63 protein-coding genes, 4 tRNA genes and 1 other RNA gene (2 of these 68 only partly in view) are annotated in these 57,671 nt (G+C 34.1%); 35 read left to right on the forward strand and 33 right to left on the reverse strand.

Annotated features, from left to right (window positions below; translation table 11 throughout):
* The 3 genes from ACQ4M0_RS04445 to ACQ4M0_RS04455 all read left to right on the forward strand — a co-directional run.
* A protein-coding gene (locus ACQ4M0_RS04445; protein ID WP_438456299.1) for an MgtE intracellular N domain protein crosses the window boundary here: on the forward strand, positions 1–920 show its 3' portion. Its footprint begins 526 nt before the window's first position; the window shows 920 of its 1,446 coding nt (coding positions 527–1,446); its start codon lies beyond the left edge, outside the window; the stop codon is at positions 918–920.
* A gap of 46 nt (positions 921–966) precedes the next feature.
* A complete protein-coding gene (locus ACQ4M0_RS04450; RefSeq protein WP_438456300.1) occupies positions 967–1,410 on the forward strand; it encodes a hypothetical protein in 444 nt (147 codons plus the stop codon).
* A gap of 94 nt (positions 1,411–1,504) precedes the next feature.
* Complete coding sequence (locus tag ACQ4M0_RS04455; protein ID WP_007302387.1) at positions 1,505–1,969, forward strand: hypothetical protein; 465 nt, start codon at positions 1,505–1,507, stop codon at positions 1,967–1,969.
* A gap of 75 nt (positions 1,970–2,044) precedes the next feature.
* On the opposite strand, the gene ccmE is transcribed toward ACQ4M0_RS04455, so the two are convergent.
* Genes ccmE through ACQ4M0_RS04495 form a run of 8 tightly spaced genes read right to left on the reverse strand, consistent with a single transcriptional unit; the run spans position 2,045 to position 8,963 of the window.
* Complete coding sequence (gene ccmE / locus ACQ4M0_RS04460) at positions 2,045–2,437, reverse strand: cytochrome c maturation protein CcmE (protein WP_012481969.1); 393 nt, start codon at positions 2,435–2,437, stop codon at positions 2,045–2,047.
* On the reverse strand, positions 2,421–2,558 hold the full coding sequence (locus ACQ4M0_RS04465; protein ID WP_007302385.1) for a CcmD-like small membrane protein: 138 nt from the start codon (positions 2,556–2,558) through the stop codon (positions 2,421–2,423). The genes ccmE and ACQ4M0_RS04465 overlap by 17 nt, the downstream gene beginning before the upstream one ends.
* Complete coding sequence (locus ACQ4M0_RS04470) at positions 2,555–3,391, reverse strand: biotin--[acetyl-CoA-carboxylase] ligase (RefSeq protein ID WP_007302384.1); 837 nt, start codon at positions 3,389–3,391, stop codon at positions 2,555–2,557. The genes ACQ4M0_RS04465 and ACQ4M0_RS04470 overlap by 4 nt, the downstream gene beginning before the upstream one ends.
* Positions 3,392–3,395: 4 nt before the next feature.
* Positions 3,396–4,781, reverse strand: coding sequence for an NADH-quinone oxidoreductase subunit N (locus ACQ4M0_RS04475; RefSeq protein ID WP_012481968.1), 1,386 nt, complete (start codon positions 4,779–4,781; stop codon positions 3,396–3,398).
* Entirely contained in the window at positions 4,778–6,220 is a 1,443-nt protein-coding gene (locus ACQ4M0_RS04480; RefSeq protein ID WP_012481967.1) for a complex I subunit 4 family protein, read from the reverse strand. Before ACQ4M0_RS04480 ends, ACQ4M0_RS04475 begins: the two co-directional genes overlap by 4 nt.
* Positions 6,221–6,223: 3 nt before the next feature.
* On the reverse strand, positions 6,224–8,080 hold the full coding sequence (gene nuoL, locus ACQ4M0_RS04485; protein ID WP_341815253.1) for an NADH-quinone oxidoreductase subunit L: 1,857 nt from the start codon (positions 8,078–8,080) through the stop codon (positions 6,224–6,226).
* Positions 8,077–8,385 (reverse strand): NADH-quinone oxidoreductase subunit NuoK, encoded by a 309-nt coding sequence (gene nuoK, locus ACQ4M0_RS04490; RefSeq protein ID WP_006012916.1) that lies wholly within the window; start codon positions 8,383–8,385, stop codon positions 8,077–8,079. Before nuoK ends, nuoL begins: the two co-directional genes overlap by 4 nt.
* Positions 8,376–8,963, reverse strand: coding sequence for an NADH-quinone oxidoreductase subunit J (locus tag ACQ4M0_RS04495; protein ID WP_006279581.1), 588 nt, complete (start codon positions 8,961–8,963; stop codon positions 8,376–8,378). Before ACQ4M0_RS04495 ends, nuoK begins: the two co-directional genes overlap by 10 nt.
* A 186-nt stretch (positions 8,964–9,149) precedes the next feature.
* Here ACQ4M0_RS04495 and ACQ4M0_RS04500 point away from each other — a divergent pair, with 186 nt between their 5' ends.
* Both ACQ4M0_RS04500 and ACQ4M0_RS04505 read left to right on the forward strand, forming a co-directional pair.
* Positions 9,150–9,575, forward strand: coding sequence for a WD_0964 family protein (locus ACQ4M0_RS04500; protein ID WP_052265004.1), 426 nt, complete (start codon positions 9,150–9,152; stop codon positions 9,573–9,575).
* 113 nt (positions 9,576–9,688) lie between these two features.
* Positions 9,689–11,602, forward strand: a complete 1,914-nt coding sequence (locus ACQ4M0_RS04505; protein ID WP_007302378.1) for an ATP-dependent helicase — start codon at positions 9,689–9,691, stop codon at positions 11,600–11,602.
* Positions 11,603–11,644: 42 nt separating this feature from the next.
* Here the strand turns inward: ACQ4M0_RS04505 and ACQ4M0_RS04510 are convergent, their stop codons facing one another.
* Entirely contained in the window at positions 11,645–12,400 is a 756-nt protein-coding gene (locus ACQ4M0_RS04510; protein ID WP_438456301.1) for an alpha/beta hydrolase, read from the reverse strand.
* Between the two features lies 1 nt (position 12,401).
* Positions 12,402–12,926 carry a c-type cytochrome gene (locus ACQ4M0_RS04515; RefSeq protein WP_007302376.1) on the reverse strand — a complete coding sequence of 175 codons (525 nt, stop codon included), beginning with the start codon at positions 12,924–12,926 and terminating at the stop codon, positions 12,402–12,404.
* A 385-nt stretch (positions 12,927–13,311) separates the two neighbouring features.
* Here ACQ4M0_RS04515 and ruvA point away from each other — a divergent pair, with 385 nt between their 5' ends.
* The 3 genes from ruvA (at position 13,312) to ACQ4M0_RS04530 (ending at position 16,364) form a co-directional block, all read left to right on the forward strand.
* Positions 13,312–13,884 carry a Holliday junction branch migration protein RuvA gene (gene ruvA / locus ACQ4M0_RS04520; protein WP_007302375.1) on the forward strand — a complete coding sequence of 191 codons (573 nt, stop codon included), beginning with the start codon at positions 13,312–13,314 and terminating at the stop codon, positions 13,882–13,884.
* Complete coding sequence (gene ruvB, locus ACQ4M0_RS04525) at positions 13,881–14,870, forward strand: Holliday junction branch migration DNA helicase RuvB (protein ID WP_007302374.1); 990 nt, start codon at positions 13,881–13,883, stop codon at positions 14,868–14,870. Before ruvA ends, ruvB begins: the two co-directional genes overlap by 4 nt.
* Before the next feature lie 270 nt (positions 14,871–15,140).
* Positions 15,141–16,364, forward strand: coding sequence for a hypothetical protein (locus ACQ4M0_RS04530; RefSeq protein ID WP_438456302.1), 1,224 nt, complete (start codon positions 15,141–15,143; stop codon positions 16,362–16,364).
* A gap of 101 nt (positions 16,365–16,465) precedes the next feature.
* Here the strand turns inward: ACQ4M0_RS04530 and ACQ4M0_RS04535 are convergent, their stop codons facing one another.
* Positions 16,466–17,422, reverse strand: coding sequence for an IS5 family transposase (locus ACQ4M0_RS04535; RefSeq protein WP_213863789.1), 957 nt, complete (start codon positions 17,420–17,422; stop codon positions 16,466–16,468).
* Positions 17,423–17,622: 200 nt separating this feature from the next.
* Here ACQ4M0_RS04535 and ACQ4M0_RS04540 point away from each other — a divergent pair, with 200 nt between their 5' ends.
* The gene (locus tag ACQ4M0_RS04540; RefSeq protein WP_438456303.1) at positions 17,623–17,808 is read left to right on the forward strand and encodes a hypothetical protein; all 186 of its coding nucleotides are present in this window, start codon (positions 17,623–17,625) and stop codon (positions 17,806–17,808) included.
* A 29-nt stretch (positions 17,809–17,837) separates the two neighbouring features.
* Complete coding sequence (locus tag ACQ4M0_RS04545) at positions 17,838–19,304, forward strand: hypothetical protein (RefSeq protein WP_438456304.1); 1,467 nt, start codon at positions 17,838–17,840, stop codon at positions 19,302–19,304.
* A gap of 44 nt (positions 19,305–19,348) precedes the next feature.
* Here ACQ4M0_RS04545 and ACQ4M0_RS04550 read toward each other — a convergent pair whose 3' ends face one another.
* The 13 genes from ACQ4M0_RS04550 to ACQ4M0_RS04610 all read right to left on the reverse strand — a co-directional run bounded on the left by ACQ4M0_RS04550 (position 19,349) and on the right by ACQ4M0_RS04610 (position 30,019).
* Entirely contained in the window at positions 19,349–20,590 is a 1,242-nt protein-coding gene (locus tag ACQ4M0_RS04550; protein WP_007302370.1) for a citrate synthase, read from the reverse strand.
* 79 nt (positions 20,591–20,669) lie between these two features.
* On the reverse strand, positions 20,670–20,939 hold the full coding sequence (gene rpsT / locus ACQ4M0_RS04555; protein ID WP_007302369.1) for a 30S ribosomal protein S20: 270 nt from the start codon (positions 20,937–20,939) through the stop codon (positions 20,670–20,672).
* Positions 20,940–20,982: 43 nt separating this feature from the next.
* On the reverse strand, positions 20,983–21,570 hold the full coding sequence (locus ACQ4M0_RS04560) for a lysophospholipid acyltransferase family protein (RefSeq protein WP_019236824.1): 588 nt from the start codon (positions 21,568–21,570) through the stop codon (positions 20,983–20,985).
* A gap of 194 nt (positions 21,571–21,764) precedes the next feature.
* Complete coding sequence (locus ACQ4M0_RS04565) at positions 21,765–22,751, reverse strand: site-specific tyrosine recombinase (protein ID WP_007302367.1); 987 nt, start codon at positions 22,749–22,751, stop codon at positions 21,765–21,767.
* Between the two features lie 371 nt (positions 22,752–23,122).
* Positions 23,123–23,758 (reverse strand): HdaA/DnaA family protein, encoded by a 636-nt coding sequence (locus ACQ4M0_RS04570; protein ID WP_007302365.1) that lies wholly within the window; start codon positions 23,756–23,758, stop codon positions 23,123–23,125.
* Positions 23,759–23,776: 18 nt separating this feature from the next.
* On the reverse strand, positions 23,777–23,938 hold the full coding sequence (locus ACQ4M0_RS04575) for a hypothetical protein (RefSeq protein ID WP_012481963.1): 162 nt from the start codon (positions 23,936–23,938) through the stop codon (positions 23,777–23,779).
* Positions 23,935–24,669 carry a group II intron maturase-specific domain-containing protein gene (locus ACQ4M0_RS04580; protein ID WP_265025203.1) on the reverse strand — a complete coding sequence of 245 codons (735 nt, stop codon included), beginning with the start codon at positions 24,667–24,669 and terminating at the stop codon, positions 23,935–23,937. The genes ACQ4M0_RS04575 and ACQ4M0_RS04580 overlap by 4 nt, the downstream gene beginning before the upstream one ends.
* Before the next feature lie 53 nt (positions 24,670–24,722).
* On the reverse strand, positions 24,723–25,967 hold the full coding sequence (ltrA, locus tag ACQ4M0_RS04585; RefSeq protein WP_438456305.1) for a group II intron reverse transcriptase/maturase: 1,245 nt from the start codon (positions 25,965–25,967) through the stop codon (positions 24,723–24,725).
* Between the two features lie 511 nt (positions 25,968–26,478).
* Complete coding sequence (locus tag ACQ4M0_RS04590; RefSeq protein ID WP_347879130.1) at positions 26,479–26,889, reverse strand: reverse transcriptase domain-containing protein; 411 nt, start codon at positions 26,887–26,889, stop codon at positions 26,479–26,481.
* A gap of 3 nt (positions 26,890–26,892) precedes the next feature.
* Positions 26,893–27,330, reverse strand: coding sequence for a reverse transcriptase N-terminal domain-containing protein (locus ACQ4M0_RS04595; protein WP_284143182.1), 438 nt, complete (start codon positions 27,328–27,330; stop codon positions 26,893–26,895).
* 8 nt (positions 27,331–27,338) lie between these two features.
* Positions 27,339–27,635, reverse strand: a complete 297-nt coding sequence (locus ACQ4M0_RS04600; RefSeq protein ID WP_438456306.1) for a hypothetical protein — start codon at positions 27,633–27,635, stop codon at positions 27,339–27,341.
* Positions 27,636–28,008: 373 nt separating this feature from the next.
* Positions 28,009–29,082 (reverse strand): AI-2E family transporter, encoded by a 1,074-nt coding sequence (locus ACQ4M0_RS04605; RefSeq protein ID WP_213863752.1) that lies wholly within the window; start codon positions 29,080–29,082, stop codon positions 28,009–28,011.
* A gap of 49 nt (positions 29,083–29,131) precedes the next feature.
* On the reverse strand, positions 29,132–30,019 hold the full coding sequence (locus tag ACQ4M0_RS04610) for an alpha/beta hydrolase family protein (RefSeq protein ID WP_418089957.1): 888 nt from the start codon (positions 30,017–30,019) through the stop codon (positions 29,132–29,134).
* A 101-nt stretch (positions 30,020–30,120) separates the two neighbouring features.
* Between ACQ4M0_RS04610 and ispD the strand changes: the two genes are divergently transcribed.
* The gene (gene ispD / locus ACQ4M0_RS04615; protein WP_052264975.1) at positions 30,121–31,326 is read left to right on the forward strand and encodes a 2-C-methyl-D-erythritol 4-phosphate cytidylyltransferase; all 1,206 of its coding nucleotides are present in this window, start codon (positions 30,121–30,123) and stop codon (positions 31,324–31,326) included.
* Positions 31,327–31,410: 84 nt separating this feature from the next.
* Here ispD and ACQ4M0_RS04620 read toward each other — a convergent pair whose 3' ends face one another.
* The 3 genes from ACQ4M0_RS04620 to ACQ4M0_RS04630 form a co-directional block, all read right to left on the reverse strand.
* Complete coding sequence (locus ACQ4M0_RS04620; protein ID WP_213863753.1) at positions 31,411–32,277, reverse strand: ParB/RepB/Spo0J family partition protein; 867 nt, start codon at positions 32,275–32,277, stop codon at positions 31,411–31,413.
* On the reverse strand, positions 32,274–33,116 hold the full coding sequence (locus tag ACQ4M0_RS04625; protein WP_438456307.1) for a ParA family protein: 843 nt from the start codon (positions 33,114–33,116) through the stop codon (positions 32,274–32,276). Before ACQ4M0_RS04625 ends, ACQ4M0_RS04620 begins: the two co-directional genes overlap by 4 nt.
* Before the next feature lie 86 nt (positions 33,117–33,202).
* Positions 33,203–35,683: a response regulator gene (locus tag ACQ4M0_RS04630; RefSeq protein ID WP_438456308.1), complete on the reverse strand. Its 2,481-nt coding sequence runs from the start codon at positions 35,681–35,683 to the stop codon at positions 33,203–33,205.
* A gap of 159 nt (positions 35,684–35,842) precedes the next feature.
* Between ACQ4M0_RS04630 and hemF the strand changes: the two genes are divergently transcribed.
* The 9 genes from hemF (at position 35,843) to sucD (ending at position 41,422) form a co-directional block, all read left to right on the forward strand.
* Positions 35,843–36,667: an oxygen-dependent coproporphyrinogen oxidase gene (hemF, locus tag ACQ4M0_RS04635; RefSeq protein ID WP_213863754.1), complete on the forward strand. Its 825-nt coding sequence runs from the start codon at positions 35,843–35,845 to the stop codon at positions 36,665–36,667.
* Positions 36,668–36,901: 234 nt separating this feature from the next.
* Positions 36,902–37,057, forward strand: a complete 156-nt coding sequence (locus ACQ4M0_RS04640; protein ID WP_007302353.1) for a hypothetical protein — start codon at positions 36,902–36,904, stop codon at positions 37,055–37,057.
* Between the two features lie 3 nt (positions 37,058–37,060).
* Positions 37,061–37,891 (forward strand): hypothetical protein, encoded by an 831-nt coding sequence (locus tag ACQ4M0_RS04645; protein ID WP_007302352.1) that lies wholly within the window; start codon positions 37,061–37,063, stop codon positions 37,889–37,891.
* A gap of 60 nt (positions 37,892–37,951) precedes the next feature.
* Positions 37,952–38,023: transfer RNA gene (locus ACQ4M0_RS04650), tRNA-Glu, on the forward strand.
* Between the two features lie 32 nt (positions 38,024–38,055).
* Positions 38,056–38,751: a 16S rRNA (uracil(1498)-N(3))-methyltransferase gene (locus tag ACQ4M0_RS04655; RefSeq protein ID WP_007302351.1), complete on the forward strand. Its 696-nt coding sequence runs from the start codon at positions 38,056–38,058 to the stop codon at positions 38,749–38,751.
* 122 nt (positions 38,752–38,873) lie between these two features.
* A tRNA-Pro gene (locus ACQ4M0_RS04660) sits at positions 38,874–38,947 on the forward strand.
* A 198-nt stretch (positions 38,948–39,145) separates the two neighbouring features.
* On the forward strand, positions 39,146–39,346 hold the full coding sequence (rpsU, locus tag ACQ4M0_RS04665; RefSeq protein ID WP_438456309.1) for a 30S ribosomal protein S21: 201 nt from the start codon (positions 39,146–39,148) through the stop codon (positions 39,344–39,346).
* 30 nt (positions 39,347–39,376) lie between these two features.
* On the forward strand, positions 39,377–40,537 hold the full coding sequence (gene sucC / locus ACQ4M0_RS04670; RefSeq protein ID WP_007302349.1) for an ADP-forming succinate--CoA ligase subunit beta: 1,161 nt from the start codon (positions 39,377–39,379) through the stop codon (positions 40,535–40,537).
* A 3-nt stretch (positions 40,538–40,540) separates the two neighbouring features.
* Positions 40,541–41,422 carry a succinate--CoA ligase subunit alpha gene (gene sucD, locus ACQ4M0_RS04675; protein WP_438456310.1) on the forward strand — a complete coding sequence of 294 codons (882 nt, stop codon included), beginning with the start codon at positions 40,541–40,543 and terminating at the stop codon, positions 41,420–41,422.
* Positions 41,423–41,428: 6 nt separating this feature from the next.
* On the opposite strand, the gene dapF is transcribed toward sucD, so the two are convergent.
* The gene (dapF, locus tag ACQ4M0_RS04680) at positions 41,429–42,223 is read right to left on the reverse strand and encodes a diaminopimelate epimerase (RefSeq protein ID WP_012481958.1); all 795 of its coding nucleotides are present in this window, start codon (positions 42,221–42,223) and stop codon (positions 41,429–41,431) included.
* 72 nt (positions 42,224–42,295) lie between these two features.
* Between dapF and ACQ4M0_RS04685 the strand changes: the two genes are divergently transcribed.
* Positions 42,296–43,441 carry a glycoside hydrolase family 5 protein gene (locus ACQ4M0_RS04685; RefSeq protein WP_438456311.1) on the forward strand — a complete coding sequence of 382 codons (1,146 nt, stop codon included), beginning with the start codon at positions 42,296–42,298 and terminating at the stop codon, positions 43,439–43,441.
* Here ACQ4M0_RS04685 and ACQ4M0_RS04690 read toward each other — a convergent pair.
* Entirely contained in the window at positions 43,417–43,989 is a 573-nt protein-coding gene (locus ACQ4M0_RS04690; RefSeq protein ID WP_052264977.1) for a nitroreductase family protein, read from the reverse strand. The two genes, ACQ4M0_RS04685 and ACQ4M0_RS04690, sit on opposite strands and share 25 nt — an antisense overlap.
* Before the next feature lie 96 nt (positions 43,990–44,085).
* Between ACQ4M0_RS04690 and ACQ4M0_RS04695 the strand changes: the two genes are divergently transcribed.
* From ACQ4M0_RS04695 to ACQ4M0_RS04725, 7 genes are all read left to right on the forward strand, one after another.
* Entirely contained in the window at positions 44,086–44,613 is a 528-nt protein-coding gene (locus tag ACQ4M0_RS04695; protein WP_214303151.1) for a biotin transporter BioY, read from the forward strand.
* Entirely contained in the window at positions 44,610–45,008 is a 399-nt protein-coding gene (locus tag ACQ4M0_RS04700; protein WP_029237639.1) for a DUF1284 domain-containing protein, read from the forward strand. The genes ACQ4M0_RS04695 and ACQ4M0_RS04700 overlap by 4 nt, the downstream gene beginning before the upstream one ends.
* Before the next feature lie 68 nt (positions 45,009–45,076).
* Entirely contained in the window at positions 45,077–45,943 is an 867-nt protein-coding gene (locus tag ACQ4M0_RS04705) for a tetratricopeptide repeat protein (RefSeq protein ID WP_012481956.1), read from the forward strand.
* Between the two features lie 64 nt (positions 45,944–46,007).
* Positions 46,008–46,080: transfer RNA gene (locus ACQ4M0_RS04710), tRNA-Val, on the forward strand.
* A gap of 51 nt (positions 46,081–46,131) precedes the next feature.
* On the forward strand, positions 46,132–48,834 hold the full coding sequence (gene gyrA / locus ACQ4M0_RS04715) for a DNA topoisomerase (ATP-hydrolyzing) subunit A (protein ID WP_007302341.1): 2,703 nt from the start codon (positions 46,132–46,134) through the stop codon (positions 48,832–48,834).
* 94 nt (positions 48,835–48,928) lie between these two features.
* Positions 48,929–49,528 carry a ubiquinol-cytochrome c reductase iron-sulfur subunit gene (petA, locus tag ACQ4M0_RS04720; RefSeq protein ID WP_006014178.1) on the forward strand — a complete coding sequence of 200 codons (600 nt, stop codon included), beginning with the start codon at positions 48,929–48,931 and terminating at the stop codon, positions 49,526–49,528.
* A 366-nt stretch (positions 49,529–49,894) separates the two neighbouring features.
* Positions 49,895–50,053, forward strand: a complete 159-nt coding sequence (locus ACQ4M0_RS04725) for a hypothetical protein (protein WP_019078626.1) — start codon at positions 49,895–49,897, stop codon at positions 50,051–50,053.
* Between the two features lie 450 nt (positions 50,054–50,503).
* Here ACQ4M0_RS04725 and tldD read toward each other — a convergent pair whose 3' ends face one another.
* A complete protein-coding gene (gene tldD / locus ACQ4M0_RS04730; RefSeq protein ID WP_007302340.1) occupies positions 50,504–51,934 on the reverse strand; it encodes a metalloprotease TldD in 1,431 nt (476 codons plus the stop codon).
* A gap of 62 nt (positions 51,935–51,996) precedes the next feature.
* Between tldD and ACQ4M0_RS04735 the strand changes: the two genes are divergently transcribed.
* The 3 genes from ACQ4M0_RS04735 (at position 51,997) to ACQ4M0_RS04745 (ending at position 53,352) form a co-directional block, all read left to right on the forward strand.
* A tRNA-Leu gene (locus ACQ4M0_RS04735) sits at positions 51,997–52,081 on the forward strand.
* A 59-nt stretch (positions 52,082–52,140) separates the two neighbouring features.
* Positions 52,141–52,614 carry a hypothetical protein gene (locus ACQ4M0_RS04740; RefSeq protein ID WP_007302339.1) on the forward strand — a complete coding sequence of 158 codons (474 nt, stop codon included), beginning with the start codon at positions 52,141–52,143 and terminating at the stop codon, positions 52,612–52,614.
* A gap of 408 nt (positions 52,615–53,022) precedes the next feature.
* Complete coding sequence (locus tag ACQ4M0_RS04745) at positions 53,023–53,352, forward strand: hypothetical protein (protein ID WP_438456312.1); 330 nt, start codon at positions 53,023–53,025, stop codon at positions 53,350–53,352.
* 5 nt (positions 53,353–53,357) lie between these two features.
* Here ACQ4M0_RS04745 and ACQ4M0_RS04750 read toward each other — a convergent pair whose 3' ends face one another.
* Both ACQ4M0_RS04750 and ACQ4M0_RS04755 read right to left on the reverse strand, forming a co-directional pair.
* Complete coding sequence (locus tag ACQ4M0_RS04750) at positions 53,358–54,668, reverse strand: bifunctional folylpolyglutamate synthase/dihydrofolate synthase (RefSeq protein ID WP_063630904.1); 1,311 nt, start codon at positions 54,666–54,668, stop codon at positions 53,358–53,360.
* Complete coding sequence (locus tag ACQ4M0_RS04755; protein ID WP_213863858.1) at positions 54,665–55,249, reverse strand: MlaC/ttg2D family ABC transporter substrate-binding protein; 585 nt, start codon at positions 55,247–55,249, stop codon at positions 54,665–54,667. Before ACQ4M0_RS04755 ends, ACQ4M0_RS04750 begins: the two co-directional genes overlap by 4 nt.
* Before the next feature lie 117 nt (positions 55,250–55,366).
* On the opposite strand from ACQ4M0_RS04755, the gene ssrS reads away from it, so the two are divergent.
* The 3 genes from ssrS to ACQ4M0_RS04770 all read left to right on the forward strand — a co-directional run bounded on the left by ssrS (position 55,367) and on the right by ACQ4M0_RS04770 (position 56,753).
* A non-coding RNA gene (ssrS, locus tag ACQ4M0_RS04760) (6S RNA) lies at positions 55,367–55,528 on the forward strand.
* 17 nt (positions 55,529–55,545) lie between these two features.
* On the forward strand, positions 55,546–56,007 hold the full coding sequence (locus ACQ4M0_RS04765) for a type II toxin-antitoxin system RatA family toxin (protein ID WP_006013504.1): 462 nt from the start codon (positions 55,546–55,548) through the stop codon (positions 56,005–56,007).
* A 14-nt stretch (positions 56,008–56,021) separates the two neighbouring features.
* The gene (locus tag ACQ4M0_RS04770) at positions 56,022–56,753 is read left to right on the forward strand and encodes a thioredoxin domain-containing protein (protein WP_063630906.1); all 732 of its coding nucleotides are present in this window, start codon (positions 56,022–56,024) and stop codon (positions 56,751–56,753) included.
* A gap of 28 nt (positions 56,754–56,781) precedes the next feature.
* Here the strand turns inward: ACQ4M0_RS04770 and ACQ4M0_RS04775 are convergent, their stop codons facing one another.
* Positions 56,782–57,060: a DUF2671 domain-containing protein gene (locus ACQ4M0_RS04775; RefSeq protein WP_010403908.1), complete on the reverse strand. Its 279-nt coding sequence runs from the start codon at positions 57,058–57,060 to the stop codon at positions 56,782–56,784.
* Positions 57,061–57,311: 251 nt separating this feature from the next.
* Here ACQ4M0_RS04775 and ACQ4M0_RS04780 point away from each other — a divergent pair, with 251 nt between their 5' ends.
* Positions 57,312–57,671, forward strand: the 5' portion of a protein-coding gene (locus ACQ4M0_RS04780) for an O-methyltransferase (RefSeq protein ID WP_006013497.1). Its footprint extends 318 nt past the window's final position; the window shows 360 of its 678 coding nt (coding positions 1–360); the start codon lies at positions 57,312–57,314; its stop codon lies off the right edge, out of view.

Raw genomic sequence — 57,671 nt, forward strand, 5'->3', positions numbered from 1 at the left:
CAGTAAAAAATATATTATCTAAAATACCAGAGAATATAATACTATCAAAGGTGTTTGCTAAAATTTTTGTTGGGGGACTAACAGAAGATCAGTTAGAAACTCTTACCCATACTCTTAGTGAAGTCCAAATAGAGAACTTAGTAAAGCACTTAACAGATAATCAATGGAAAACTTTGGTGAGTCATTTAACCAATCACCAATTACATATTCTTGCTTATGAACTAAATCCAGAAAAATTACAAATAATTATTCCTATTTTAAATGATGATCAGCTTGGAGCCCTAGTGAGAGAATTAAATCCAGAGCAAGTAAGAGAAATTTTACCTCATTTAAAAGTCGATCAGTTCAAGGCACTTATCAATAATATAGACGATTATCAGCTTGTAGAATTAGCAAAAGATTTAGATGAGCACCATTTGACCATTCTTTCCAAGGAATTGTGGTCTGAGCAACTTCCAGCCCTAGTACACACTTTAGAAGGAGATAGGTTACATAATTTAATTAATAAACTAGACCACGATAAACTTGCAATAGTAGCTCGAGATTTAACTGATTCTAATAAGATTCAGATTATCATTAAGTCTTTAGCTGACAACCCAGACAAACTTCAAGCTTTTGCTCGCAATATGTCTAATGAGCAGTTTAAAGAACTTTTGGATAATTTAGGTGCAGGAGAGCTGAAAGATATTATTCACAAATTGCCTCACGAGAAAGTCATGTCTGTGATTGGTGATCTTAGCAGTAAAGATCAGTCCAATGCTATTATTGATGCATTGAAAGAGAAACTTGAAGAACAGAATAAACATAACGAGGAAATCAAGGAGATGCTCAAGCAAATCAAGGATGATATGCCAGAAATTGGACAGGCCCCAGACTTCACAATAGTAGACATTAATAATGACTCACTGTTATTTGTATAGTAGTGATTTATAAAGATAAGTAGTTTTTTTATAGGAGGTAACTATTATGAGTAAAAGTACAAAATTATATTCTAGTGAAGGAGTTGAATTAAATAGTACATTACAACTTCAGAAGCCGGCGTTTAATAAACCAGATTTTGTAACACCAGAAATAAAGAAGATTACTACTAAAAGCAAACCGGATGGGATTGATATAACCAAGGTCATGAAAGAAGAAGAGATTAATGCTATACCGGGAATCACGATAAGCGTTAAGAATCTTAAAAATTTTTATGATGGTCTGATGAAAAGTATTAATAAATATAACGGCGATATAAGTGAGGCGATTACAAATGGCGTAGTAACACCACTGTCATTAACTATAGAAAACATAGGCGCAAAGACAAGCGAGATAGACGATAAACTTAAAGATCTTCAGACTAGACTTGATGATATACCAGAGATTGGAGGAGCTCCTGCATTTACTGGCGAAGAGAACGGATTGCTTTAATAAAAAAGGTAGCAGCTTGCTAGCAGGCTGTTACCTCTTTTCACATACCATTTCAATGTAGCTGAGTTGATTTTAAAATTTTATAGGAGTTAGCATGAATAATAGTAAACAAGAAAGCGAAAATAACTTTGAAGCAATAAACCAAATGAGCGATTTCAACTTTAAAGAAATAGACAATATAGAAGTTGAAGTTAAGCCCACAAACTTTGAGGACATTGAAGATAAAATTGCAACAATTCATTACGTCTATCAAGTTATGGATAAGTTAGTCTGCGATTTAAACGAGAAGTTTGTTTCGGGCTTGCGTGTCTCAATTATGGAGAACATAGCACAACTTAGAGGAGAGTTTATTGATATGAACCAACACTTGGCCGAAGGTTTATCTCATTTGAATAAGTTAATTCAGCAGGATGGATTTATTGATAATAATCAAAACTATAGAACATGGGCAGAAGAACTTGATCACCTAAGGGGCGAAGTTGAAGGATTAAAAGCAGCAATAATTGACCATAATGACGTAGAATGGGAAGCACCAACTCACTCTGATATATTGTGGTAGTTAGGAAAGTAACAGCTTGCTAGCAGGCTGTTGCTTTCTTTCACATACCATTTCAATACAACTGAATTAGGAAATCTATTTTAGGACTTTCGGCTTATAGTTCTCATCATGTTTTGCAAACACCGTATCTGCAAGAAAGGTACCATTATCAAACATTTTACCTTGTACAACAACACCACTTTTTTCTGAAAACATTGGTGGAAGTATTCCCTGATATTTCACCATAACGCTCTTATTAAAATCTGTCATCTGAAAAATTACTTCGCTTTCGCTCCGTATCACGCTATTTTCAACAATCATTCCACCAACACGGATTGGCTTTTGATTATTTGGTAAAACTATTGCCTCACTTACTGTATAGAAAAATGAGATATTTTCTTTGAGCGTTGTTAAAATAAAAAAAACTGCACAACTTAAAAAGCAGAAAATTCCTGAAGTTATAAGTAATCGCTTATGTTTCTTCTTCATTATTATCTTTCAGGCTTTCTAGAATTTTTTTACTTTTAGTATAGCAAGAAACGGTAAAAATCAAATTTCCACCAATCAGTATGAAACTAATAAGGTAAGCAAAAATTACATATGTATTCATAATGCACTGCCAATAAATAACTCACCTGCATCAAAATAAATTAAGCTTCCATCCTTTTGCTGCAACACCAATTTACCACTTTTATCTATATCAGCAAAAATTCCTTCATACAATTTGTCAGCTAACTTTACACTGATTTGCTCATTCATTTTGAATGCTTTTTTTAACCACATTTCTCTTATAGCATAAAACCCATCAAATAGCCATTGCTTTCTTAGCTTATTAAAATTTATTATTAATTCCTTTAACAGATCCATGTTAGACACAGATTCACCGTAATTGCTAATGCACGTTGTGCCTGGAAGTGGCGCATGATTGACATTAATTCCAATTCCTATAATGAGCCAATTTGAATTGGATTTTTTTTCAACCAATATTCCGCTTATTTTCTTGCCATCGATTAGAATGTCATTTGGCCATTTATGTTGAAGATTGAGATCGTTTATGAATTGATCTCTTGTCATCCCAGTGCTTTGACACTGGGATCCAGAAGAAAAAGTATGGATTCCAGTGTCACGCACTGGAATGACACCGCAGTGGGTTTGATTATTCAAGAAATTTAACGATAATAAAGTATTTCCAACAGCAAGAGCAGTCACAAAAGTCAATTCTGTCAATTTGCTGACATCCTTTTCTTGGTTAATTATCAAACTCGCATAGAGATTACCCTCTGGAGAAATCCAGCTTTTTCCAGTGCGTCCCCTGCCTTCTGTTTGTTTATCAGCAATAATGACAGTTTCATTTGATATCCCTTTCTCAATTAAACCCAATGCTTCTTTATTAGTACTTGGAACTTCTTTGTAATGATAAATACGAAAACCTTCAAGGATCACCTTGTCAGCCCTTTAGTTTAATGAGTGAGTCAAGATCTTCTACATACAAGAAAAGAACGAGATTGATCAGTGAAGCCACTGAAGTGATAATGAATAGACTCTTAGAATAAGCAACCTTATTACCACTAGCTTTATCAAAATACATAACTTTCATGATATTTAAATAATAGTAGCATGATATCACACTCGATATTACAAGGATCAAAGACAGGCTGATAAAGCCAGAATTTATTAAACTTTTGAATATAAAAAATTTAGCGATAAAACCTGCAAGTGGAGGTATTCCCGACATCGAGAGTAATAGTATAGAAAGATGGAATGCTAAAATTGGTTGCTTTTTTCCTATACCAGATAAATTTGCAATATCACAATCATCATCGTCAATTTGTACGAGATATGAGAATAGCCCTATGCTTGTGATGATATATATCACCAGATACATTAAGGCACTATCTGTTCCTGCTTGTGTAAAAATAGAAAGTGAAGCAAATATAAAACCAATGTGACCAATTGAACTGTAAGCAAGCAGCCTTTTTAAGTTTTGCTGACGCAAAGCCCCAAAAGCTGAGATAAGCACAGACAATGCTGAAACGTATAAGAAAATAGGCTGAACATAACTTTTTACATTTACTAACTCTTCATTCATCAATCGAATTAAAAATGTTACAAGTGCAGCTTTTGGGGCCGTAGAAAAAAACGCAGTTACTATGGTAGGTGCACCTTGATAAACATCTGGAGCCCACATATGAAAAGGAACAATAGCAAGCTTGAAACACAAACCAATTAGAACAAAGACTAACCCAAAGACTATTCCATAAGTTATCTGATGGTTTTGCAAGAATGAACCGAGCTCAGAGAAATTGACTTGTCCTGTATATCCATAAAGCAGCGACATTCCATATAGCATAATGCAGGAAGATAGTGCACTGAGTGTAAAATATTTCACTCCCGCTTCACATGAATAAATCGAATCTTTATTAAAGCTCGCAAGAACATACAAAGATATACTCATCAACTCAAAAGCTAAATAAAAAGAGATCAGACTATTTGCTGAAACCAAAGTTATCATGCCAAACAGTGCAAAAAGAATCAGTATTGAAAATTCATATTTATAGTCATATTTTGATAAATTCAGCATCAAAAGTATTAAAATTCCTGTGCTGAGAATTAACCCTTGGGCTGACCTGATGTATAAATTGAGTTTTAACAACGAATTAAAGAGAAAAATTTCATTGTTTTCTGCCGAAAGAATTAAAATAATTAAAGTTACCACTGTGCAGCCAAGTGCTAATAAGTTGATAGTTCTGCGGTTAAATATAATCCCAAGCAGTAGCAACACTAACGAGGAGATAATAGAGAACATTTCCGGCAATATCTGTATATAATTCATAGGGCATTATATTTGACTAACAAATTTGCCATACATGGCTTCAAATAATTCAGTGCAAGGGTTGGGTAAAATCCAAGCAAAATAACAAACACTGCAAGCAGAATTAAGACAGAAAATTCTATGCTATCCAAACGGTTATTTAATAATTTAGAATAGCTAACCCCCCATATTATTTGCTTACATAAATTCAGCATATAAACTGCGCTTAAAATAGTGCCAAGTGCGATAAATCCTGTAAAAAACCCTATGCTCTTAAACATCCCAACCATAGCCAAAAACTCACCTGCGAACCCAGATGTTCCAGGTAGCCCTATTGAAGCCATTGAAAATAAAATGAACATAAAACCAAATTTTGGCATTGTGTTTACTATGCCAAAATATTTTGCAATCTCCAAAGTTCCAGTTCGAGTATATAGCATTCCAACACATAAAAATAAAGCAGCAGAAATAAGGCCATGACTAATCATTTGAAATATGCTACCCAGTACTCCTTCCTCACAAAATGAAAAGAGGCCAGCAGTAACGATCCCCATATGTGCTATTGAAGAATAAGCTATTAACTTCTTTATATCATCTTGAGCAAACGCAACTAGAGAAGCATATATCACCGCAATAATGCTCAGCACAACAACGAAATTTGAAAAATACAAACTTGCCTGAGGAAGCATTGGAATAGAAAACCTTAAAAATCCATATCCCCCCATTTTAATAAGCAAGCCAGCTAAAATCACAGATCCAGAAGTTGGTGATTGCACATGCGCATCAGGAAGCCAAGTGTGAAATGGAAACATAGGTACTTTTATTGCAAAAGAAATAAAAAATGTAATCCACAGCAATGACTGCACTTCAAGATCAAGGCTTGGCACTAATGTAGCTAATTTTTGTATATTAAACGTCCCAAAAGTACTATAGATATACACCAATCCAAGCAGAAATAATAATGAGCCAGTTAATGTATAAAGAAATAACTTAAACGTCGCATATATCCTTTGCTTCCCTCCCCAAATGCCAATAATAAAGAACATTGGTATTAAAACAGCTTCAAAAAACACATAAAAGCTTATAGCATTCAGTGAAACGAAAAAACCGACTACAAAACTCTCAAGCAGTAGAAATAATGCCATATAGGCTTTTAGGGTCGTATAACTCATTTTGCAGTTATAGAGTATACAAATTACAAACAAGAAAGTTGTAAGCAGAAGGAAAAGCAACGATATACCATCTATCCCTATTCCTACATTCTTGATTGGATAGCTGACAAACTGAAAGTCCGCATTGTTATAATCAAATTCTATACAAGCTACAATGCTAAGCAAAAATGGAAGTATAGCAAAAAATAGGGCAAGGAATTTTAGGTGTATAGATTGATGATTAATCCTGATCGAGGATAAAATCAACGCTCCTATCAGTGGAAGCAAGAATATACTAAGTAACAACACCTTCTATTTAATTCCAATAATATATAAAGCACCGATTATTAAAGTAACAAACATAATAAATGCATAATCAAATATATAACCAGTTTGTAACTTTATAGAACTTTTTGAACATTCATTAACCAACCTTACAACACCATTTGGTCCAAATGAATCAATAGCCTTAACATCAAACTTCCATAGAAGCCTAGATATAAACCTTATCGGTGCAATTATAACAAACTCATACACCTCATCAAAGTACCATTTATTCTGCAAAAACTTAAGTAAAAATTTACTCTTAATTTGCCTAATTACTTGATATTGGTAAATTAGGCACGCAAGTGCTATTCCACTTAGGCTTGCTAAGGTTGGCAGTAGTTTTATAAAGAAATTATGAACTCCATGCTCATCAATCATCACTAAACTTGATTTCCAAAACGCATTACTAGTTATGTTCAAAATATTTGCTCCCCATATTCCAGAAAATACTGATCCAAAAGCGAGTATCAGTAATGGTATAAGCATAATCTTTGGTGCCTCATGTATATTAATTTTACTTTGTTTTTGGCTGTGGAACACAAGAAGCAATAACCTCCAAGAGTAAAACGCTGTGAAGAATGCAACAACTAAGCTTATTACAAAAGCAAAGCTATCCGTGCTATAAGCATGTTCAATTATCAAATCCTTTGAGTAAAAACCTGCAAATGGAAATATTCCAGAAAGCGCAAGAGATCCAATCCACATGAGAGTATAAGTGCAAGGGATTTTCTTCCAGCAATTTCCCATTTTCTGAATGTTTTGCTCATGATGCATTGCATGAATCACATTGCCAGCACCAAGAAATAGTAGAGCTTTAAAAAAAGCGTGTGTCATTAAATGAAAAATAGCAACATTGTAAGCAGAAAGCCCACATGCCATGAACATATAACCAAGTTGACTGCAGGTTGAATAAGCAATTATTTTTTTTATATCGTTCTGAGTAATCGCAACCGTAGCTGCAAAGAAAGCAGTAAGTGCCCCAACAATAACTATTAATTCTCGTGCCACATTTGATAGCTCAAATAATGGAGAACATTTTGCTACTAAAAATATACCTGCTGTTACCATCGTTGCTGCGTGAATGAGTGCAGAAACAGGGGTTGGCCCTTCCATTGCATCTGGCAACCAAACATGTAAACCAAGCTGTGCAGATTTACCCATACAGCCAATAAAAAGTAATATGCATATTATATGAGTTACTTTGAATTCACAGCAGAATGCCCTAATGTTCTGCGTGCCAAGAAGATCAGTTGTGTCAAAAACTTCAGTAAAATTCAAAGAGTGAAATGTATAATAAATAAGAAAGGTTCCAATCAATAGTGCAAAGTCTCCTACCCTATTCACAACAAATGCTTTAATTGCTGCATTATTTGCAGAATATTTTTGGAACCAAAATCCTATGAGTAAATAAGAACATAGGCCAACCCCTTCCCAGCCAAAAAAAAGCTGCACGAAATTATCGCTTACAACCAGCACAATCATGCAAAACGTAAATAGCGATAGGTAAGAAAAAAACCTCGACTTCCCCTTATCATGCTCCATATAACCGATAGAGTAGAGATGTACTACCAGTGAAACGGTGGTAATAACAATAAGCATTAAGGATGAGAGAGCATCCACACTAATTGCCCAATTTACTTTTAATACACTTAATGAAAATAAAGGAAATAAACTCAAGTGATAATTTTCAGAGAAGGTGAGAAAAACATACCAAGATAAAACTGCAGATATTCCAATCCCTGCCGTTGTAACTAACTGACTAAAAACATCTCTTCTAAAAAGTGCTGCAAACAGTGAACCAAAGAGTGGCAAAAATACTATTAATTTCAGTATATCCATCATTCTTTCATTAAATTTGCTTGTTCAACGTCTATATTGCCACGGCTTCTATAATATACAACCAATATTGCAAGCCCAACTCCTGACTCTGCTGCCGCAACAGTCAACACAAACATCACAAAAATTTGCCCAACTATATCATTCATAAAGGCAGAAAAAGCAACTAAGTTGATATTAATTGCCAGCAATAATATTTCTATTGATAACAATATATTGATTATGCTCTTACGGTTGATGAAAATACCGCACACTCCAATAGTGAACAAAACAGCAGCAACTATCAAAAAGTGATTTAATCCTATTTCCATTCTACTCCTTTTCCAAATTTAGCCTTAATCAATTTTACAGATGAAGATTGTGTCAATTGCTTTAATACATTCTGTTTTTTAACTCCTTTTTTCTTGTCCTGCAAAGTAAGAGCAATTGCACCGACAATTGCAACAAGCAGCAGAATACCAGAAAGATGAAAAGCGTACATGTAGTCGGTATACAGCAAATTACCAATAGCTTTCACATTATTGGTATTATAGTTTATAACATTGCTTATATTCGGTGCTGAGCTGCGGATTACAAAGCTGATGACTAGAAAAAACACAACACACAACATAGCACCAAGAGTGCAATGCTTTGCAAAACCCTGGCGCAACCTTATGTAGTCAATATCGAGCATCATAACTACAAAGAGGAACAACACCGCAACCGCACCGATGTATACTATCATCACCATCATAGCAATGAACTCAGCTCCAAGGAGAATGAAAAGAACTGCAGAGTTAACGAAGGTGAAAATTAAAAATAATACTGCATGCACAGGATTTCTTACACTAATTACGCATACAGCAGATAAAATGCTGAGAATTGCAAAAAAATAAAAGAAAAAAGGCATCGATACTTTAACTGCAACAATAGTTACTAACTTAAGGTAATTGTTGCTGTAAAGTCAATACTATATTAAAGATTTGAAAATATCGTACTACAAGCTTCAACTCCTCAGTAATGCAATAAACACTCTTGACAATCTTGATTTATTAATATATAATGTATGTATATTAATAGTCAGCGGTAGCTCAAAATGTACAACATATTTGGTTACTTCAAAAGCAACAATAGTTCTAACGCACAAAATAGCAGATTAAATGGAGAAGGTTATCAATACACCACAAGAGACTATATGACAATTTACTTTAATAACACATTAGCAAGTTTCAGTAGATCATTGATAGAATTTAAAGAAAAAGCATATGGTTTTATATATGATATTGGAGCTTGGTTGAAAGCAACATATGAAAATTTCACTGAACGAGCTGAAATTCATAACTTCTATGTTCCAGAAAAACTTCCTATTAAAGCTGAGGAAATAAAGATGAAGGAACTGAATCGTAAGCCTAAGCCATTTCAAACTCCACCTATTCATCAAACAAGCAGAAGTTTTGATGCCAATATCTCAAATCAAGTTGTTGTTACTCACCATACACTTGAAGCTACCCCAACAAGATAGATCTACGCTTAAATATCTAGTACTTGAATGAGTTGAATGTTATGTTCAATAAGACCTTTACAATATTTGGATCATAGGTTTAACTTTATAAAGTTATAATCTATAGAGCTTCAATGAACGATTATCTCTCACTGTTAAATCCAGAACAGCAATTAGCTGTAACTAACATAAATGGGCCAGTTTTGATACTGGCAGGAGCCGGAACCGGAAAAACAAGAACGATTACTTCAAGAATAGCACACATAATTAGAAACGGTCACGCTTATTCTGATGAGATATTAGCAGTTACATTTACAAATAAAGCAGCAAATGAGATGGTATCAAGGGTACTTGAGCTAACGGGCACAAACATACCATGGCTTGGCACTTTCCATGCAATTGCAGCAAAAATTTTGCGCATGCACGCAGAAATTGTGGGCTTAAACCCCAATTTTACAATCATTGGTGTGGATGACCAATTACAGGTAATAAAAAATATTATCAATGAAATAAATCCTGATTACCTATCAGAAAAATATAAGACCATTATGAATATTATTCAGCAATGGAAAGAGAAGTGCTTATTGCCGTCTGAAGTGGAAGATGTTCAATCATTTAGGCCAGTTTACGTAACTGCACTTAAAGTCTATTACCAGTATCAGGAAAGGTTAAAATTCCTTAACTCTGTTGATTTTGGTGACTTATTGTTATATAACATACAACTTTTTAATAAAAAGACCGAGGTTCTGTCCTACTACCAAAACAAGTTTAAGTATGTCATGGTAGATGAGTATCAAGATACAAATGCAATACAATATCTTTGGCTAAAATACCTTGCAAAAGAGCATTCAAATATTTGCTGTGTAGGAGATGATGACCAGTCGATATACAGTTGGCGTGGTGCAGAAGTTGAAAATATTTTGAAATTTTCCGATGATTTTAAAAATGCAAAAACCGTTAAACTGGAGTGTAACTACAGGTCAACATCCCACATAATTGCAACTGCATCATATGTGATCAATCACAATAAGACTCGCTTAGAAAAAAAATTGTGGACAACAAACATTGAAGGCGAAAAGGTAAATCTAATCAAATTGTGGGACGGAAAGGCTGAAGCAAGGTTCATAAGCGAACAGATATTAAAACTCAATAAATACAGATTTAGTGATATTGCAGTGCTCGTCAGGGCTACTTTTCAAACTAGAGTTCTCGAAGAGTATTTTATAAAATATTCAATTCCCTATAAGATTATAAGTGGCGTAAAATTCTACGAACGTCAAGAAGTAAGGGATATAATTGCATATTTGAGGCTTGTTACAAATAATAATGATGATCTCGCTTTTGAAAGGATCGTAAATCGTCCAAAAAGAAGCATAGGAGCTACAACTCTAAAGAAAATATACACGACTGCTCAGGATAACAAAATTTCTTTTTTTGAGGCAGCAAAAATATTGGTTAATAGTGATCAAGTAACCGAAAGAATTAAACTCTCACTAAATGATTTTTTAAATAAAATTAAAGCTTGGGAAGAAATAGTAAGCGTAAAACCACTGCATGAATTTGTTAAAATCGTAGCAAATCAATCAGGATATATGGAAATGCTTGAGAATGAAGGAGTGACGGGTTTAGCGCGAATAGAAAATGTTAAAGAGCTCATTTCATCTTTGAAGAATTTTGACAGCACTATAACCTTCTTGGAGCATATTAGTTTGGTGATGGAAGTGGATAATATGAATAGCGATGATACTGTATATGTTATGACTCTTCATGCGGCTAAAGGGCTTGAATTCCCGTGCGTGTTTTTACCTGGTTGGGAAGAAGGATTATTTCCTCATCAAAGATCTTTTGAAGATAAAAGTGGTAAAGCTTTGGAAGAAGAGAGAAGACTTGCATATGTTGGCATAACTAGAGCAAAAGAAAGGTTGATCATTTCATGTGCAGATAGGAGGGAAATTAATAATCAGTGGCAACCAATGAGCACTTCTCGATTTATTAAAGAATTGCCAAGAGAAAATGTTGAGGTGATCAAGAATAGTGCCTACTGTTGAAGCTATAACTGCAGCTCTTACGACAAACACATCTGAATTACTTCAATTATATATTTCTCCTGGCAAAAATTCTCTGATGGTCTTAAATAAAATTTTCAGTGAATGATTATCAGACATGTTGTGTTCTGCTGATTTTATTAAGTGTACTTCAACGTCTGTTGACTTAATTTTTTCAGCTAAATTCAATGAAGTTTGATAAGGAACATCTTTATCATTAATGCTATGCAATAAGCGCACAGGACAGTTTATATCTATTGCTTCTCTGTTTAAAAGAAGGTTCTTTCTACCGTCTTCGATCAGATTTTTAGTTATTTTGTATGTACAATGCTCCGAAGTAAAATCTATTACACCTTTAGAACCTAGTTCTTCTTTTTGCTTGCCTGACAATTGCTTGAATATCAAATCTTCAGTAAAATCAGGAGCAGACGATATGCCGATTAATGCTGCAATTTTTTCTGGAAATTGAAGAGCAGTGAGCAGCATCAGCCATCCTCCCATACTTGAACCTATAATTATTTGTTTATTGCTAGTTAATTCACTTATCACTTTAGCACAATTTTTTTGCCAATCACTTATTGTATAATCAGCAAAATCACCGCTTGAATTACCATGGCCAAAATAATCAAAGAGCACAAGTACTATATCATTTTCTTGGCAAAATTTGTAAACGGCAGTTGCTTTAGTTCCATCCATATTGGATGCAAAACCACTAAAAAAAACTATAGAAGCCTTCTTTCCTTGTAGCTTTCGATATGCTATATGGCCATTACTTCCATCGAGTAATTTACAATAATTCATACTACTTTGGCAAGGCAACCGGACTATCGCTCATCGAACGCAAATAGCTGACTAGATCTGCAATCTCTTGTGGATTGGAAATGCCTGCAAATGCCATACGTGTACCTTTTATGTAGGCTTTTGGATTTTTTAAAAAAGCAAATAACTCCTCATACTCCCATTTCCCACCTTTTTCAAGTAGTGCTTTTGAGTAATTGAATGAGCTGCCAAGATGGGCCTTTTTATTTCCAACCACGTTCCATAAGTTTGGCCCCACTTTATTCATTCCACCTTTCTCAAAACTATGACAAGCTATACATTTTTTTGCTGCTGACTTGCCTTTTTCAAAGCTAGCATTCTGCATGAGCTCTCCAATATCAAGTGCCACTTGTTCAATCTTTTGTTGAGGCTCATTGCTGGCTGCTACTATTGTTTGGTGTTCAATTTTATAATCCTCTGGGTTGTAGAGCATATCAACTACATTACTAACTATCATAATTATTAATCCAGAAAGTAAAATCGATGCTGCAATCTTATTAAGCTCCATAGTTAATTCTTATCAAGTAATGTTACTTAAATTATGCAAATATTTTCGCAAACAGTAAACAATTACCTTTATTTCACCAAAGATAGAAATTTCTATTACTTAGCTAAGTTAGGAGACTGCAATTCTATTTCTATCGGAGTAACTTGTGGTTCAATTACATAATGATCTGGAATAACATATTAAAATAGATTTCCTGCAAACTTGTCTGCTCTATTTCTATCGGAGTAACTTGTGGTTCAATTACATAATGATCTGGAATAACATATTAAAATAGATTTCCTGCAAACTTGTCTGCAATGATTGAAACTGGAACTACTTCTATAATGTTCGTTTGCTTGACCTAAGATTCAGGAGCATTTAAACTGAATTTTATAAAGTACTAGAAATGATAGGAAATCTAAGAGGAATAGTTGATGAGGTGTGTAGCGATCACATAATCCTGAATGTGAATGATGTTGGCTACATAGTATATCTTTCAGCCAAAACTTTAAGTGCTTGTTCGATTGGAAGTAGAGTAAAATTACTTATCGACACTTATGCAAATAGCAGAGAAAACGTTACTCAGCTATATGGCTTTATAAGTAAAGAAGAACAGCAGTGTCTGCGTTTATTAGTTAAAGTGAGCGGTGTCAGCTATAAAACCGCAATGTCAATTTTGAGCAAATTAACTCCAGAGCAACTGTTTTTGGCAATTATAAATGAGGATAAACTAGCACTTAAGGTGAGTGGACTTGGCCTGAAACTCATAAATCGAATTATTACTGAGCTGAATGGCAAAGTAAGTAAATTAGAGATAAATAACAATCATTTTCACTCAATTAGTGAAGATGCTCTTTCAGCTTTGATCAATCTTGGATATGAAAGAACAAAAGCTTATGATACAATAAAAAAAATAGAAGATGAATCACCAAACTTGGACACTAAAGATATTATTCGTATGGCGCTTAAAACAATATGAAGTCAATATCATGTAGTAAGGAATACTCTGAAGATGTACGTAATTTAAATATCCGGCCTGAGCAACTTGATGATTTTGTCGGGCAAAAAGACTTAATACAAAATTTAAAAGTGTTTATAAATGCTGCACAGACGAGAGCTGAAGCTTTGGATCACGTATTGCTCTATGGTCCTCCAGGGCTTGGTAAAACAACTTTAGCACAAATTGTCTCTAAGGAGTTAAGGGTTAGCTTTCGTGCAACTTCTGGTCCATTGCTTAGTAAAGCTGGGGACTTAGCTGCAGTGCTCACTACTTTAAATGCAAAAGATGTTCTATTTATCGATGAGATTCATAGATTAAATCGTAGCATTGAGGAAGTTTTATATACTGCTATGGAAGATTTTTGCCTAGATATACTAGTAGGTGAGGGCCCATCTACCAGAACTTTAAGAATAGATTTACCACCATTTACACTGATTGGGGCAACAACACGGCTTGGACTGCTTTCTGCACCGCTGAGGGATCGTTTTGGTATTCCCCTGCATCTTGAGTTTTATTCTTTTGAGGAACTGGTTGATATTATAAAAAGAGGTGCAAGAGTTCTTTGTGCTGAAATCGAAAAGGATGCTGTGCAGGAAATTGCCTGCCGCGCCCGTGGTACTCCAAGAATTGCTTTGAGATTACTCAGAAGAATAAGAGATTTTGTTGAAGTAAAAGATGATAAAAAAATTACCTGTGAAATTGCCGGTTCTGCACTATCAAAATTGGGTATAGATAAAATGGGACTAAATAAATTAGATATGGATTATCTGAGATTTTTGTTTAACACCTCAGGACCTGTTGGAATTGACACCATATCTATTGCACTATCTGAAGATGTTGGCAATATTGAAGAAACAGTAGAACCTTATTTAATCAAGGTCAGTTTTGTAAAGCGCACACCAAGAGGACGTGTTTTAACTGATCAAGCAAGGGAATATCTCAGCATTAATTCAGTGGTATGCTAGTATTATACTATATTTTATAACATTGTATAGTATTACATTAAACATTATAATATTCTTTTATTATATGATTTGCAGGTGTTTTAGAGGCAAATAAGAAAGTCTTCTGTTATAGTGAATATGTTCTTGAAAAATTATGTAATATATGCTAGGCTGTATATAGTATTAATCTTAAAAAATATCAATAAATTATTGATATTTTTTAGGATTAATACTTATTAAATACTTCATATTATAAGATTGAGTTATTGTATTTTATAGACTTAAGATAAAATGGTAAAAAGCCTTCTAAACAATTATAGAAACAGTAATTCAATTAATGGAGAAAAAGCAATGAAAAATTTTTTAATCAATAACAACGAAGAGGACGGTAGCTCAATCTACATTAATCGAATCAGAGAGCAAGATCTCTCTGCAGAGCAGAAGCTCAATGAATTAAAAGGATTCATGGAGGAGCTTGCTAGGAAAGCTGAGCTCAAGAGAATAGAGCTTGAGCGTCAGGCTGCGAGTTGCATTGATGAAACATTATCTCAAGTAGAGCTACATATACAAGATAATGAGGATTACTTTACTGATGATAATCAAGGGGTATTCGCAAATTTCTTTGAATCCCTCTTTAATCTTTTTGAAGTAAATGTAGATCCGAAAGTCTACAAAATGCTCAAGGAGAAGAAAGAGAAAAATCTGCTTCTTTCGATAATTAAGTTTTTGCGTGATAAGCTTAAGGAATTAGTTAAAAAGATCTTCAAAAAAGATTTAGATTTAAGTTGGGATAAAAGGCTAGACAAAGAGATAAAAGAATTGCAGGAGAAATTACTCAGCGGTGAGTTATCTCCTGAAGAAGAAATAGCAATACTCGAACGTTTGCAAGCGTTGCAAAATTTAAAATTGAAGCTTCAAACTTTTCTCGTGGGCTCAGTCATTGCAATGTTTGCAGAAATTTTTGCAGTTGATTTAGCAGCAGTAGTAGAGCAAGATGTAACTGAGGAAAAAAGAGACAAAAAAGCAGAAAAAACAGAATCAAAAGAAGTTCGTCAAGAAATAGAAACAAAAGTGAATGAAATCACACCAATTTCCCTATTTAATTTTTCATCTCAAGTTCCAATGCCAATTGTTCTAGACAAGCAAGAACGTGCTATTTTACCAAAGCCTATAGAAAAATTAGTAGACACTCTACCTAAACCTGTTATAAGTCACAAAAATAGTGAAGTACAAAAACTGGAAAAAATGAATAAAGAAAAGAAAGAAGCAAAAGAAGAGAAAACTGAAAAACCAAAATTAGCTGTCTGTCCACCTGCTCCAGAGCGAAAGGAACACAGGAGAGTTAGGCGCTTTAAACCCAATGTAAGGGCGTTAGATAGAAAGGAAGGCTATAACTGCAATAGTGATCAGCGAAAAGCTACTAAGTCTAATGCTCACATGGAACGGCCAGAAGGATTAACTGATATAAAAGTTGAGAATTATACTTCTTCAGTTAGCAAAGAGAGAGGTATGTAAAGGTTCTCTCTCTTTTTGTCATTCCAGAGACTGGTTTTTCATCTGGATTCCAGCAGGCTTTGTTGCACAGCTCTTCGGATAGTGGGTAATGTATAATAAATTCATGAAGCTATATCAAACTTAGCCATGCCTATTTCAGTAAATTTGTTAAGCAAATAACACTTGAGTAGCAGTTCCTTCTCACGATTAATCTCAGATTTATTCCTAAAACTAAATCCAAATATTTGCTTCAGTCGCGAGAAAAAACTTTCTATATAAGATCTCTTCCAATAATTTATCTCTTTTTTCCACCTCTTCATACCATCTTCATCATATGACTTTATGAGCTTGATTGTAGAATTTCTCTCATTCATATAATCCAACTTTGGATGCTCTACTGCATTATTTTGCGGAGGAATCCTTGTCTTTATGTCAAGCTCATCGCACAGTTTGTATAACTTCTTTCGATTATATGCCCTATCTGCATATATCGTGCTTATGTTATACTTGGTATCCACTCTTTCAATAAGATCACAGGCTCCATAGTGGTCGGAATAAACTCCACTACTGTATTTTGCAGCTATAACTTTTTTACTACCTATCTCTAGCATTACATGTAGCTTTCTTGTTTGCTCATAGCGGCGATACTTTCTATCTGTACCATTTGCCTTACTATGGCCTGGAATATTATTGTAGATGCTGATACCTGTACTATCTATAGCAATTTCAATATCTTCCATATCGTTCTTATCAACTCTGCAGTCGTTGATTTTGATATTAAGCTTTTTAAACCTTCTTGAAGCCTGCGAATAGCTGATAATTTGCAAAATTTTCCCTATTTGCTCAAGATATTTCTCTATAAATCCCACTGTTTGCCTAAGACCAATCCTGAATAGATAGGTTATTATGTGAATTAGAATCACTACTTTGTCGCTGTAGACATTGTTGCCACCTGCTACTTTTGGACTATTTTCGTACCAATTTTCAATGGCATCGTTGATATAATGAAAAACATTTCCCCTTTCTTGAAGAAATTTGTTATATTCATTGCAGTTACTGACTTTCATTCTTATTGGCATATTTTTCCTTTGTCGGCTAAATATCTATTTTATAACAAATTCCATCAGTAACTGCCTGTTCTTTCCTTGAGTGGTGCAACAAAGCCTACTGGAATCCAGGAGTATAAAAATGGTGAATAAAATTTATGTTAAAAAACTGCTTGTGCTGATAATTGATTCTTAATATACTCATTACATAATAATTTAATTTAGAGGTTGATATGCATGGTAACAATGGTTCAGGCAAAAGAGTATTTAATAATACTGCTCCAGGAGGAGGAAGTATTAATCTGAGAAATTTGGGTAAAAATGTTACAGTAGATGATTTTAGAGACAGGATTAAACGTGAAGAGGAAAAAAAGAAAAATCAATCTGGTGGTCAAGGTAGTAGCAGGGGTAGTAAATAATTATGTTAATTAATTAGAGAGGTGGCATTATGCTTAACACAAACAAATATCGAGAATTAGTAAGAGCGTTCAACGTTATTCTTCATTATAACAATGCTATTGCTACTAATCTCGTCGTAGAAAAAGGTTCTTACAAGGATCATATAGTTATCTCATTTGATAAAAACATGGATAAAGAGGAATGCATGGACTATCTGAGTAAGTTGAAAGAAAGTATAGTAAATACGTATTATGGAGAATATGAAATAGATGAGAGATATGATGTGGCTGGATTGTCTTTTGATATGAATTCTTTTCCTTTTAAATGTGATAAAAAGTTTCTAGAAAAAGATATAAGGGGGAAATATAAATTTTCAATACCAATAGATAATAAGGTGGTTTTTAATTTAAAATGTTTGCTAGCCAATGATTGTGTATATAGTAGAAAGAACTATTTAGTAGCAGAAGATCCAGATTCTATGGACAAGCATTGGGGGGAGGAGGTAGAAGTTAAGGATAGAAAAAATTACCTATATGCTATACGTTTTGATTCCTCTGGTAGCGAATTACAAGACTATTTTAAAGATTTATTGTTAAAAGATATCGGAGAGTATAGGAAGTCTCCTGAGGAAGCTTTAGAAATCAAGGGTAATGATATATATATAAAGTCAAACGTTTTTGATGAGATTGAGTTCATTAACAATATTGTAAGAAACACCTCAATGAGTGATTATCGTGCTTTTGAAGTTTCAAATAGTGATGATCTACCTTCTGTAGACAGAAAATTTTCGCTAGTTGATTTATTTCACAAAGCAGGCACGTCAGTTAATACTATAATGCGTGTCCCTTGCTCTGATGCAATTCGCCCTAAATTTGTGACGAAAGGAGAAAAGTCGATTTTAATCCCTGGTTCTAATTATGGTAGTGATAAGCTTATAGTTTTAAAAAGAGAAGAGGCTGATCATCTTAATAAGATATTTGGTATGGATGTATTAAATAATATGGAAGATTATATTGACGATGATACGCGATCAGATCTAAAGCTTACTGGTGAAGGAATATATGCAATAGATTGTGCTAATCGAAACATTACTTACTGTGTGATGGATAAGATCATAGAGAGCTCTGTAATCAATAAGGATTATAAACTGTCTATTGATCCTGCACGTGTGCAAGCTATGCAGTCACCAACACAAACTATTGCCCCTTCTGAAGAAAAAGCAGGGACGGATGGACCAAGTGCAGATAGTGGTTTTGGTGATTCACCTAAGAATTCAGTTATAGGTAAATCACATGCTAAAAACTCAAGCAAATTCCTTAGGCCCGACTACTATGGTGAAGGTAAAGGTGGGGATGATGCTTCGGCTAAAGATAGTGGCCTTGGCCCTTCTTCAGCACGATCTTCTTTTAATAAGCCCAAAACAACATTTAACCAACCTTCTATATCACAGCCTGACCAATGTTCTGCAAAAAAGCAGACATCAACTAATAAAAAATCAATTTGTTGTATTTTATAGCTAAAGGAAATTAGGCTATTCAAAGATGAATTGTGAATGAAAGTTTATTTGCCAAGGTAGAGCTGCCTTGGCCTACAAATCTTGGTTTCTTTATCGTTTACCATTTCATACCACTGGGCAACCCAACCAGTGGTTCTTGCAAGTGCAAAAATGGGTGTAAACATACTTGAAGGGATACCGATAGCATTCATTATTATACCTGAATAAAAATCAACATTTGGATACAACTTACGTGTAATAAAATACTCATCCTTTAAAGCTATTTCTTCAAGTTTTTTTGCAATTTCAAGTAATTCATTGTTTTGCTCTAGTTTGCTTAAAATCTCATGACAAGCATCCTTTAATATAAGCGCGCGCGGATCATAGTTTTTATAAACACGATGTCCAAATCCCATTAGCTTAAATGGATCTTTATCATCTTTAGCTTTCTCAATGAATCTATCTACATCTCCACTTTGCTCTATCTCTTTTAGCATATTTATAACTGCCTCATTAGCTCCACCGTGTGCTGGACCCCAAAGTGTAGCAACTCCTGCAGACAGGCTTGCAAATAGATTAGAACCAGCTGACCCTACCAATCTGACAGCTGCTGTAGAAGCATTCTGTTCATGATCAGCATGGAGAGTAAATATTTTATCCAGAGCTTTTACAAAAAGGGTATTATTAACAGCACTGCCAAATATCATATTTAAGAAATTCTCACTATAACTTAATTTATTATTAGCATTTGTGAATTCCTGATTGTTGATATGTCTATAAATCATTGCAACAATTGCAGGAACTTGTGCTATTGCAGAAATTCCAAAATCTAAATCTTCACCATTGACATTGTTGCCATGTGTTTCATGGTAAGATGCTGACAAATTTGCAAAACATGCAACTAAAATCGACATAGGGTGAGCAGTTTTTGGAAATGCTTTGATTACATTTGTAACTTGCTCTGATACTTTGGATGATTCTTGTATTTTGAGAAGAAATTTTTTGTGTTGCTCTGAACTGGGTAGTTCACCATAGAGCAATAAATAAATCACAGCAGTAAAACTATTATTCTCTGCCAAATCAGCTATATCATGTCCCCTATACTTAAGAACTCCTTCATCTCCATCAATGAATGTAATTGTGGAAGAGCATGAAGCTGTGGAAACAAACCCCGGATCATAAGTGAATAATCCTGTCGTCTTATATAAATCCTTAATATTTAACACGTCAGGACCTACTGTTCCACTTAATACGGGCAGATCAATTTTTGACCCATTACTTAGTTCCAATAATGCTTTTTTATCCATCACTTGAGCTACTTAATTTTATACAGAATATACAAACTGAAAAGTATATATTAATACAGTTAACTTTACATTAACCGTATTAAGCGGTCATCAATGCTTTTACTTTTGCATTTAAGCGACTTATTTTACGTGCAGCAGTATTCCTATGAATGACACCTTTATTTACACATTTGTGTAAATTGGATTCAGCATTCCGAAATGCCAAGACAACATTCTCTTTGTCACCAGACTTGATTATATCAACTAATCTTCTAATAGCAGTACGAGTTTTGCTTTTTCGCATCTTATTTACTAAAGTACGCTTTGCTATTACCTTCATCATTTTTTTAGCACTCTTATGATTTGCCATATATTAATACCTGTACTTTTCTTTTAATTATAAAGTTTTTTTGTTAATTTGCAATATCAGTTTTTTCTGCAATTAATCTACTACTTCTTTCTTCAATGATTTTTTCTAAACTTTGCAAGAATTCATTTTTGTTTAACCCAGGATATATGGGAGGTAATATTTCTATTACCGCCTTTCCGGGATTCTTTCTCAGAGAAAGTATGCTTTTTGGCCAAAACAAACCAGTGTTTAAAGCAATCGGTAACACAGGAACAGATAATACGCTATATAAAGCAGCAATACCCGATTGATATTTTATATTTTGGTTTATAGTCGTTCTTGTGCCTTCAGGAAATATTATTATGCTTCTATTTTCTTTTATATGCATTTTTGCTAGTTTAATTATATGGCGTATAGAACTGATACCATCTGAACGGTTAATAAAAATCATTTTCAGCGCTATAAGATGTAAACCAATGAATGGAATCCATTTCAATTCACGTTTTAAAATAAAAACTGCTTTTCTAAAGAGTAGTATAAAAATAAATGTTTCAAATGGAGATTGGTGTTTAGATGCAATTATAAAAGGTTGCTTAGGAATGTTTTCCATTCCCCTCACTTCATATTTAATGCCACATAATAAACGCAACATGAATAATACAACTCTCACCGAGCAAACAAGGAAAATGGTTATTACACACTCAGGAAAGAAAATTACAGGGAGAGTAATTAAAGTATAGAATACTTCCCATAATATAAGGAGTAAATTAAACAATAAACTTGCAATCACAAACACACGTAAACTTATTTGAATTTAACTTTACTACAAAACTAAAAGCAATAAGTTTAATTATTGATCATCTGAGTAATAGGATGAGAATCAGCTAATTTGTCCTTTAACTTTTCATTAGCAATATGAGTATATATTTGTGTTGTAGAAAGATTAGTATGGCCAAGAATTTTTTGTATCAGCACAATATTTGCTCCGCTATTCAGTAGATGGGTAGCAAGAGAATGCCTAATCACATGTGGAGAGATTTTATTTTCATCAATATCGCACTTTCTTGCTAATTCCTTTATTAATTGACCAACTCTTTGCCTTGTAATGGGTTTATTAGGTTTATCACCTGGGAATAGCCAATCAGATTTTTTGTTGTTAGGAAGCAGATTGTCACGAATTGATAAATAATTTTTAAGACTTTGCAATGCTTGCTCATTAAAAAGGATTTGCCTTTCTCTGCTACTTTTTCCCTTTATTATTATATAGCCTTCTTTACCATTACCGTTTACTAAATGTAATACTTCACATAACTTCATATTAATTAGTTCAGAAACACGCATCCCGGAAGAGTAAAGAATATCTAAAATTGCACATAGCCTTTTACTGCTTATCTCTTTATTCGATCCGCTTGCTGATTTTTTTACTGTTTCCATGAGCAAAAATATTTCTTGAACACTTAAATACTTAGGCAAAGGACGGGAAACCTTTGGATTTCTTAATTCATTATCATTAGCCGGTGCTGGATTAAAATCTATTATTCCATCATTAAATAGGCACTTATAGAAATTTTTGATAGCAGATATTTTTCTTGATATAGAACTAGTTTTATATTTCTTTTGTGTACGTAAAAAGTTTACATAATCTTTAATATTAGCTTTACTTGCACCAACTAAGGTAGTGCCTCCTTCTAATAAAAATTTTTCAAGTTGGTGTAAATCTGAACGATAACTTTCCAAAGTATTTTGTGTAGAGGATTTTTCAGAAACCAAAGCATCTATGTAATACGTGATGTAAAGATTCTCTTTTTTATTTTGTGGTTGTTTATTTTTCATTATCAGCTCCTATATTTATTTCTTTGACTATAATTTGATTGAAAGTATTTTTTGTGTTTTTTATAAGAAAATATGAGATAAACAAAGCATTTATCAATAAAGTAAGTACTACAAACCTTTGTTTTAACCTTTTTTTTAAATTTGATCTTATTTTTACCATATTTCAATTATCACATTGAGTCTATAAAAAACATCCTGTAAAGTAAGTTTTACTATCGTATAAAATTTCCCTTAGCTATGTCTGTTTATTCTTATTATATCATAGTATTTATTATAATTTTAACATAAAGAAATAGTGATTTCAACTTCATTATTGTATGGGTATTAATAAATTTTTAATATATTTAATAAATACCTTACAAAAAAAGGAATCAATTGGCACTTTTTTTTAATAAAGTGTTAATAAAAGGAATGGTTACATTTGATCCTATAGATTCATTATCTATTTTTTCTATAACTTTATTAATGCTGTGGAAAGAACGTTCTATTCTTGCTAGAATATAATCAATTACCTTTAGATCAATTTTTAACTGTTTATCTGAAAATTGTTTTATTAGCATAATTCTTAATAATTCTTCGCTTGCAGGTAAAATTTTTACGCTGATAGTTGATAATATTCGCGAGCTTAAATCTTTTAGTTTGAAGTTAAGCTTTTTCGGTAAAATCGAAGAAGTAATTAGCAGTCTCTTATCATTTTCTTTCATGTAATTATAACAATGTAACAACATTTCCTCATCTTTAATGTTTTGTACATCTTCTAAAATAAACGCATCGCTGTACCTCATTTCGCTTACAAAATTATTTACATCAATGAAAATAGCATCGTTTTTTGATTGCCAGATATGAGCAAGGTGAGTTTTCCCAGAGCTGTTAGGTCCAAAAAGAATCAGGCATTTCCAAGATAAATCATTAACTATTGAGTTATATACGTGCTTATTTTCATCTAAGGTGATATAATTTTGCCAACAATAATCAACTTGATTATTGTTAAATAAATTTAATTGCACGTAAAGCCTCTTACATTACTACTTTTTGATAATAATTTTTGCATAAAAATTTACTTGGTCAGGTAAGGAAGCAGTATTACTACTACCCCCTCCCTTAGAAACGCAGCATGCAGGTTTCCCCACACTACGCTTGAGCCCCTTATCTAAGTTCTTCTTTTCTAGAACCGGCTTGTCCTTCATGATTCCTCAGGAAACATCATTCTTAATGGTGACACCAACAGTAGAGAACCTTCTCTTGAAAAGGAGCTTGCTAACATTCTTGTTCGTTTCACTCTCTCATCAAAATACTTTTTCCATTTTAAGTCAAGGGGATTTGCATCCGCTCTGATTTTAACATGTCGTCTGATAGGTATATCAATCAGCTTAAGCAGTCTTAAATACCGTATCTCTTTTGGTTTGTTCTTGCATATGGGTGCAGCAAAAACCCATTGGCGTTGACCCATTACTTTGAAGTAACGATTCTTTATCCAACGTAATCCTTTACGAGGATGTCTTTTCTTTGCCCATTTCCATAAACTATGCCAAATTTCATTGTCGATCTTTCTAAACGCTTTTTTAGCACACACATGGTGATAGTAATTTCCCCATCCTCTCAGTAGAGAGTTGAGTGACTTAATTACTATAGCCTGAGTGTTCGCTATATTTGCTTTTATCAATGTACGTGCTTTATTAAGAAGTCTTTTAATACTTTCTTTCGAAGGTTTAATAATTAACTTCTTATTATATCTACGTACATTACAACCAAGAAAGTCAAACCCTGTTGTAATAGATGTAATCTTTGTCTTCTCTTCTGACAGAATTAAACCTCGCTCATGAAGAAAAGATGATACTAAAGGCTTAACTTCCTTTTCCAGTACTTCATGTGTGAAACCTGAAATAATAAGGAGAGTAGACCGGCGGAGCTTCCCCACCAGTCTCTCGCAGAACTGCACGGAAACCTCTCGGCTTATACAGCTCCCATTATTTAGCCTTTTGATCCTAACCCAAGTGTCCAATGATAGAAAATACTTGGAGACCTCTTTCTCACTTTTCCTAGAAATTGCTTTGCTAGTCTTCCGTGATCACGAAGTTTCTTATATTTTGTCCTGACCCATCTTATGAGGTATCTCTCTATATTTCTAAGAGATGGATACATCTCTGATTTATAAAACCTGCCATAGTACTGAAACCAGCCTCTGACTATTGGATCTATCTTCTTCGATATTTCCTCTAGTGTGGTCCATGTAATCCGATGTATTCTCCATGACTTTATGGTTTTCTTGATCTTCTTCTTGGCTTTGTTACTAATTGCAGGTAGAAATGAGATGAAATAATTCCTCATCTTATTCTTTGCTACTCTAGGTCTAAAAGTATAACCTAGAAAATCAAAGCTTTGTTTAGGAAATTGTTCTTTTCTATCATCATCCTTACTGTACACAATCTGTGTCTTTTCAGGATGTAACTTCAATTTACACTTAGCCAATCTTTCTTCAATCATTACTTTCATAAATCCTGCCTGTCTTTTAGTTCTGCAGTGCACTATCGCATCATCTACATATCTTTCAAATGGTACTGTTGGATAATTTTGTTTCATCCACATATCAAACGCATGGTGCATAAATATGCTTGAAATGATTGGGCTTATTGAACCTCCTTGCGGAACTCCTTTATCCCTTGTTACCCTACTGCCATCTGCTTTCTGAATGGGGGCTTTCATCCACCTCTCAACATACAGTATGACCCATTTGCAGTCTGTGTGTTTCTTGATAGCCTGCAGTGCTAAATCGTGGTCCAGATTGTCGAAAAATCCAGATATATCAAGATCTACCGTCCAATCATTTTTCCAACATCTCTTCCGTGCTGTGTATACCGCATCCAGCGCAGACTTATTTGGTCTATAACCATATGAATCTTCGTGAAATTTCGGTTCTACTAACGGCTCAAGATACATTGTAGCTGCTGTTTGCGCTATTCTGTCGAATACTGAAGGCACACATAAAATTCTTTGCCCTCCTGTATCTTTTGGTATCGCAACAGCTTTTACCGGCTCTGGAAAATAACTTCCGGATGACATCCGATTCCATAATTTGTATAGATTATCCTTTAGATTTTCTTCAAACTTTGTTATCGAGACCTCATCTACACCTGCTGCACCTTTATTTTTCGATACTTGTTTATAAGCTCTCCAAATAAGTTGCTTCGGTATATCAAAAGACTTTGTTTTATTCATTAACTCCTCCCTTTCGGTTGATAAATAATTAAAACTAAATAACTTAGCCCCTTCACTCCATTTCCATTACAGAAACTTCTTCGCTACTACGAGCTAATCCGCCCCTGTTTTTCGCATCGGTACTCTCATCCTCAGAGATCAGCTCTTTGGACTTCTCCCTTTTCATCGAAACGACAGGTTCCCGTAGTTCCATGCAATAGCCTAAAATAGATTCACGCCACTTTTATGCCGGACGCCACCTACCCAGTAAACAAGCTCCCAGTAGATTCATCCCAGGTTAACGACTACCCCCTGGTTTTGACGTCGTCTCTACGCTTTCGACACTTCATCAGTGGTTCACTTGCGTTCGTCTCTCTATTTCATGCATGACACATAATTGTGCCTTTTCCATAACGCTCACTACCTTAGCTCTTTACCAAAGCAGCTTATGGCTGTTTGAAGCCTGCTCTTGCAAACCGGCTCAGAGGGGCCCTCCCTCATCTACTGCACAGCTTCAACACTTTCCGTGTTTCTACGGCGCACAGTCGTCTGCGTACCTGATTACATTCACTCCACTTCTGATTTTTCCTCTTCTTTTGCTACCTAATTTACCAAAGCGACTTTCTAATAACTGTTCAAGACCATCTAAGGTAAAGTTAGCTAGTATTGGAGAAATTATACTTCCTTGCGGAGTGCCAGCAGTTGTGGGATACAGAGTTTTCGATTCTAGGAAACCAGCTTTTAACCATCTATGAAGAATTTTCTTCTCCATAGGAATATGCTTCATAAGCCATTCATGGTTAATGTTGTCAAAGCACCCTTTGATATCACCTTCTAGTATCCATTGTGGTCGATTGCGTCTTGCCAGTAATAAGTGACAAGCAGCAATAGCATCCGCGCAGGATCTTTTAGGTCTAAAGCCATAGGAGTGACGGTCGCTGATCGTTTAAGATACTGGCTCCAGGGCAAACAGATATAATGCTTGCATGGCTCTATCTTTTATTGTTGGTATTCCAAGAGGTCTTCTTTTGCCATTAGATTTACTGATATAAATCCGTTTTAGCGGAGAAGGTTTATATCCTCTTTGCTTTAACTGCTTTATTCCTTGAAATTTAGCATTGCAAGTTGACCATAGTTGACGATCTACACCCGCTGTGTTTTTTCCTTGGTTTTCAGTTACTCTCTTAACAGCCAAAGCTTTTCCGCTAAAAGAGGGTGTGAGAAGATGTTGTAAAGCTTTTACCTTACCCCATCTTCCTTCTTGGACAGCCTTAACAATACGCCTCTGTAGCCTCATAACAACTTTTTGGCATTTCTTCCAGGATAACTGGTTCCATGCTTCGGAATTGTTGGTAAGTGCACTTACAGTTTTACTTGTAATCATCTGCTTTCCTACCTTAAGTGGTTAACAAAGTTTCTTGTCACGAAGGACCAAATGGAAGTCTGCTCGTTTTCACGCGAATTAATGTTACAAATTCTATCCATTTCATTACAAACTGGCATTCGCTTTCTCCATTCTCCTTTACCTGCACCTTCATCAGCATTCCTTGCGGTTTGCTTGCCATATAGGCGAAAATACAGGCTTACCCTGTTCCTTCTATCATACAACAGTGGGTTAGGTGGCTTCTCTATATCGGTGGAGTTATTATTTGCGTACATCCAGAAATGAAGAATGTAACTTATCCACATTACCTTTTGGTCAGAGCTTATCAGCATCTTTAGCTCTTTCGTAATTACGATACTTATGAAACTTCACTTACGTTCACCATACCACTAAGCCTAGCCCTCCAACCACATGATGCTTGCAGTTTATGCCCCTCTCACGATTGAGCATCTTCTTTTTCAAGAGGAGGTTCATTGTCCGCATCGCTTGGCACCAACCGGTTGCCCGATTCGCACTGATGCGTAGACTCAGACGGCAAAACATCTGGTTTAATAAGTTTTAGAATCCTTTCAGTTTCTTTCTGAATGAATTCCTCTCCTTTTAAACAATATGACCGAAGATTTTCAGGTCGCACCATCTCTCAAATGTATCAGAGATCCTTTTTTTATCGTGAACTAATTAGCCATTTTTATAAAGCTCACTTTCAAAATATTTATTGACTGCATATTCTACTAATACACTGAACATTGCTATTATTGGAATAAAAAATAATATACCTATAAATCCAAAATATGAGGTGCATATGACAACTCCTAAAATAATGATAGTTGGATGTATATGAACTTTTTTTCCTATTAATAAAGGCACTAATATGCTTGAATCTATTAATTGACCAACACTAAATAATAGCAAGACAGCAGCACTTTCAAACCATCCACTAAATTGAGTAATGGCGCTCAAAAATCCGATAATAGTGTATAATAATGGCCCTATATAGGGTATAAATGTTAATATTCCTGATAAAATTCCAATAGCTACAGAATGCTTCAGCCCAATTATGCTAAGGCCCACGGAGTAAAAGATCATCATGATTATACATACGTTTAACTGTCCCCTTAGGTAATTAGATATAATGAAATCTACTTTGGAAAAATAACCTGCAGCTTTTTCTCTGTAAAGAATGGGAATTAGTTTATTAGCCTTTTCTACAATTGCAGGCCAATCACGTAATACATAAAAAAACACCACAAGCGTAATAGCTATTAATGATACCATGTAAATCAAATTAAAGCTTGAATTTAGCACTTGAATTATAAGATTACTGCCCATGCTAAGAGCATTTATAAAATAAGATATATAATCACTGTAATTTTCTACTAGATTTTTAGACAAATGATCAAATAAACTATCTTCAGTTTTTATATTAAGAAATTCTAGCACAGAAGGAATCACTTTAAGCTTTAATGAAGGTATCTTATTTACTAAGAAATTTAATATTAAAGTAATTTGAAAATATATAATAGGTAAAACAAATGTAATAACTAATATAAAAGCTATCAATAAGGCAAGTGTTATAAAAACTACAGAACATGAACGCGGTATTCTATATTTTTCAAACTTGGTTACTAGCGGGTTAAATAGATGTGCAACAAAAACAGATATTAGACACGGAACAATCATAGGACGCATCAAAAATAATGCCCCTATTATGAAAAGCAGTACACAACAAATAGTTATATGACGTTTTTGCATGTGTTTAGAATAGTTAATTTACCGAAAAATATAAAGTTTTTTGTAAGTACTACCTATTCATTATTTTATTAGGCATGAGATCAGCCAAATTTTCACTCAATTGCCAACTAGATAAAACTCCGTTATGCGGGTTATCTGTAAAGCCTCTCAGATTAACGATCTTAATCGAATTTCTATTTAACAATAGATCATCTACTGCCTTTGCCAATTGTGCAGGATATGGTATTAAGGTGTCTCTTTCATGATTAATGACTACTATTGGTATATTATCATTTTGTAGCTTTTGTATATTGCTTACTATATCAAAATCTAAATTTAGGACCTTAAGCATCTTTTTCAATAAGCATGAGGGCAGTACACTTAAAATTTTTGCTTGAGGAATTGGAAAATGCTTTATTGCATTATGAAAAGAGCTGAAAGTGCTAGTAAAAATAACGCCTCCAAGTTTAATATTTTTGTCTGTAAAATATTTTAATACTTCTGATGCAACTGCTCCCCCAAAAGAATGGCCGAAAAGTATTATATTTTCCGATTTCACACCCTTCTCCATTAATTCATTGATTTTTTCTATTGAAGACTTAGATAAGCTTTGATTCTTATTTATAAATGGAATCATGAGTGGTGGTACAGATAAAAAGGTACAAGTTAAAGCTGCTAAGATGGCTAAACTTGCTGTACTAGATGTCATTGGATTAGTAAGTAATATTAAAGTTGGTAATAGTATTGATGTTCCTAAAAACAAGAAACTAGCTATTGCGTAAGTTATATAGTTTTGAAATGCAATTGGGTATTTATGTGCATGAGTGTGAAAATTAGACCTATGGAGATATGTAGATCTATCTTGTATATACCTGGCCGCATTCTTATAATTATCACCTATTCCATGAAAAAATATAAGATGTATCTCATTTTCTTTATTATACTTAGCAACGTGTATTATTTTCCTCTAGCATATATTACACCTAGTAAAAGAATATTCTTTTTTGAGAATTGGATCAACTTTTTTAAAATGCTAGATAACTTGTATTAACACCGAAAATGGTAAGCATGTACACTAACAGACTTGAGGAATACAAGATAGCAGCATTAATAGTTGCAGCAGGAGTAGGCAGTAGATGCAATGCCAAAATCCCTAAACAGTATATAAAATTGGCAGGTAAGTCTGTTTTATTTCACACAATTAGGAAATTCTTAGCTAATCAGTACATAAGTTACATAAGAGTGGTAGTGAATGAAAGTCAAAAAGATTTCTATAAAGAAGTTACGTCATCAACTATAGATACTAAATTGCTGAGTCCAGTATGTGGAGGAAAAAGCAGGCAGAGTTCAGTTAAACTTGGACTGGAGAGTTTGCAAAAGATCAATCCAGATTTTGTTATTATACATGACGCTTGTAGGCCTTTTGTATCAAATATTCTAATAAACAACTTGATTGAATCTATGATTAATGGTCAATATACAGGAGTAGTTCCAGCAATAGAAGTCGAGGATACTATATCGTTGGTGAGTAATAATTTCATTGAATCTACGATTTCAAGAGAAAAACTTAGAGCCATGCAAACTCCTCAAATTTTTAATTTCAGAGAATTATTATCGTGCCATCAATCAGTCAAAGAATTTACTGATGATTCATCACTAATGGTAGAGCATAAAAAACATGTTGCGATTATTGAAGGTGAGAAAAAGAATTTTAAGTTAACTACAAAAGAGGATATCAATATGGCAAAACTTCTCTTTGGAGAGCCAAAATTCCGTGTCGGAACCAGTTATGATATACATAAATTTGTTAAAATTCAAAATGATGCTAAGAGCTTTATAAAAATTTGCGGTGTGGAAATTGAGCATAATATGGCAATAGAGGCACATTCCGATGGTGATGTTGCAATACATGCAATCGTTGATGCAATACTCGGAGCACTAGGATGTGGCGATATAGGAGAACATTTTCCTCCTAATTCCTCTAAATGGAAGGATTGCAATTCATCTCATTTTCTTGACTTTGCTGCTAAAAAAGCACAGGAAAAAGGATATAGCGTGTCTAATTTAGATATTACTATAGTTTGTGAAGAGCCTAAAATATCGCCTTACAAAGCAGGAATGAAGGAATTCATATCAAAAATATTAGAAATTAATGGTGAATTCGTAAATATCAAAGCAACCACAGCGGAAAAATTAGGTTCTATTGGAAGAAATGAGGGAATAGCAACGTATGCTTCTGTGCTATTGCGTGCAAATTTTTATTGAAGGTAGAAACGAAATAACTTACTTGACAAACTCCACCATTTCACTTCCATTGCAAGGAAAGTGGGAAGGTTTGTCAAGAAATTTCTATGAGCTACTTTCGACATTAATAGCTGATTCAAGTCTTCTATTCAAAATTTTCAATATAAAATCCAATTCATTTGAGTTGTTATAACGTATCATGACTTTACCCTTAGAATTACTGTCATTAATTTTGATCTTTAAACCAAGCTGAGAAGATATAGCTCCTTCTAATACTGCCATATCTTGATTTTTAGTACACTTATGCTCTTTTCGGTCGTTATTTTGTTGTAAGTCTTTTATCAATTTTTCAGTTCGCCTAACGCTCAGGCCCTGAGAAACTATTCTTTCTGCAATACTTTCCGCATTTTCAACATTAATCAATGCTCTTGCATGACCCATAGACAATTTTTTCTCGTTGATCATTGTTTTTACTCCATTAGGGAGTGACAGCATTCGTATCATATTGGTTATGTGACTGCGGCTTTTACCTAAAGTTAAGGCTAATTCTTCGTGTGTATAGGAGAATTCATCTATTAGTTTTCTGTACGCCTCACCTTCTTCTATTGGATTAATATCTTGCCTCTGTATGTTTTCAATTATCGATACTTCTAAGCATTCCTTGTCATTTAAATCTTTTATGATAACCGGCACACTATCAAGATTTATGACCTTACTTGCTCGCCAACGACGTTCCCCTGCTACTATTTCATAACCTTCATTACTTGGATCTTTGCGCACCACAACAGGTTGTATTATACCATTTTTCTCTATCGAACCTGCAAGTTCTTTTAATGACTCCTCATCAAAATATTTTCTCGGCTGAAATTTGCTCGGGTGTAGTAATGAAATAGGTAACCGATCTTCTTTATTACCATAATTATCGCCTATGAGGCCAGCAAGACCTCTACCTAAGCGCCTATTGTCCTTCACGCTGCACCCTCACTTATCAGCTTTTTCTCTTTACAGATGCTCATGTGTTTCTTTAAAATTTCTTTTGCCAAACTTATATATGCTTGTGCACCAGGACACTTAAGATCATATACAATAGCAGGTTTTCCATGAGAAGGCGCTTCTGATAACCGTACATTACGTGGAATAATGGTCTCATACAAGGGGATAATAGTTTTATATACTTTATCATTTAAATATTGGCAAATATCATTTTTAATCTGCTCACTAAGTTTGTTGCGTCTGTCATACATTGTGAGCAATATTCCTTCTATTAACAGGAAAGGGTTTAGGTTATTTCTTTTTATCAGCTCTACAGTCTTAACTAAATGGCTCAATCCTTCCAGAGCGAAAAATTCACACTGAAGAGGAACAATAATCGAGTCAGCAGCGGTCAGAGCATTGATAGTAAGCAGACCAAGTGATGGAGGACAATCGATAATTATGTACTCATAATTATTACGTACTTTCTCTAGCGTATCTTTTAGTACGAATTTTCCCTGCTCAAGTTGTGATAGCTCAATTTCTGCAGCTGATAAGTCAACCACTGATGAAATCAGCGATAGATTTGGAATTTCCTTTATATTGAAAATTGCCGATTCCACCAATTCACTTTCGCTGCTCAGCAGTATTTTATATATACTTTTTTCTTCCCTGCTACGATAAGAAATCCCAAGTCCTGTACTAGCATTTCCTTGAGGGTCAAGATCTACCAGTAAAGTACTTTTTCCCACAGCAGCAAAGGCTGTTGATAAATTTATACTAGTTGTAGTTTTACCAACTCCACCCTTTTGATTTACTATTGCAATGATCTTGCTCACGCCTTTTATCTTATGTATAAAATAACTCTATTGTATATATGCAAGAAATTTTTGCATTAGAAAAATTTTTTTGTTGCCAATCATGCTCAAAGTAAACTGCCTTTTTTTGTCTTGTGTAACACACTTTGAACCTTATTTCCTAACTCATTCAGAGTAAATGGTTTGGGTAAAAAATGGAAGTCTTCTATATTGATTTCATCGCTCTTTAAAAAAGCATCCTCTGTATACCCAGAAATAAAAATAACTTTGATGTTTGGCCTATGTATCAATGTTTCTTTAACTATTTCTGGACCACTCACCTCTGGCATGATTACATCAGTGATTATTAGATCTATGTGTTGATTTTTTTTTCTAATGATCTCTAGTGCCTCGCTGCCTATACTCGCTTCTATTACATTAAATCCTTTTCTTGTAAGAGCCTTAGCAGTAAATTCCCTTACTGAATCTTCATCTTCAATTAATAAAATTATACCATTACCTTTAATCTCTACCGGTTTCTCTATTTCTTTACTATCTTCCTCTTTATCATTTTCATCCGATATGTAAACTATGGGCAAAAATATGCTAAATTTAGTTCCATGATTCACTTTGCTAGCAACATAGATGTATCCTTCGGTTTGTTTAATAATGCCATATACAGTAGAGAGGCCAAGACCTGTACCAGAAGTAATATCTTTGGTAGAAAAAAATGGATCAAATGCCTTTTCAATTATATCACTCGTCATTCCACATCCAGTATCAATCACTTCAATCACAACATAATTCCCATGTTCAATCGTTTCCTTATCTGGAGAAAACATATCCTGAGGTGTAGAATTTAATGAATCAACCTTTTGATTAAAGGTTCGTATAGTTAACTCTCCCCCCTTTTCCATAGCAGCACCAGCATTAACTGCTAAGTTAAGCATAACTTGCTCTAATTGTCCTTGGTCAGCCCTAACAGCACCCAAATCGCTACCATAATAAATATTAAATTTTATATTTTCACCTATTAATCTTTTGATCATTTCATAAAGATTAGCTATCGTACCATTTACATTAATAATCTTTGGCTGCAAAGTCTGTCTTCTTGAAAAAGCAAGCAGTTGTCTTACTAAATTTGACCCACGTTTTGCATTTTGCTGTATCTGTATTATATCTCCAAAAGATGGATCGCTAGCTGAGTGCTGGAGTAAAAGCAAATCACAAAATCCTATTATTCCGGTTAATATATTATTGAAATCATGTGCAATACCACCTGCTAATTGCCCTATAGCTTGCACCTTTTGATAATGCTCAAGTTTTATCTCTAGTTTTTTACGTTCAGTATTATCAATAAAATAACAAAGTATGAACATCACTTTATTATGAAGAAACTTATTAAAATATATTTTCATGTTATTACCGCCATTGAGCTGCACATCAAAGGACGCATTATTTATCCTATTACTTGAAAAATATTCACGCACTTTCATATGATAACCATCTGATATCAATGCAAAGATAGAATCATTACTTGACCCCGCAAGTTTTACTAATGCTATATTTTTCTTTATAAAATTGCCATTTATATCGCATTGTGCAATAGCAATTGACGAATTTGTAAAACAAGGGTGTAGTTGATAATCAACAATATTTGATTCAGTTGGTGTTATAAAGCCGTGTATATAGCTATGATTGTATTTATCACAAAATATAGCAGTACTCATATAAGCCTTAAATGGAGCACCGCTTATAGTAAAAAACATAATTTCATTTTTGGTTATTGTATCGTCATACTTAGATTGAGATATAAAATCATTGATTGAGCTACCTTTTTCCAATTTTTTTAGTTCAAACATGTCTAAAAATCTTTTATTTACAGATAAGATACCTCCTTTTGTATTTGCAACGTAAGTTGCTATATTGTGTTTCTCTATCAACTCTTCATATACCTGCTCTTTGTTTACCTGTGTTGCCTTCAGTACAAAATACCCATTCGGTCTTGCTATTGGGGCTAATAATAAATTTAAAGTCTTATTACTATTTATAGCAATTTGTGGATTATCCGGTATTGGTTCAGAGAGCAAAAGAAAGTTAGATATTCTACTCTTCTTGCTTAAGGAAATGCATACTTTTACAGAAGTGTTATTTCTTAACGCATGATAGAGTGATTTTCTGTCTTTTTCTGACACATCTCCTGCTTCAAGAATTTTATCTAGCGTAACATCATCGTTTATGTGATCTTTGAACCTTTCGTAGAACCTCGCATCAGCATAAATAATACCCTCATCTTTATGTAAAATGAGACAAAACTCTGTATTATGATTCAGCGCATTTGCAAATATTGCATTTTGAAACTCTATGATATTAAGTAGATACTTGTAACGTTTTATATTATATACCACAAAGAGAGTCATTAGAATGCTAATTAATAAATTAATCTCTATATTAACATGCTGACTATATACATTAGAAAAATAGAGTACTGATATTGCTATTGGAGGTAAGAACATAATGACTGCCATCACAATAATTGACATCCCATAATTTCTTAGTATGAAGTCAACTCTGTTCTCTTTTTTGTTATCTATGTATCTTTTACTCATTATTATTGCTTGGCATCCTTGCACATATAAAAATATTCTACTATATTGATTTAATTATTATAGATTTATTAACATCCTTGATGAGTAGTTACTATCCCAATCTAATTAAGTCCTGTAAATATAGAGTACAATAATATTAATAAGCCAACAGAAGGCATTATGGAAAAACAAAAGACACAAGCATTTGAATGGTTCTGCGCACTGAGAAACAAGATCACCGAATCTTTCTTATCAATTGAGGTACAGTCATTCACACAACCAAAAATCGAAAAAAGAAAGTGGAACCGACCAGGTGGAGGAAGTGGTGAATCTACAATTATCTTTGGTAATATTTTTGAAAAAGTTGGAATAAACGTCTCAAGAGTATACGGAAAGCTCGAAGACTCAGCCATTAATGAAATTCCTGGTGCAAGTGAAAGCAATGGAGAGTTTTGGGCAAGCGGTATATCTTTAGTGTCTCACATGCAATCTCCCCTTATCCCTGCAGCACATATGAACACAAGATTGATATATACCTCAAAACAATGGTTTGGTGGAGGAATGGACTTTACTCCAATTTATAAGGATGAGGGAGATTGCAAGTATATTCACGAATCAATTAAAGCAACTTGCGATGAGTTCAACATCGAATATTATCCGAAATTTAAAAAGCAATGTGATGATTACTTTTTTTTACAACATAGAAAAGAGCCACGTGGTATTGGTGGAATTTTTTATGACAATCTAACTTCTGGCAACTGGAAAAACGATTTTGAGTTCACAAAAGCAGTAGGTGAAGCCTTTTTAGAAATTTACTTACACATCATACACAAACATATGCAAAAATCTTGGACAAAAGAACAACGAGAAGAACAATTGATAAAACGTGGCAGATATGTGGAGTTCAATCTTCTTTATGATCGTGGTACAAGGTTTGGTTTAATGACTAATGGTAACCCCGATGCAATTATGATGTCGATGCCTCCTCTTGTTAAGTGGGTGTGAAAAGCGATTATTAATATAAAATAAATCGTTATAGTTTAAGATTGTACCACATATGGTGAGCTTTTGTATAGAGGGGTACAATCATGGGTATAAGTAGATAGTTTTTTAATTAAATCCGCTAGAAATAGCAATATAAGAGGCGTGAGGCTAGCTTTAAGTCTTCATAATATAGTAAACAGCTTTGAAAAACTCTTTTCTAGAATTAATCCTTTTAGGAACAAGGGGTCATTTGACTTGAATAATGATCAAACTTTAAATCGAGCTTTAGAGTATGCAGTAACAAATCTTGATCATAATGTAATGACGTTACTTATTAGTGCTGGAGCAAATATTAATGAGATAAATAATAGTATAGGAAATGTAATCCTTCAATACAAAATAGCATCATAAGCTATGCAGTACGGAGATAAGGACAGTCTCAAAGATCATAAAGAAAAATGTTGTTTAGTGCTTGGTGAGCTAATAAAAAAAGAAAGAAAAGAAATATTGGAGATTTTGAAACAAACGGAAAGTTGTGACAAGCTTAAAGAGGAAGTAGAGATAAAATTTAAGGCCAACTCACCTAAAAAACCTCCTAGGATTTTTGAGCATGATGATATTTTACTTTTAAAAGAGCCCATTTATGATGAGGTATATGACGCTAAGGTTAGTAACTCATTAGAAGAGTTGAGCGTATCGGAAGAATCCATTTATGCTGAAGTATATGATTTGCATAAAAGATCTACTGAAAATTTATCATTGAAAGATAGTGGTTATTCTAGTATATCAGGAGAACCTATTTATGAAGATGTAGATGATTTCTCAGAGCAAAAAAAGCCCACTAGCTTAAATCATAAAGAGCAACCAGAGCCTATTTATGCTAAAGTAGATTTATCGAAAAAGAGATCAGAAAGACAAGCAAAACATATAAAAGATAATTCTGGGACTTATCATGGATTAGTGAAGGATAAAGTGAATAATTTGCAAGTAAAACTAAATGAGCAAAGTGCTAATAAGCCAGCGAGTCAGCAAATCAAGACCAAGGCTGGCTTTAACGTAAAAGAAATAAGGCAAAATTTTGAGCGTAGAGATTCTGGATACGATTCTGGCTATGATTCAGATACAAAAGTTGAACAAAAATTAGAATTAGGATCTAAAGCTCCTAAATCTGAGATAGGTTCAGTAAGCATTGAACATGGGGTAATAGGAGGCTGTCGATATAAAATCACTACTCTAACTGTGTGATTCAAAATAATTGAATTGACTTTATATGTATAATCGATATAACTCAGTTAGATTCAAGTCGACTCTTTCGTCTAGTGGTTAGGACACCACCCTTTCACGGTGGTAACACGGGTTCAAATCCCGTAAGAGTCACTCAAACAGAATGCAAATAACTAAAGTTTTGAATGAAAAAAATTAGGCTTTATGTTGAAGAAGCTTTATCACAAAATGTAAGTTTGGCGCTTCATCCACGACAAAGTCACTATATTTACAATGTAATGCGGCTTAAGAAGCATGATAACATCTATCTTTTTAATGGAAAGGATGGAGAATGGTTAGGAGAAGTAGTGAATATATCAAGTAAATCGACAAAAATTATAATAAAAGAACGCACTAAACAACAACAACATGAAAAAAATCTATATTTGTATTGTGCTCTGGTAAAAAGCGGCGCCTTAAGCAACATAGTAAGACAAGCAACTGAAATGGGAGTAACCTGCATTCAATTTATTTCAACAGAACGTACAGTAGTAAAAAACATTAACCTAAGTAGAGCGAAATTACAGGCAATTGAAGCTGCGGAACAATCCGGTAGGACAAGTATACCACAGATTTTTCTTCCTATTAATTTTTGTGAATTATCCGATTCCCAGAATAAAAATTTTGTTTTGTGTGATGAAACAGGTGAAGGACAACCTCCTAATAAAGTTCTAAAAGGCAAGAAAAACGTTGCTATTATTGTTGGCCCCGAAGGTGGTTTTTCATCTTGCGAACTTGATTCTGCCAATAAATTTTGTCAGAAACTGAGTCTAGGAAAAAGAATTTTGAGAGTTGATACTGCTGTAGTTGCTGCATTAACCTTCACCAATTGGTATAGCTAGATTTTTTAATATGGCTAGTGCAACTTGACACTCTATATAAAGAAATCTGCATTATATTCTTCCTAAAAGAAATAAATGAAACTTGCATTTTTCCGAACTATCGATACTCTTAGTAAAGAAGTCGGGGCGTAGCGCAGCCTGGTAGCGCATTTGGTTTGGGACCAAAGGGTCGGGAGTTCAAATCTCTCCGCCCCGAGATTAGAAAAATTACAAGAGCACTGTAACCTAAGAGCAATTTTTATCAGCAAGTAAATGATTGACAGCAGAATGAAGCTTTTTTCATATAAATCACTGCATATCATATTCTATCGCTCAAGTTTATAAAATAATTGACAATGTTAATTTTCTAATTTATAAATGGATTTTGAAGTGATTACCGAAGGAGGTATAGAGTTTGATTGAAGTATCAGTCCATTATGGTGATGTAGATAGAGCTCTTCCAGTGTTGAGAAAAATAATTCAAAAGGAAGGAAGAGGGCTCAAAATTAAAAGAAAATATCACGAAAAGAAATCAGAGAAAACAGCTAAAAAAAAAGCTGAAGCAAGGAAAAAGAGGTATCAGCAAGAATGCAGAAGACAGCGTTATGGTTGGTAGTTTTTACTAAGGTTAATAATTAGTTATCTTATGAATATTCATGAATATCAAGCAAAGGAAATTTTACACAAGTTTAATGTCCCGGTACCAAAGGGTTTTGTTGCTACATCTGCAGAAGGAGTAGAAACTCAAATAAATCAACTAAAATCTGACGTGTTTGTGGTTAAAGCTCAGATTCATGCAGGTGGTAGGGGTAAGGCTGGTGGTGTAAAGCTAGCAAAGTCAGTTGAAGAAGCTCAACAGTTTGTAAAGAACATGCTCGGCATAACTTTAGTTACTCATCAAACAGGGCCTAGTGGACAGCAGGTAAGAAGAATATACATTGAGGAAGGTTCAAGCATTAAAAAAGAGTACTATTTGAGTCTAGTAGTTGATCCAAAGCTCAGTAGGTTAGTATTTATATTTTCCTCAGAAGGTGGTATGGATATTGAAGAGGTAGCAAAAAATTCTCCTACAAAAATTGTGAAATTTGATATTGACCCTGCTACTGGTTTTACAAATCTTGATAACAGTAAACTTGCCAATAATTTTAATTTGAATTCAGAACAAATAGAAAGAATAACAAATATTGCAAAAAATATATATGATGCGTTTATTACAACTGATGCAAGCCAAATAGAAATTAACCCACTAGTTGAAACAAATTCTGGGGATTTTGTTGCACTTGATGCTAAAATTAATTTTGATGACAACGCTTTATATCGTCATCCAGAAATCGTGCAGCTTCGTGATTATGATGAAGAAGTTAAAGAAGAGATAGAAGCTTCAAAACATGGACTTAGTTACATCAAAATGGATGGCAATATTGGTTGCATGGTGAACGGTGCAGGTCTTGCTATGGCAACAATGGATATAATAAAGTACTATGGAGCAGAGCCTGCTAACTTTTTGGATGTTGGTGGTGGAGCGAGTAAAGAAACTGTAACTGAAGCATTTAAAATCATATTGTCTGATAGCAACGTAAAAGGAATTCTGGTTAACATATTTGGTGGTATAATGCGTTGCGATATTATCGCAAGTGGAATTGTTGCGGCTGCAAAAGAAATGAGCATTAAAGTTCCTCTAGTGGTTAGATTATCAGGTACTAATTTTGAAGAAGGAAAAAAAATCTTAGAAGAGTCAGGATTAAATATTATTGCTGCAGATGAACTGGGTGATGCTGCGCAAAAGATAGTAAAAGAGGTAAAATAAAGCATGTCCGTTTTAGTAAACAAAGATACAAGATTAATATGCCAGGGTTTTACTGGTGCACAAGGCACATTTCATTCAGAGCAAGCAATTGATTACGGAACGAAAATGGTGGGAGGTGTAACTCCTGGAAAGGGTGGTAGCACTCACCTTAATTTACCGGTTTTTAATACTGTAGCAGAAGCCAAAGAAAAAACCTGTGCAAATGCTACAGTTATATATGTACCTGCTAAATTTGCTGCTGCTGCAATACTTGAAGCAATAGATGCAAAAATAGAATTGATAATTTGTATTACAGAGGGCATTCCTATACTTGACATGGTAAAGGTAAAGCATGCTCTCGCTGGTTCAAACAGTCGATTGATTGGCTCAAACTGTCCAGGGGTTATTACACCTGAAGAATGCAAAATAGGAATTATGCCAGGACATATTCACAAACGTGGACATATAGGAATTATGTCTCGCTCTGGAACTTTAACTTATGAAGCGGTAGCACAAACAACTGCTGTTGGTCTTGGTCAATCCACGTGTATCGGAATTGGGGGGGATCCAGTTCATGGTATGACATTTGTTGACTGTATGGAGCTCTTTTTAAAAGATGACGATACTCATGGTATTGTAGTTATTGGTGAAATAGGTGGAAACGAAGAAGAAGATGTATCACATTTTGTGAAAACAGAAAAAACTAAAAAGCCAATCGTTGGTTTTGTAGCAGGCCAAACGGCACCTCCAGGAAGACGTATGGGACACGCTGGAGCAATCATCTCTTCCAGCGGTGGAAGTGCTGGTGCAAAGTTAGAGGTTATGCGCAGTGCTGGGATTGCGATTGCAGAAACCCCTGCTGTGATTGGTAAAAAGGTGTTAGAAGTAATGAGTGTCAGTGCCTAGCCTAGGTCATAAAAACCCTATATCCCCAGTCATCAGTATATTTTTTGACCACTCAATCAGTAAATGACCTCCTGGTAAATGTACTGAAGTTTGTTTAGTAGCCAAACACTTACGAAGTATAGATGCAACAAATGCTGCACAAGCCGCACTACCACATGAAGCAGTAATACCTGTTCCTCTTTCCCAAACTCTTAAGTTTATTTCTCCAGATTTTTCTATTTGTGCAATACTAACATTTGTTTTCTGAGGAAATAATTCGTGATTTTCTAGCTTTGGTCCTAAATTCTGCAATGGTATTTCGCTTATGTTATCAACAAAAAAAACTATATGAGGGTTACCAATATTTACTGCAACTGGCTCTTTCAGCATTTCAAGCTCTATAGGTAGATAAAGGGGATCGCATTCACAAGAAAGAGGAATTTCATTCCATTTAAGCAGTGGTTTACCCATATTGACCTTTATTGATTTATCACCTACTTTAAAACATTCTAAGATACGATTATTTATCAGCTCAATAGTGATATATTCAGTACCTTTTTCTAACATTATCAAATATCCAACACAGCGTGCTGCGTTTCCACACATTTCAGCTCGACTACCGTCAGCATTGTAGATATGCATAAAGCAGTTTGCAGCATTAGACATTGTTATAATTATCACTTGATCACAACTGCCTTGATCAGCAATTTGTCTATAATTCCAGTCTAAATTATTTGCTGAACGTGAGTCTATGATAACAAAACTATTGCCAGTACCATGCATCTTTACAAACGGGATCTTGTCTGTTAGGTTACTTACCATTATAGCAAAATTATATAAGTGAAAATTTTTCTTCTAATTACAGCTGTTTTGTATTCTATAGTTTTCTGTAATGTGAATGCTAAGTCAATACCGGAGAACAGCAAAATGCTCTTTTGGCAAACTGGAGTCAGAAAGGGAGCAAATGTTTTCAATAGAAAAGTTGATAGTGACTTAATCAAAGCAGCAAAGGAATACAAAATTGGTTTTATTCGTCTTGCTCCGGACAAATTTGAAACTACGCAACGTGACTTCCTCTTAGGCAATGCAGACAATTATCCGGGCCTGATTTCCAAAGACCTGAAAGTTCTGAAAGATGTTTTAGATGCTTTTCATCAACAAAAAATACCAGTAGTGTTAACGATGCTTAGCTTACCTGGATCTAGATGGAAGCAAAATAATAACGATAAAGATGATTTACGTTTATGGTCAGATCAAGCTTTTCAAAAACAAGCAGCAAAATTTTGGCAAGATCTTGCGAAAGAGCTTAAAGATCATCCTGCTATTGTTGGATATAATATCTTAAATGAACCACATCCAGAAAGGCTTTATAATACTGCAGATTCGGCTATTTATAAAGTAGAACAAAGCAAAGTTCAGAAGAATCTATTTGGCTTTTATAGCAGCGTGGTAAACAGTATCCGCCAAGTTGACTCAGAGACCCCAATAATACTTGATAGCAGCAGTTATGCTGACTCTAATACTTTTAACAAATTTGAACCAGTTAGTGATAAAAATGTTCTTTATTCATTTCATATATATGAGCCCTTTGCTTATACAAACTTAAAATTAAACCAAGGTAACTTCGCCTACCCTGGACATGTTCAATCTTTTGATGCAAAAAAAGTAGAGTATTGGAATAAAGATAAGTTAAAATCATATATAGAACCTGTAAAAATTTTCCAAAAGAGGTATAATATACCAGATTATAAGATCCTTGCTGGAGAGTTTGGCGGGCACCGCTGCTCAAAAGGATTAGAGCACTATTTTCGAGATCTTACTTCTATTTTTAATGAATATAATTGGCATTTTGCTGTTTATGGCTTTCGAGAAGATATATGGGATGGTATGGACTATGAACTTGGAAACGAGAAGCTTTCATGGAAAGACTGGCAAGCAATTGAAGAGGGTAGGATGAAAAAAAATTATTTGCCAAATAATTCAATTTTTAAGATATTAAGAGAAGAATGGTCAAGTCAGCTCGCTGGCCATTCGTCATAAAAGAATATTTCTTTTATTGATCTTCTTTGTTTTTCTTTGACTTCAGCACCCTCTTTTTCGTAACCAACTGCTATCACTGACATTACATTAAAATCATCAGGTATATTGAATCTCTTAACTATTTTATCTCTATCAAATCCACCCATTTGATGAGCCATTAAGTTCATAGCTGCAGCCTGCAGCATAAGTGCATAATTTGCTGCACCAGTATCATGTTTAGCCCAAAGATTTTCTCCTTTACCTTGTTTACGGAAGTTCTTAGCGCTTAGAGATATAATTAGTATTTGTGCATCTTTTGCCCACTTTTGATTAGATTCATCAAGGCAACCGAGCAATTTTTTCCATGCGCTTTGATTGTTCTGTTTGTTGCATATCACATATCGCCAAGGTTCATCACCAAAACACGAGGGTGTTAGCCTTACAGCTTCTATTAAAATATCCATTTCTTTCTGAAATATTGCTCTTGTAGGATCGTATGAACGTCCGCTGTGTCTTTCTTTCATCAACGATAATAGATCTTGTTTACTCATCATTTTTAAATAGTGCATAAATAATTCATTGTAGCGCAATATAAGCAAAATTTAAATTGCAAAACCTCTTATACACATATATTACATTTAGTAAGTTATTTTTATTGGGAAGATATGTTTATAACACAATCAAGCAGTAGGTCAACACTGGCTGAAATATTGTCTTGTGTTTTACTTTTATTCTTGATGGCTCAAATAAGCATACCATTGCAGCCTGTGCCTATCACATTGCAAACTTTAGGATTAATGCTTGTTGGGCTTAAATTTAACCGCAGAACAGCATTCTATTCTGTGCTTACATATCTATCACTTGGTGCAGCAGGATTTCCTGTTTTTGCGAATTTTTCTAGTGGTTATCACATTTTTCTTGGACCAACAGGTGGATATTTAATTGGCTGTTTAGCTGCTGTTATGGTAATGAACAAAGTAAATGAATTACTGAACTCTAAATATAAATCATTTATGTGTAATTCTTTAAGTTGTCTGGCGGGTACAGTCGTAATCTTTATTTGTGGTATTAGTTGGCTTACTATTTACGTGGGTCTGAAACAAGCAATAATGGTAGGTGTTTTACCATTCATCCTTCCTGGTTTGGTAAAAATTTTTCTACTTGTAGCAGCTTTGCAGTATTTGAAAAAGTGATAAGGTTTCGTCCTCATCATTTTATGTGCACTCTTGCATTTCAAGGGTATGGATATTCTCAGAGCTTTGTAGAAAATTACAAAAAGATAGCAAGTAAAGTAATTAGTGATCCTAATACTAAAATCGAAGTAGTTGATAATCTTGACACTATTTGTAGTGTTTGCCCAAACCAGACTAAACAAGGTAAATGTACCACACAAGCTAAAGTTTTAGAGCTAGATAGAAGGCATATGGAAATTTTAGGAATAAAAATTGGCGAGATTTTGACCTGGAGTAAAGCAGTAAAAAGAATTAGAAAGAAAATGTCTTTAGAGAAATTTGACTACGCATGTGAGGAGTGTAATTGGCAACCATATGGAATGTGTAGAAGTGCTCTTTTAACTCATTCTAAATAGTATCTGCCAATTAATAATATCTTTATTATTATATTAGATAAGTAATTTAGCATTTATGAATTTGTAATGTGTTGCGTATAGTTCAAAGAAATAAGATTTACTGGTTACGCGCTGCAGCCAATGCCACAACACTAGGATCTATGTTTGTCTGCATGTTAATTTGCGTTGTGATTTTATGGAGGTCTTCTGTTACTTATGCTAGTGAAAATTTGGAGATACAGAAGGTCTTTGATAGTGTTGTCAAGCATATAAAAGCTGATAAAAAATATAAAGATCTTGATGTTATCGAGAGAAAAAGTGACAAATTTAATATCAAAATTTCGCAGAATTCTGGCAAGAATTTTGACATATACTCTATTTTAAAAAAAGCAAAAGATTCCTTTGAGTTAGGAGATAGTGAAACAGCTACTTCTCTCCTCAATCAGATTATCGCAAAATTTCCTTATCATGAAAGTGCTTTAATTGGACTAGGGAATATCTATTACGCTAACAAAGAATTTAAAAAAGCTGTAGAGATTTACACAAGACTGTTAAAAGAATATCCTAGCAACCCTTATGTATTAAAGAATTTTCTGACGATAATTTCACAATATGATCCTAATTTAGCATTGAGTGAAATGTTGAAATTGTATGATACACTCAGAAATAGCGCCCCTTTATCAGCAAATTTAGGTTTGATCTATATGAAAAAAGGGGATTACATAAAAGCTAAAGAATATATGAAAGCAGCAATTTCTTTAGATCAAAACAATATTTTTTATACCTATAATTTAGCTGTTATTCTAGATAAGCTCTCAGATTTTAAAAATGCCACAGCATGTTATTCAAAGTTGTTGAACATGTCAAAAAATGCAAGTGAAAGAATACCTTTATACAAGGTAGCAGCAAGGCTAAAATTTATACAACTCCATAGTGCGCACTCAGCGATTCCATAAGAGTTGCTTGTATCGCTATTTTTGTTTACAACAACAACATTGAACTATAGAATTATATCTAGAGGGGCAATTAGCTCAGCTGGTAGAGCATCTCGTTTACACCGAGGAGGTCGGCAGTTCAAGTCTGTCATTGCCCATTAGCCTAGTTGAATATTAATATTACAATTATTTCAATCAAAGTATAGAAAATGCAAGACAACATAGTACCAGTTTCAATAGTGAAAGAGCTAGAGGATTCTTATCTCTCCTACGCAATGAGTGTGATCATAAGTCGAGCTATACCTGATGTGCGAGATGGATTTAAACCTGTTCATAGGCGCATATTATACGCAATGTCGAGGGCTGGGTTCGATGCCGGTAAACCGTATAAAAAAGCAGCTCGTATAGTCGGGGATGTAATGGGAAAATATCACCCACATGGTGACATGGCTATCTATGACTCCTTGGTCAGGATGGCTCAAGATTTTTCTCTTCTTTTACCACTGATTGATGGGCAAGGTAACTTTGGTTCGATAGATGGAGATCCGCCAGCTTCAATGCGATATACAGAAGCAAGGCTCCACAGAGTGTCGCATTTTTTACTAAATGATATTGACGAAGATACAGTTGATTTTAGGCCAAACTATGATGGAAATGAAACAGAGCCTGTTGTACTACCTGCAGAATTTCCGAATCTATTGGTAAATGGTGCAAGCGGTGTTGCAGTTGGTATGGCAACCAATATTCCTTCTCACAACCTTGGAGAAATAATAGATGCTTGTATGTTATATATAGATAATCCTGAAGTTACTTTGGATGAGTTACTTGAAGTGATGCCAGGGCCGGATTTCCCAACTGGGGGAATGATTCTTGGAAGGTCTGGAATAAGATCAGCATTTGCAACTGGTCGTGGCTCAATTGTTGTGCAAGGCAAGACTCACATAGAAGACCTGCCACAAGATAGGCAAGCAATAGTGATTAATGAAATACCTTACCAGGTAAATAAAGTAAAATTAATTGAGAAGATAGGTGAGCTTGTAAAAGAAAAAAGAATTGATGGCATAACAGAAATTAGGGATGAGTCTGATAAGTCTGGTATTAGGGTAGTAATTGACCTCAGAAGAAATGCTGAAGCAAGTTTTATACTCAATCAAATATTAGGACTAACTCCACTAAGAAGTAGTTTTAGTGTTAACACTCTAGTCCTCAACAATAACAGGCCTGCTTTGATGTCATTAAAAGAAATCATAGCTGCTTTTGTTGATTTTAGAAAAGAAGTATTAATCAGGAGAACAGAATTTCGTCTAAGAAAAACGAGGGAAAAAGCTCATATATATATAGGGCTCTACATTGCGGTCTTGAGCATAGGTGAAGTGATAAAAATCATCCGTGGTGCAAAAGATCCTGCGGAAGCAAGTAGAGAACTTTTAAATAAAGAATGGAAAACTTCAGCTGAGATAAACACAATTATTGGATTAATCTCAGACAGCATGAGCTTTTTGAAAGACGGAGTGTATAGATTAACTGAGCTGCAAACGAAAGCTATTCTTGACATGAAATTGCAACGTTTAACAGGCCTTGAAAAAGACAAATTAGAAGCTGAGCTAAGTTCAATGATCAACCTGATAAAAGAATATATCGCTTTTCTTGGCTCAGGAGAGAAGTTGATGAAAGAAATAAAAAACAATCTACAAGAAATAAAGAACAGATTTGCTGTGCCGCGAAAAACTTCAATAGAGGAATCAGATACGGACATTGAAGCTGAAGATCTAATTCCACAAGAAGATATGGTAGTGACCGTAACTATGAATGGTTACATCAAACGTGTGAAGCTCTCTCACTATAGAACCCAGCATCGTGGTGGAAAAGGAAAGCTAGGACAGGGGTTAAAAGAGGAGGACGTAATCACAAAATTATTTGTTGGAAATACTCATACTAGCCTTTTATTCTTTTCTAATACTGGTCGAGTTTACAGATTAAAGGTTTATAAACTGCCTCTTGCAGAGCCAACTGCACGTGGAAGAGCGCTTGTTAATATATTCCCGCTTAGCGATGGTGAAACTATAACTAACATCATGCCGCTTCCAAGTGAGAATGACGAAAATCAAAATATAGTTTTTGTTACTGCTCATGGGAACATAAGGCGTAACTCCTTAGCAGATTTTCACTATATTCCAAGCAATGGAAAAATAGCAATAAAGCTCGACGAAGGGGATAGGTTAATATCAGTTAAAGTATGTAGCGAAATTGATCATGTTCTACTTTCAACAACACTTGGAAAAAGCATCAGATTTGTTGTAAGTGATGTGCGTCAATTTAAAAGTCGCAATTCAGATGGCGTAAGAGGTATCAAACTTGCAAAGAATGACAGCGTGATATCTATGACCATATTAAATGGGATAGGTGTAGCAACAGAAACAAAAGAACTTTACTTAAAAGTTCCACTTGCAAAAAGACTGGGGACTGCAATTAATAACTTCATTGATTCTAAATTGGAAAAGACTTTGAATGATTTAGGAATAGATAACAAACTGTTCTTAAAACTTGCAATGAATGAGGAGTTCATATTAACTATTACTGAAAATGGCTTTGGTAAAAGAACTTCTGCGTACGAGTATAGGGTAACAAATAGAGGTGGTGTTGGTATTACAAATATCCTGACTACCGACAGAAACGGTAATGTTGTTGCTAGCTTTCCAGTTGAACAGGGTGATAATATCATGCTTATTACAGATAAAGGAAAGTTAATTCGTATTTCAGTAAATGATATCAGAATTGCAGGACGTAGCACTCAAGGAGTCACTCTGTTTAAAACAGAGAGTAGAGAAAAGGTGGTGTCAGTAGCGAAAATTGAGGATCCCGATTCCACTGAAGATAGTATTTCCGAAATTGACAACTCTGTTTCTTCTTAACTGTATAGCAAAGGTTAAACAAATAGTGCAAATTTCTATTGATTAATCTATAATATTTAAATTAAAATATGTGTCTATGTTCAAGTAGAGATTGATGGATAAGAAGTTAACTAAAAATAAAAAATCATTGACGAATGAGAAGAATAAAAAAACATCTCTTGTTAAAGATTTTGCCAAAAATAAGAGTAGAAGAGATTTTATCACATTAACTACGTGTGCCATGGCAGGTATAGGAGCTGCAAGCGGTCTTTGGCCATTGGTTAAGTCTATGAATCCTTCTGCTGAGGTTTTAGCGATGTCTACGGTTGAAGTTAATCTATCTGATATTCAAGAAGGACAAGGAAAAAAGGTAAAATGGCAAGGTAAGCCAGTATTTATCCGCAAGCGCACAAAACAAGAGATTGAGGCTGCAAGAGCCATAAATGCAGAAAATTTGAGAGATCCTGAATCAGATGAAAAAAGAGTATACAAAGGAAAAGATGAATGGTTAATTATGATTGGAATATGCACCCATCTTGGATGTGTACCAGTTGATCACGCTACAAAAGACGGCAACGGTTGGTTCTGCCCTTGTCACGGTTCATATTATGACACATCAGGCCGAGTAATTGGCGGTCCTGCACCAAAGAACATGGCTATACCTGACTACTTTTTTCCAAGTGAAAATATTGTAGTAATTGGCAAGAAGGCTTAACGGATTTTCATAATTAAAGTAATAAAAGTATATTGCATTTCAAGAAGCACACTGACTTCATAGGCAAAGCTCTTGAAGTCTATCAAGCTAATTTTATACTATGCACATATTCGGGTGATAATTAAGAAACTTGCCTGCCAAATTTTCAGAGTTGACAGCTAAATTTAAAACTTGTTCCTTTGCGTCAGAAAAATTCTGACTAACTTGCTTAAAGTTATTTTCTAACTCTTCGAGGATGGAGCTGAAATTAAAAAAACTTTTCTGCATTTTATCAAGATTTTGAGTTATATAGCTTAATACATAAAGATAGAGACAAGAGGGGAAGAGATATGGTAAAGCAAGAAAAAGCTGAAAGTGAGGGAATAAATGGAGTCACCATATCAATATGAATTAAGGGAAAGAGTGATTTCAGTGGAATTGGGAGTCGCAATAGTAAAAGTGAAAGAAATCTTCAAAGTAGAACTATCCCCCAAAGCTGCACATGGACATAGAATATCCTTTGTCAGGGATGGACGTAAACATTGAAGATCTTCCCCTAGAGCTGGATATAGATATAAAGTCATTTATGCCATTACCTATATTCGAGAAAAATATCACATGCCAAGAACCTTGTCAAAATTATATAATCTATCTCTAGAGCAGGTTATTGAGAATGTCAATCCACATAAAAGAGCCAGGTATTCCTAACACCACTAAACTCACAAATTCATTTGCTAGAGTTTATAAGTTCTTGTTTATAATAATTTTATTATATCGTAAAACCATCTATATCGGCCTATTTAAACAGATTTTACTTTCCTTAAGGATTTTTTAAAGACCACCTATTGAATTCTATGATATTATTTTTTGTGAGATTGTTATACACGTTATGGCAAGGAAGGCAGAGAGATTTGTTAAGTAGTTTTTGCATCTATATGAGCTACTTGAATAATGGTTACAATATTTGTACAATTGTACAGCATGAGCTGAGTTCGCTTAGCCCTTATCTACATATTCAGTTCCACCAACAGTTATTGCATCGACCTTGAGTGTTGGCTGACCAACTCCAACAGGCACATTTTGCCCGTCTTTTGAGCACGTACCAACACCAGGATCTAACTTTAGATCATTACCAATCATTGATACTTTTTTTAGCACTGTTGGCCCATCACCAATTAGTGTTGCTCCTTTCACTGGCTGTGTAATTTTACCATTTTCTATTAGGTAAGCTTCTGAAGATGAGAAAACAAATTTTCCTGATGTTATATCAACTTGTCCACCACCAAAATTTACTGCATATAGGCCTCTTTTTACACTGGATATTATTTCTTCTGGTGCATATTTTCCTGCCAACATATAGGTGTTTGTCATGCGTGGCATAGTAACTTCTTTGTAACTTTCTCTTCTACCATTACCAGTTGGATTTACACCCATAAGTTTAGCGTTCATATGATCTTGCATATATCCTTTTAGAATTCCATCTTCTATAAGCACATTATAGCCAGGTAAAGTACCCTCATCGTCTATGCTAATAGAACCACGCAAATTAGGTAGAGTTCCATCATCAATTACAGTAATGTTACTGGCTGCCACTTGTTTACCCATAGAATTTGAAAATGCCGAGATTCCTTTACGGTTAAAATCACCTTCAAGTCCATGACCTACAGCTTCATGCAATAATATTCCTGGCCAACCTGAACCTAAAACAACTGTCATCTCTCCAGCCGGAGCTGGAATTGCCTCAAGATTTACTAGCGCTTGTTCTAACGCTTGGTTTGCAACTTTTTTCCACTTCTTCTCAGAAACAAATTTACTATAAGAGTCTCTTCCACCGTGCCCTGCAGAACCTCTCTCTGCTCGGCCATTTTTCTCTACGATGACTAGTACATTAAAACGTACCAAAGGCCTGATATCGCTTAACCTGTGATCATCTTTTATTATTTGTACAACTTGCCATTCTCCATTTAGAGTTATTTTTACCTGCTTCACGCAGTTATTCTTCGACCTTACATACTCATTAATCTCATTGAGTAGTTTAATTTTTGAGCTCAGATCCATTTCATTTATGGGATTAATCTTTGAATACAGGCTTTTTGCCTCCTCATTTAAGTTTACTGAATTTGTTTTGCTTAAAGATGCTGAACTTTTTACCATAGAAGCAGCTTTACTAATTTCTTTTTCGCTAATCTCAGAAGAGCAAACAAAAGACGTACTATCTTCACAAAAAGACCTGAGACCAAATCCTCTTCTGATATTTAAATCCATATGTTTTAATATATTATCATCAAAAATCAGGGATTCTGATTGGCAAAACTCTAAAAATAGCTCACCACCATCACTATTGCTCAAAGCGTTGTTGACTATTTTATATACATTATTAATATTAACATTGTTCTGAGCAAAAAATATTTGATCTAGATTTGGCATTACCTTTGAGCTAAAAATTGTTTAAGTATATTATTTAATTTTAACATAGTAAATCACAAAAAGCCCGGGTGGCGGAATTGGTAGACGCGCTAGCTTCAGGTGCTAGTAACTTTTCAAGTTGTGGAAGTTCAAGTCTTCTCCCGGGCACTCTGTATTGATTTTTGAGTCAATTAATGCTATGATATAATGTATTTACTACTAAGTTTATGAGTTATGAAGAAAAAAAGCTTGTTTACAGAAAGAAAATAAGAACTTATTCAAAACGCTTGGTTACTGCACTATCTATTGCTTCTTTGAGTGGGTACATAGCAGCATTAGCCCTAAATATTTCTTCCTTAAGCTTGTATTTTACTATTGTCAGCACTATACTAAGTGCACTTTCGCTTGCTTTAAATATATGGTCATTAACTGATCATTTTAGGCAGTGTGGCCTTAATAAGCAACTCGATACCTCTCGGCAAGAGAAATTAATGAAGATCTGCCTCGACATTGCATCTAACGTTTCATTTTTAATAGGAGGAATTACATCTATATTACCTCTTGAATTTCCTATTATCCCCTTTATTTCCGTTGCTTTTTTTATTCTAGGTTGTACCTTTATGGCAACCAATTTCATTCGAACTATGATTAGTCAGCCGCAAATAGATGAAACCAAAACCTCAAAGTTAGTGATCATTTGAACATTCAATCTGCAATAGCTGCCTAATTATTACATGTTAATAACTTAGCTTATTTAACTTGACAAATTACGCCATCTCCCTTACTATGATAGCAAGAGTATTTACCCTTGTTTTTAATCTCCGCGGATTTAACAGCAAAATTCAGTAAAAAACTCAAATATTTATTGGCAAATTACATAAAAATTATAGCGGCTGCATGTCTTTTTTATTTTTTCTACATTCAGCCAAATCGCGCTTGTTAGTACATTATCAATTTAAATTATTAAAACTCGCTATACGGGGGTTCTTTTGTCTTTTTTTACTTAGTAAATTTCTTAATATTTGTAGCTAAAGTAATTTTAGAGAGCCAGCGTGGGACACACAACCGCACTAACGTTTATTTTTGAAGGTACTATTTATATAGATGAAATGTTCAAAAGTAAAGCATTTAAATATCTAATTCTTACTTCCCAAATTTCAAATTATCTTCCTCCTATTTTATTAATAGCAGGTTTGGTGTTGCAGTACCAATCTAGTTGCGTAGACAGTAAAGTACTCATTGGATTTGCTATAGTACTAGGTTGTACTTTATTATTACAATTAGCAAGTGAGATCTACGAGAGAAAAGTTGTAAATCTTGTAAAAATTGAAGGAAGAGGTGATGAACAAAATGTACCTATAGGAGCATTAACCGAAAAGCCAAGCAGCATTGTAAATCCCGATAGTGTTCACGCTCATGGAAGAGAGCAAGTTGTGTAGTGCATTTATTGTTCTTGGATTAATTGATAGCTATTCTCCATACTCAAATCTCTGGCTAAAAATAGCGAGCCACAGATTAGTATGGTTTTGACGTTTTGTATAGAAGCTTTTAGTATGTGATTTGATATAGCATCTCTGATTGATTCACATTCGATAGCATTGATTCCTATATTATGAGCTCCTTCTCTAATTAAATCTGTACTTGTTGCTTTAGGTTCAGATTTAACACAAACGGCGCATAGTAGTTTGATGTATGGCTTTAAGTGCTCTAAGAACTCTGCGACGTTTCTGTTACGAGTAACACCAAAGATCATATAGATACCTTCAGCAAAATTGTCTCTTACCCACTTAGCTAACACTTTGGCACCATCATTGTTGTGCGCGCCATCTAGAAATAATTGCCAATCTTTTGGTAATAAAGAAATTAAATTACCTTCTTTTATAGACTCTAGCCGCGCAGGCCAATAAGTGCTCTGTAAACCTGAAGCAATGTCCTCTTCTCCAATATTAAATCCATACTTCCCACTCAAAATGCTACATGCTGCAATTGCGTTTCCTGAATTGATTATTTGATGATCTCCTTTTAAAGATGGCAAAGAAAATTCTATTGATTGAATAGTCGATTGAAAGACTATTCTGTTATTCTGTTTTTCGCAATTCCACTCAAATCCTCCTCTATATAAGGGAGATTTTTTGTTTATTGCGTGTTGTTCTAGCGTGTTCATTATAGATTTTTCTTGTGGTGCTATTACGCAAGGAACATTAGGTTTCATTATTCCAGCCTTTTCACCTGCTATGGTTTCTACGGTAGGACCAAGATATTCTGTATGGTCAAGTGCAATGGAAGTGATGATCGTTAGAATCGGATTATCTATAACATTTGTTGCATCAAGCCTTCCACCCAGACCCACTTCAACTAAAGTAATATCAGCTTTATGACGAGAAAAAGCTAAGAAGGCTGCAGTCGTTGCGGCTTCAAATAGAGTGATGGGTTGTTCTGCGACTGCTATACGGCATTCTTCCAGTGAGTTATGTAATTCACTATCATCGATATCATTGCCTGCAACAACTATTCTCTCATTAAAATTCACTAAATGTGGAGAAGTGTACGTATGAACTTTATACCCTGCTGCTTGCATTATATATCTTATAAAGGATAGTGTTGATCCTTTGCCATTAGTGCCAGCTATGTGAATTATTGGCGGTATTTTTTTCTCGGGATTACCCAGTTTATTTAGAAAACTTTTTATGCGATCAAGAGAAAAATCCTTTGGCCTACTGCCAATCGGCTTAGGCCAATGAGGCATGTATATCATAAATTATTGTTACGTTTTAATTCATCTATTACACTTGCCATGCCATTCGTGTCGATCTTTTCACTAAATTGAGAACGTTGATTAATAGAAATACTTATTCCACTCATTACAACATCGTTTATTAAGAAAGAATTGTCACTTTTAGTCACTTTAAAGTCAATGTTTGTAAATTCCTCATCACCATAAGAAAATCTTGTTCCTATCAGACAAGTTTCATCGTCAACTGCTCTTGTACTCATTATGATCATTTCACTATTATTTATGTATTTATACAAAATTTTAGCGCACAAACGCGCGAGATATACTTCATATTCTTTTAGAAACTCTTCTTTTTCTTTCTGAGTAGATAAATTCCAATATTTCCCTATGACAAATCGAGATATTCCTTTGAGGTCAACATTATTCTGAATAATTTTCAGAAGTTCTTCTTGTACATGTTCTAGATTTTTTCTATTCCCTTTCATAGACGTGTTGTCTACTTGCTGCTTCATGGCAAGCACAAAAGTTTTGTGCCCTATACAATTCGCGTAAGCACTTGAGGAGATTACAATAAAAATGGTTAAGAACTTAATAAGATTCATAAGATATATTTATTAGCTATGATACTTAAAATGCAAAATTTAACAAAGGCAAAATAATGATCGCTAGTTTTAATATATCTATAGACATACTCTATATAAATAATCTATAATTAATTTAGGGGTCTGTGCTATGCGTTATGAGTTAAGTTAAATTTCCCGAGCGATAATTTCTGATCAAGGGAATTGCCTCTGTTAATTTCATTGAAATTAGTACGTGATGCCCACCTTAACTTTAGGTCTCAGGAATCTACTAAGACTGACGGTAGATATGGATCCCTTTTCCATTATTTAGGTTTATGTTACACCAATATAAAGAACAAGGTGTTTTTTTCTGTTCATCTCATGAGATATTTCAAGTTGTAATTGACGTTGAGAAGTATCCTGATTTTGTTCCTTGGTGCAAAGCTGTTTATATAAAAGAAAAAACTGATAGCCAAATGATTGTGGACCTCCTTGCAGCTTTTCATGGCATTAAAGGAAGTTACACATCAGAAGTGACCTTTCTTTCTCCAAATGGAGCAAATAAAAGTTGGATAAAAGCTGTGTCGTCAAATGGAATATTTAAACATTTATACAACGAATGGAAATTCACTCCTATAGATGAAAGTAAAACTATGGTAGAGTTCTATATAAAGTTTGAATTTAAATCCAATTTGTTTTCCGCCTTATTAAACTCAGTTTATAAATACACACAAAGTAAAATAATTGCTGCATTTAAAGACAGAGTAGAAAGTGTTGCCGAGAAAAAGTTATCTTGACATCATTTATATAAATGCATAAATTCTTTAATAAGTTAAGTGTTTCCATTGTAATGATTTTTAGATTATTGTTCTTACTTATTTTTATAAGTGTTAGTTCTTATGCAGCTATTGAACAAAACTTGCCCAACACTCAAAAAACTGATGAAATAACATCAAAAGAACTACTGTCACTACTGCCTGATGATAAATTATTAGGTGATCCAAAAGCACCAATTTTAATGATAGAATATGCTTCGCTCACTTGTTATCACTGTTCTCTTTTTCATAAGAAAGTTTTTCCTAAAATCAAAGAAAAGTACATAGATACAGGTAAGATGTTATACATATTCCGTCATTTTCCTCTAGATTACAGAGGATTAAAAGCTGCAATGCTAAGTTATTGCTATGAAAAAGAAGAAGACTATTTTAATTTGAACAAAGCTGTGTTTAATGCAATAGACTCGTGGAACTACTCTAATTTTAGTGATTTAACTATACTACAAAAAATTGCTGCACTAAGCAATTTGAAGCAAGATGTATTTAACCAATGCATTAATGATAAAAAGATGATGGACAAAATTATAAATGATAAATCACTTGCAATTAATAAACTTGATATCACAGCTACTCCTGTATTCATCATCAAGATTAACGATGACAAATCATACGTAGAGAATGGTAAAATCAAACATGAAGGATATAGAGAGCTGGAATATTTCACTAATGTAATAGATGAATTATATGGAAAAGCTATAGTGAAGTAATAACACTTTAGCTTACCATATAAAAACCCTATGCTGAATCAGTATTTTTTGATACTGTTTGTTGCTTTTTACGCTCAAACTCTCTTTTTTTACTGTGCCAAGCATAATAATACATAGCAATTTTATTCTCTATTAATACTATCGTTCCATCATAAAATTGGACCATATCCATAACTTTTTTCTGAGCTTCGTTAAAGCGTTCTTTGTACTTCTCGCGATAAGCTGGATTGTGCAGTAATTTCACTCCTTCATTATTATTAGATTTCTTGCTTAACGTTTCAACTTCGTTAGCAATGTTATAAGACATATAACCCCCTCTAATTGATTATAAAAGTTACATTTTAAGAGAGATGTAAAATAAACGATCCCTTAATTCTAGTATAACAATTGGTTATTATACTAGTTAACCATAGTAAAATATATAATAATCTTTGTCACTTAAAATTTTACTTTATAAAATAACAACTTAAAATAAAAATTTTTATTATTCTTAACTCTATTGTTATATCTATAAATCTTATATAGATTAAACCTCCTTAGTTTATATTATAAAACTTAATGCGTCATAACTTTAGCAGAAAATCGTTGTACATAAGAAGCTTATTTGCAAAAGAGTATAAAAAAATAGAAGAACATTGTACTCTTGATAAGAAACAACGTATTCAAATCACTCCTGAAGAAGGAAAATTATTAAATTTATTTATCAAAATCCATAAAGTTAAAAGCATAGTTGAAATTGGCACTTTATATGGTTATTCGTCAATTTGTATGGTAAAAGCTTTACCGAAAGATGGTCATATATATACAATAGAAAATAATCCTCAACACTCAAGAATAGCAAAAAAAAATTTTAGTGCTTTTAATCTAAGTGATAAAATTACTCTAATAGAAGGTGATGCACTGGAAAAAATTAATGAA

This window comes from Wolbachia endosymbiont of Kerria lacca, assembly GCF_051602725.1.
Taxonomy (GTDB): domain Bacteria; phylum Pseudomonadota; class Alphaproteobacteria; order Rickettsiales; family Anaplasmataceae; genus Wolbachia.

Coding starts and splice junctions, on each gene's coding strand:
- ACQ4M0_RS04450 (WP_438456300.1), top strand. CDS start 967: ATGAGTAAAAGTACAAAATTATATTCTAGTGAAGGAGTTGAATTAAAT.
- ACQ4M0_RS04455 (WP_007302387.1), top strand. CDS start 1,505: ATGAATAATAGTAAACAAGAAAGCGAAAATAACTTTGAAGCAATAAAC.
- ccmE (WP_012481969.1), bottom strand. CDS start 2,437: ATGAAGAAGAAACATAAGCGATTACTTATAACTTCAGGAATTTTCTGC.
- ACQ4M0_RS04465 (WP_007302385.1), bottom strand. CDS start 2,558: ATGAATACATATGTAATTTTTGCTTACCTTATTAGTTTCATACTGATT.
- ACQ4M0_RS04475 (WP_012481968.1), bottom strand. CDS start 4,781: ATGAATTATATACAGATATTGCCGGAAATGTTCTCTATTATCTCCTCG.
- nuoL (WP_341815253.1), bottom strand. CDS start 8,080: ATGATGGATATACTGAAATTAATAGTATTTTTGCCACTCTTTGGTTCA.
- nuoK (WP_006012916.1), bottom strand. CDS start 8,385: ATGGAAATAGGATTAAATCACTTTTTGATAGTTGCTGCTGTTTTGTTC.
- ACQ4M0_RS04495 (WP_006279581.1), bottom strand. CDS start 8,963: ATGCCTTTTTTCTTTTATTTTTTTGCAATTCTCAGCATTTTATCTGCT.
- ACQ4M0_RS04500 (WP_052265004.1), top strand. CDS start 9,150: ATGTACAACATATTTGGTTACTTCAAAAGCAACAATAGTTCTAACGCA.
- ACQ4M0_RS04505 (WP_007302378.1), top strand. CDS start 9,689: ATGAACGATTATCTCTCACTGTTAAATCCAGAACAGCAATTAGCTGTA.
- ACQ4M0_RS04510 (WP_438456301.1), bottom strand. CDS start 12,400: ATGAATTATTGTAAATTACTCGATGGAAGTAATGGCCATATAGCATAT.
- ACQ4M0_RS04515 (WP_007302376.1), bottom strand. CDS start 12,926: ATGGAGCTTAATAAGATTGCAGCATCGATTTTACTTTCTGGATTAATA.
- ruvA (WP_007302375.1), top strand. CDS start 13,312: ATGATAGGAAATCTAAGAGGAATAGTTGATGAGGTGTGTAGCGATCAC.
- ruvB (WP_007302374.1), top strand. CDS start 13,881: ATGAAGTCAATATCATGTAGTAAGGAATACTCTGAAGATGTACGTAAT.
- ACQ4M0_RS04530 (WP_438456302.1), top strand. CDS start 15,141: ATGGTAAAAAGCCTTCTAAACAATTATAGAAACAGTAATTCAATTAAT.
- ACQ4M0_RS04535 (WP_213863789.1), bottom strand. CDS start 17,422: ATGCCAATAAGAATGAAAGTCAGTAACTGCAATGAATATAACAAATTT.
- ACQ4M0_RS04540 (WP_438456303.1), top strand. CDS start 17,623: ATGCATGGTAACAATGGTTCAGGCAAAAGAGTATTTAATAATACTGCT.
- ACQ4M0_RS04545 (WP_438456304.1), top strand. CDS start 17,838: ATGCTTAACACAAACAAATATCGAGAATTAGTAAGAGCGTTCAACGTT.
- ACQ4M0_RS04550 (WP_007302370.1), bottom strand. CDS start 20,590: ATGGATAAAAAAGCATTATTGGAACTAAGTAATGGGTCAAAAATTGAT.
- rpsT (WP_007302369.1), bottom strand. CDS start 20,939: ATGGCAAATCATAAGAGTGCTAAAAAAATGATGAAGGTAATAGCAAAG.
- ACQ4M0_RS04560 (WP_019236824.1), bottom strand. CDS start 21,570: ATGTTGCGTTTATTATGTGGCATTAAATATGAAGTGAGGGGAATGGAA.
- ACQ4M0_RS04565 (WP_007302367.1), bottom strand. CDS start 22,751: ATGAAAAATAAACAACCACAAAATAAAAAAGAGAATCTTTACATCACG.
- ACQ4M0_RS04575 (WP_012481963.1), bottom strand. CDS start 23,938: ATGAAGGACAAGCCGGTTCTAGAAAAGAAGAACTTAGATAAGGGGCTC.
- ltrA (WP_438456305.1), bottom strand. CDS start 25,967: ATGAATAAAACAAAGTCTTTTGATATACCGAAGCAACTTATTTGGAGA.
- ACQ4M0_RS04595 (WP_284143182.1), bottom strand. CDS start 27,330: ATGATTACAAGTAAAACTGTAAGTGCACTTACCAACAATTCCGAAGCA.
- ACQ4M0_RS04600 (WP_438456306.1), bottom strand. CDS start 27,635: ATGTGGATAAGTTACATTCTTCATTTCTGGATGTACGCAAATAATAAC.
- ACQ4M0_RS04605 (WP_213863752.1), bottom strand. CDS start 29,082: ATGCAAAAACGTCATATAACTATTTGTTGTGTACTGCTTTTCATAATA.
- ispD (WP_052264975.1), top strand. CDS start 30,121: ATGGTAAGCATGTACACTAACAGACTTGAGGAATACAAGATAGCAGCA.
- ACQ4M0_RS04630 (WP_438456308.1), bottom strand. CDS start 35,683: ATGAGTAAAAGATACATAGATAACAAAAAAGAGAACAGAGTTGACTTC.
- hemF (WP_213863754.1), top strand. CDS start 35,843: ATGGAAAAACAAAAGACACAAGCATTTGAATGGTTCTGCGCACTGAGA.
- ACQ4M0_RS04645 (WP_007302352.1), top strand. CDS start 37,061: ATGCAGTACGGAGATAAGGACAGTCTCAAAGATCATAAAGAAAAATGT.
- ACQ4M0_RS04655 (WP_007302351.1), top strand. CDS start 38,056: ATGAAAAAAATTAGGCTTTATGTTGAAGAAGCTTTATCACAAAATGTA.
- sucC (WP_007302349.1), top strand. CDS start 39,377: ATGAATATTCATGAATATCAAGCAAAGGAAATTTTACACAAGTTTAAT.
- sucD (WP_438456310.1), top strand. CDS start 40,541: ATGTCCGTTTTAGTAAACAAAGATACAAGATTAATATGCCAGGGTTTT.
- dapF (WP_012481958.1), bottom strand. CDS start 42,223: ATGGTAAGTAACCTAACAGACAAGATCCCGTTTGTAAAGATGCATGGT.
- ACQ4M0_RS04690 (WP_052264977.1), bottom strand. CDS start 43,989: ATGCACTATTTAAAAATGATGAGTAAACAAGATCTATTATCGTTGATG.
- ACQ4M0_RS04695 (WP_214303151.1), top strand. CDS start 44,086: ATGTTTATAACACAATCAAGCAGTAGGTCAACACTGGCTGAAATATTG.
- gyrA (WP_007302341.1), top strand. CDS start 46,132: ATGCAAGACAACATAGTACCAGTTTCAATAGTGAAAGAGCTAGAGGAT.
- petA (WP_006014178.1), top strand. CDS start 48,929: ATGGATAAGAAGTTAACTAAAAATAAAAAATCATTGACGAATGAGAAG.
- ACQ4M0_RS04725 (WP_019078626.1), top strand. CDS start 49,895: ATGGAGTCACCATATCAATATGAATTAAGGGAAAGAGTGATTTCAGTG.
- tldD (WP_007302340.1), bottom strand. CDS start 51,934: ATGCCAAATCTAGATCAAATATTTTTTGCTCAGAACAATGTTAATATT.
- ACQ4M0_RS04740 (WP_007302339.1), top strand. CDS start 52,141: ATGAGTTATGAAGAAAAAAAGCTTGTTTACAGAAAGAAAATAAGAACT.
- ACQ4M0_RS04745 (WP_438456312.1), top strand. CDS start 53,023: ATGTTCAAAAGTAAAGCATTTAAATATCTAATTCTTACTTCCCAAATT.
- ACQ4M0_RS04750 (WP_063630904.1), bottom strand. CDS start 54,668: ATGATATACATGCCTCATTGGCCTAAGCCGATTGGCAGTAGGCCAAAG.
- ACQ4M0_RS04755 (WP_213863858.1), bottom strand. CDS start 55,249: ATGAATCTTATTAAGTTCTTAACCATTTTTATTGTAATCTCCTCAAGT.
- ACQ4M0_RS04765 (WP_006013504.1), top strand. CDS start 55,546: ATGTTACACCAATATAAAGAACAAGGTGTTTTTTTCTGTTCATCTCAT.
- ACQ4M0_RS04770 (WP_063630906.1), top strand. CDS start 56,022: ATGCATAAATTCTTTAATAAGTTAAGTGTTTCCATTGTAATGATTTTT.
- ACQ4M0_RS04775 (WP_010403908.1), bottom strand. CDS start 57,060: ATGTCTTATAACATTGCTAACGAAGTTGAAACGTTAAGCAAGAAATCT.